This window comes from Hirschia litorea (assembly GCF_042665075.1).
Classification (GTDB): Bacteria; Pseudomonadota; Alphaproteobacteria; order Caulobacterales; family Hyphomonadaceae; genus Hirschia; species Hirschia litorea.
In genome coordinates this window covers 219291-276961 of record NZ_JBHTBR010000002.1, presented here as the reverse complement: position 1 = coordinate 276961, position 57671 = coordinate 219291, and the positions used below count along the sequence as shown (strand labels likewise).

General features: G+C 45.6%; 60 protein-coding genes and 1 tRNA gene (1 of these 61 only partly in view). 13 read left to right on the top strand and 48 right to left on the bottom strand.

Annotation, left to right across the window (positions count from 1 at the left end):
• On the bottom strand, window positions 1-50 hold the 5' portion of the coding sequence (locus ACFQS8_RS01430; protein WP_382165011.1) for a hypothetical protein. Its footprint begins 862 nt before the window's first position; only the first 50 of its 912 coding nucleotides appear in the window; the start codon lies at window positions 48-50; its stop codon lies off the left edge, out of view.
• 58 nt (window positions 51-108) lie between these two features.
• Window positions 109-1101 (bottom strand): DUF3667 domain-containing protein, encoded by a 993-nt coding sequence (locus tag ACFQS8_RS01425; RefSeq protein WP_382165009.1) that lies wholly within the window; start codon window positions 1099-1101, stop codon window positions 109-111.
• Between the two features lie 223 nt (window positions 1102-1324).
• Here ACFQS8_RS01425 and trmFO point away from each other — a divergent pair, with 223 nt between their 5' ends.
• A complete protein-coding gene (gene trmFO, locus ACFQS8_RS01420; RefSeq protein WP_382165007.1) occupies window positions 1325-2743 on the top strand; it encodes a methylenetetrahydrofolate--tRNA-(uracil(54)-C(5))-methyltransferase (FADH(2)-oxidizing) TrmFO in 1419 nt (472 codons plus the stop codon).
• A 135-nt stretch (window positions 2744-2878) separates the two neighbouring features.
• The gene (gene rimK / locus ACFQS8_RS01415) at window positions 2879-4279 is read left to right on the top strand and encodes a 30S ribosomal protein S6--L-glutamate ligase (RefSeq protein WP_382165005.1); all 1401 of its coding nucleotides are present in this window, start codon (window positions 2879-2881) and stop codon (window positions 4277-4279) included.
• A gap of 20 nt (window positions 4280-4299) precedes the next feature.
• Here the strand turns inward: rimK and ACFQS8_RS01410 are convergent, their stop codons facing one another.
• A complete protein-coding gene (locus ACFQS8_RS01410) occupies window positions 4300-4533 on the bottom strand; it encodes a hypothetical protein (RefSeq protein ID WP_382165004.1) in 234 nt (77 codons plus the stop codon).
• A 196-nt stretch (window positions 4534-4729) separates the two neighbouring features.
• Between ACFQS8_RS01410 and ACFQS8_RS01405 the strand changes: the two genes are divergently transcribed.
• Window positions 4730-5497, top strand: a complete 768-nt coding sequence (locus tag ACFQS8_RS01405; RefSeq protein ID WP_382165002.1) for a haloacid dehalogenase type II — start codon at window positions 4730-4732, stop codon at window positions 5495-5497.
• 66 nt (window positions 5498-5563) lie between these two features.
• Here ACFQS8_RS01405 and ACFQS8_RS01400 read toward each other — a convergent pair whose 3' ends face one another.
• The 3 genes from ACFQS8_RS01400 to ACFQS8_RS01390 all read right to left on the bottom strand — a co-directional run bounded on the left by ACFQS8_RS01400 (window position 5564) and on the right by ACFQS8_RS01390 (window position 8380).
• Window positions 5564-6163: an SDR family oxidoreductase gene (locus ACFQS8_RS01400; protein WP_382165000.1), complete on the bottom strand. Its 600-nt coding sequence runs from the start codon at window positions 6161-6163 to the stop codon at window positions 5564-5566.
• A 36-nt stretch (window positions 6164-6199) separates the two neighbouring features.
• Entirely contained in the window at window positions 6200-7576 is a 1377-nt protein-coding gene (locus ACFQS8_RS01395; RefSeq protein ID WP_382164998.1) for an NAD-dependent succinate-semialdehyde dehydrogenase, read from the bottom strand.
• A 111-nt stretch (window positions 7577-7687) separates the two neighbouring features.
• Window positions 7688-8380, bottom strand: a complete 693-nt coding sequence (locus ACFQS8_RS01390) for a squalene/phytoene synthase family protein (protein ID WP_382164996.1) — start codon at window positions 8378-8380, stop codon at window positions 7688-7690.
• Between the two features lie 64 nt (window positions 8381-8444).
• Here ACFQS8_RS01390 and ACFQS8_RS01385 point away from each other — a divergent pair, with 64 nt between their 5' ends.
• Complete coding sequence (locus ACFQS8_RS01385) at window positions 8445-9035, top strand: superoxide dismutase (protein WP_382164994.1); 591 nt, start codon at window positions 8445-8447, stop codon at window positions 9033-9035.
• A 288-nt stretch (window positions 9036-9323) separates the two neighbouring features.
• On the opposite strand, the gene ACFQS8_RS01380 is transcribed toward ACFQS8_RS01385, so the two are convergent.
• The 9 genes from ACFQS8_RS01380 to serS all read right to left on the bottom strand — a co-directional run bounded on the left by ACFQS8_RS01380 (window position 9324) and on the right by serS (window position 20048).
• Complete coding sequence (locus tag ACFQS8_RS01380; protein WP_382164993.1) at window positions 9324-11363, bottom strand: methyl-accepting chemotaxis protein; 2040 nt, start codon at window positions 11361-11363, stop codon at window positions 9324-9326.
• Between the two features lie 89 nt (window positions 11364-11452).
• Window positions 11453-11776, bottom strand: coding sequence for an energy transducer TonB (locus ACFQS8_RS01375; RefSeq protein ID WP_382164991.1), 324 nt, complete (start codon window positions 11774-11776; stop codon window positions 11453-11455).
• 412 nt (window positions 11777-12188) lie between these two features.
• Window positions 12189-13172 (bottom strand): protein translocase subunit SecF, encoded by a 984-nt coding sequence (secF, locus tag ACFQS8_RS01370; protein ID WP_382164989.1) that lies wholly within the window; start codon window positions 13170-13172, stop codon window positions 12189-12191.
• A gap of 14 nt (window positions 13173-13186) precedes the next feature.
• Window positions 13187-14779 (bottom strand): protein translocase subunit SecD, encoded by a 1593-nt coding sequence (secD, locus tag ACFQS8_RS01365; RefSeq protein ID WP_382164988.1) that lies wholly within the window; start codon window positions 14777-14779, stop codon window positions 13187-13189.
• A 12-nt stretch (window positions 14780-14791) separates the two neighbouring features.
• Complete coding sequence (gene yajC / locus ACFQS8_RS01360) at window positions 14792-15151, bottom strand: preprotein translocase subunit YajC (RefSeq protein ID WP_382164987.1); 360 nt, start codon at window positions 15149-15151, stop codon at window positions 14792-14794.
• Between the two features lie 162 nt (window positions 15152-15313).
• Window positions 15314-17263 carry a peptidoglycan DD-metalloendopeptidase family protein gene (locus tag ACFQS8_RS01355; RefSeq protein WP_382164985.1) on the bottom strand — a complete coding sequence of 650 codons (1950 nt, stop codon included), beginning with the start codon at window positions 17261-17263 and terminating at the stop codon, window positions 15314-15316.
• Between the two features lie 43 nt (window positions 17264-17306).
• Window positions 17307-17954 carry a protein-L-isoaspartate(D-aspartate) O-methyltransferase gene (locus ACFQS8_RS01350; RefSeq protein ID WP_382164983.1) on the bottom strand — a complete coding sequence of 216 codons (648 nt, stop codon included), beginning with the start codon at window positions 17952-17954 and terminating at the stop codon, window positions 17307-17309.
• A gap of 13 nt (window positions 17955-17967) precedes the next feature.
• On the bottom strand, window positions 17968-18735 hold the full coding sequence (gene surE / locus ACFQS8_RS01345; protein WP_382164981.1) for a 5'/3'-nucleotidase SurE: 768 nt from the start codon (window positions 18733-18735) through the stop codon (window positions 17968-17970).
• Complete coding sequence (serS, locus tag ACFQS8_RS01340) at window positions 18735-20048, bottom strand: serine--tRNA ligase (RefSeq protein ID WP_382164979.1); 1314 nt, start codon at window positions 20046-20048, stop codon at window positions 18735-18737. Before serS ends, surE begins: the two co-directional genes overlap by 1 nt.
• Before the next feature lie 202 nt (window positions 20049-20250).
• Here serS and ACFQS8_RS01335 point away from each other — a divergent pair, with 202 nt between their 5' ends.
• Window positions 20251-20727, top strand: a complete 477-nt coding sequence (locus ACFQS8_RS01335; RefSeq protein ID WP_382164978.1) for a hypothetical protein — start codon at window positions 20251-20253, stop codon at window positions 20725-20727.
• Between the two features lie 48 nt (window positions 20728-20775).
• Here the strand turns inward: ACFQS8_RS01335 and tatC are convergent, their stop codons facing one another.
• From tatC to ACFQS8_RS01295, 8 genes are all read right to left on the bottom strand, one after another.
• The gene (tatC, locus tag ACFQS8_RS01330; RefSeq protein ID WP_382164976.1) at window positions 20776-21633 is read right to left on the bottom strand and encodes a twin-arginine translocase subunit TatC; all 858 of its coding nucleotides are present in this window, start codon (window positions 21631-21633) and stop codon (window positions 20776-20778) included.
• Window positions 21630-22034: a Sec-independent protein translocase protein TatB gene (gene tatB / locus ACFQS8_RS01325; RefSeq protein WP_382164974.1), complete on the bottom strand. Its 405-nt coding sequence runs from the start codon at window positions 22032-22034 to the stop codon at window positions 21630-21632. The genes tatC and tatB overlap by 4 nt, the downstream gene beginning before the upstream one ends.
• An 85-nt stretch (window positions 22035-22119) precedes the next feature.
• Window positions 22120-22365: a twin-arginine translocase TatA/TatE family subunit gene (tatA, locus tag ACFQS8_RS01320; RefSeq protein WP_382164972.1), complete on the bottom strand. Its 246-nt coding sequence runs from the start codon at window positions 22363-22365 to the stop codon at window positions 22120-22122.
• A 116-nt stretch (window positions 22366-22481) separates the two neighbouring features.
• Complete coding sequence (scpB, locus tag ACFQS8_RS01315; RefSeq protein WP_382166567.1) at window positions 22482-23243, bottom strand: SMC-Scp complex subunit ScpB; 762 nt, start codon at window positions 23241-23243, stop codon at window positions 22482-22484.
• A gap of 137 nt (window positions 23244-23380) precedes the next feature.
• On the bottom strand, window positions 23381-24214 hold the full coding sequence (locus ACFQS8_RS01310; RefSeq protein ID WP_382164970.1) for a segregation and condensation protein A: 834 nt from the start codon (window positions 24212-24214) through the stop codon (window positions 23381-23383).
• Window positions 24211-25257: a beta-N-acetylhexosaminidase gene (gene nagZ / locus ACFQS8_RS01305; protein ID WP_382164968.1), complete on the bottom strand. Its 1047-nt coding sequence runs from the start codon at window positions 25255-25257 to the stop codon at window positions 24211-24213. Before nagZ ends, ACFQS8_RS01310 begins: the two co-directional genes overlap by 4 nt.
• Window positions 25254-26198 (bottom strand): SPOR domain-containing protein, encoded by a 945-nt coding sequence (locus ACFQS8_RS01300; RefSeq protein ID WP_382164967.1) that lies wholly within the window; start codon window positions 26196-26198, stop codon window positions 25254-25256. The genes nagZ and ACFQS8_RS01300 overlap by 4 nt, the downstream gene beginning before the upstream one ends.
• Before the next feature lie 135 nt (window positions 26199-26333).
• On the bottom strand, window positions 26334-27524 hold the full coding sequence (locus tag ACFQS8_RS01295; protein ID WP_382164965.1) for a deoxyguanosinetriphosphate triphosphohydrolase: 1191 nt from the start codon (window positions 27522-27524) through the stop codon (window positions 26334-26336).
• 120 nt (window positions 27525-27644) lie between these two features.
• Here ACFQS8_RS01295 and erpA point away from each other — a divergent pair, with 120 nt between their 5' ends.
• The gene (gene erpA, locus ACFQS8_RS01290; protein ID WP_382164963.1) at window positions 27645-27974 is read left to right on the top strand and encodes an iron-sulfur cluster insertion protein ErpA; all 330 of its coding nucleotides are present in this window, start codon (window positions 27645-27647) and stop codon (window positions 27972-27974) included.
• A 4-nt stretch (window positions 27975-27978) separates the two neighbouring features.
• Here erpA and ACFQS8_RS01285 read toward each other — a convergent pair whose 3' ends face one another.
• Window positions 27979-28584, bottom strand: coding sequence for a DedA family protein (locus ACFQS8_RS01285; RefSeq protein WP_382164962.1), 606 nt, complete (start codon window positions 28582-28584; stop codon window positions 27979-27981).
• 151 nt (window positions 28585-28735) lie between these two features.
• On the bottom strand, window positions 28736-30778 hold the full coding sequence (locus ACFQS8_RS01280; RefSeq protein ID WP_382164960.1) for an acyltransferase family protein: 2043 nt from the start codon (window positions 30776-30778) through the stop codon (window positions 28736-28738).
• A gap of 450 nt (window positions 30779-31228) precedes the next feature.
• On the opposite strand from ACFQS8_RS01280, the gene ACFQS8_RS01275 reads away from it, so the two are divergent.
• Window positions 31229-32137, top strand: a complete 909-nt coding sequence (locus ACFQS8_RS01275; RefSeq protein WP_382164958.1) for a pyridoxal-5'-phosphate-dependent protein subunit beta — start codon at window positions 31229-31231, stop codon at window positions 32135-32137.
• Window positions 32138-32239: 102 nt separating this feature from the next.
• Here ACFQS8_RS01275 and ACFQS8_RS01270 read toward each other — a convergent pair whose 3' ends face one another.
• The gene (locus tag ACFQS8_RS01270) at window positions 32240-33601 is read right to left on the bottom strand and encodes a PepSY domain-containing protein (protein WP_382164956.1); all 1362 of its coding nucleotides are present in this window, start codon (window positions 33599-33601) and stop codon (window positions 32240-32242) included.
• Between the two features lie 580 nt (window positions 33602-34181).
• Here ACFQS8_RS01270 and ACFQS8_RS01265 point away from each other — a divergent pair.
• Window positions 34182-34910 (top strand): IclR family transcriptional regulator, encoded by a 729-nt coding sequence (locus tag ACFQS8_RS01265; protein ID WP_382164954.1) that lies wholly within the window; start codon window positions 34182-34184, stop codon window positions 34908-34910.
• A gap of 71 nt (window positions 34911-34981) precedes the next feature.
• Here the strand turns inward: ACFQS8_RS01265 and ACFQS8_RS01260 are convergent, their stop codons facing one another.
• From ACFQS8_RS01260 to ACFQS8_RS01225, 8 genes are all read right to left on the bottom strand, one after another.
• The gene (locus ACFQS8_RS01260) at window positions 34982-37363 is read right to left on the bottom strand and encodes a TonB-dependent receptor (RefSeq protein WP_382164953.1); all 2382 of its coding nucleotides are present in this window, start codon (window positions 37361-37363) and stop codon (window positions 34982-34984) included.
• 220 nt (window positions 37364-37583) lie between these two features.
• Window positions 37584-38342: a hypothetical protein gene (locus ACFQS8_RS01255; protein WP_382164951.1), complete on the bottom strand. Its 759-nt coding sequence runs from the start codon at window positions 38340-38342 to the stop codon at window positions 37584-37586.
• Window positions 38343-38609: 267 nt separating this feature from the next.
• Window positions 38610-38686, bottom strand: a tRNA-Pro gene (locus tag ACFQS8_RS01250).
• A 171-nt stretch (window positions 38687-38857) separates the two neighbouring features.
• Window positions 38858-39442, bottom strand: coding sequence for a MerR family transcriptional regulator (locus ACFQS8_RS01245; RefSeq protein WP_382164949.1), 585 nt, complete (start codon window positions 39440-39442; stop codon window positions 38858-38860).
• Complete coding sequence (locus tag ACFQS8_RS01240) at window positions 39442-39753, bottom strand: integration host factor subunit alpha (protein ID WP_382164947.1); 312 nt, start codon at window positions 39751-39753, stop codon at window positions 39442-39444. The genes ACFQS8_RS01245 and ACFQS8_RS01240 overlap by 1 nt, the downstream gene beginning before the upstream one ends.
• 104 nt (window positions 39754-39857) lie before the next feature.
• The gene (locus tag ACFQS8_RS01235) at window positions 39858-40844 is read right to left on the bottom strand and encodes a beta-ketoacyl-ACP synthase III (RefSeq protein WP_382164945.1); all 987 of its coding nucleotides are present in this window, start codon (window positions 40842-40844) and stop codon (window positions 39858-39860) included.
• Window positions 40845-40847: 3 nt separating this feature from the next.
• On the bottom strand, window positions 40848-41915 hold the full coding sequence (plsX, locus tag ACFQS8_RS01230; protein WP_382164943.1) for a phosphate acyltransferase PlsX: 1068 nt from the start codon (window positions 41913-41915) through the stop codon (window positions 40848-40850).
• Window positions 41916-41980: 65 nt separating this feature from the next.
• A complete protein-coding gene (locus tag ACFQS8_RS01225; RefSeq protein WP_382164941.1) occupies window positions 41981-42532 on the bottom strand; it encodes a ubiquinol-cytochrome C chaperone family protein in 552 nt (183 codons plus the stop codon).
• Window positions 42533-42602: 70 nt separating this feature from the next.
• Here ACFQS8_RS01225 and ACFQS8_RS01220 point away from each other — a divergent pair, with 70 nt between their 5' ends.
• Window positions 42603-43070 carry an outer membrane protein assembly factor BamE gene (locus ACFQS8_RS01220; protein WP_382164939.1) on the top strand — a complete coding sequence of 156 codons (468 nt, stop codon included), beginning with the start codon at window positions 42603-42605 and terminating at the stop codon, window positions 43068-43070.
• An 81-nt stretch (window positions 43071-43151) separates the two neighbouring features.
• Here ACFQS8_RS01220 and ACFQS8_RS01215 read toward each other — a convergent pair whose 3' ends face one another.
• The 9 genes from ACFQS8_RS01215 to glyA form a co-directional block, all read right to left on the bottom strand.
• Complete coding sequence (locus ACFQS8_RS01215) at window positions 43152-43607, bottom strand: hypothetical protein (protein WP_382164937.1); 456 nt, start codon at window positions 43605-43607, stop codon at window positions 43152-43154.
• A gap of 109 nt (window positions 43608-43716) precedes the next feature.
• Window positions 43717-44688 (bottom strand): thiamine-phosphate kinase, encoded by a 972-nt coding sequence (gene thiL, locus ACFQS8_RS01210; RefSeq protein ID WP_382164935.1) that lies wholly within the window; start codon window positions 44686-44688, stop codon window positions 43717-43719.
• A 51-nt stretch (window positions 44689-44739) separates the two neighbouring features.
• Window positions 44740-45231: a transcription antitermination factor NusB gene (nusB, locus tag ACFQS8_RS01205; protein ID WP_382164933.1), complete on the bottom strand. Its 492-nt coding sequence runs from the start codon at window positions 45229-45231 to the stop codon at window positions 44740-44742.
• Complete coding sequence (ribH, locus tag ACFQS8_RS01200; RefSeq protein WP_382164931.1) at window positions 45232-45675, bottom strand: 6,7-dimethyl-8-ribityllumazine synthase; 444 nt, start codon at window positions 45673-45675, stop codon at window positions 45232-45234.
• 2 nt (window positions 45676-45677) lie between these two features.
• Window positions 45678-46802, bottom strand: a complete 1125-nt coding sequence (ribB, locus tag ACFQS8_RS01195; protein ID WP_382164929.1) for a 3,4-dihydroxy-2-butanone-4-phosphate synthase — start codon at window positions 46800-46802, stop codon at window positions 45678-45680.
• 4 nt (window positions 46803-46806) lie between these two features.
• Complete coding sequence (locus ACFQS8_RS01190; RefSeq protein ID WP_382164927.1) at window positions 46807-47421, bottom strand: riboflavin synthase; 615 nt, start codon at window positions 47419-47421, stop codon at window positions 46807-46809.
• A gap of 102 nt (window positions 47422-47523) precedes the next feature.
• Window positions 47524-48204 carry a RibD family protein gene (locus ACFQS8_RS01185; RefSeq protein ID WP_382164925.1) on the bottom strand — a complete coding sequence of 227 codons (681 nt, stop codon included), beginning with the start codon at window positions 48202-48204 and terminating at the stop codon, window positions 47524-47526.
• On the bottom strand, window positions 48201-48674 hold the full coding sequence (gene nrdR / locus ACFQS8_RS01180) for a transcriptional regulator NrdR (RefSeq protein WP_382164923.1): 474 nt from the start codon (window positions 48672-48674) through the stop codon (window positions 48201-48203). Before nrdR ends, ACFQS8_RS01185 begins: the two co-directional genes overlap by 4 nt.
• A gap of 62 nt (window positions 48675-48736) precedes the next feature.
• Window positions 48737-50038, bottom strand: a complete 1302-nt coding sequence (gene glyA / locus ACFQS8_RS01175; protein WP_382164921.1) for a serine hydroxymethyltransferase — start codon at window positions 50036-50038, stop codon at window positions 48737-48739.
• Between the two features lie 228 nt (window positions 50039-50266).
• Between glyA and ACFQS8_RS01170 the strand changes: the two genes are divergently transcribed.
• Entirely contained in the window at window positions 50267-50692 is a 426-nt protein-coding gene (locus tag ACFQS8_RS01170; RefSeq protein ID WP_382164919.1) for a Ros/MucR family transcriptional regulator, read from the top strand.
• Between the two features lie 83 nt (window positions 50693-50775).
• Here the strand turns inward: ACFQS8_RS01170 and ACFQS8_RS01165 are convergent, their stop codons facing one another.
• The 5 genes from ACFQS8_RS01165 to ACFQS8_RS01145 all read right to left on the bottom strand — a co-directional run bounded on the left by ACFQS8_RS01165 (window position 50776) and on the right by ACFQS8_RS01145 (window position 55057).
• Window positions 50776-51021 carry a DUF6898 family protein gene (locus ACFQS8_RS01165; RefSeq protein WP_382164917.1) on the bottom strand — a complete coding sequence of 82 codons (246 nt, stop codon included), beginning with the start codon at window positions 51019-51021 and terminating at the stop codon, window positions 50776-50778.
• Window positions 51022-51093: 72 nt separating this feature from the next.
• Entirely contained in the window at window positions 51094-52314 is a 1221-nt protein-coding gene (gene hemA / locus ACFQS8_RS01160; RefSeq protein WP_382164915.1) for a 5-aminolevulinate synthase, read from the bottom strand.
• A 423-nt stretch (window positions 52315-52737) separates the two neighbouring features.
• Window positions 52738-53238 carry a MarR family winged helix-turn-helix transcriptional regulator gene (locus tag ACFQS8_RS01155; protein ID WP_382164913.1) on the bottom strand — a complete coding sequence of 167 codons (501 nt, stop codon included), beginning with the start codon at window positions 53236-53238 and terminating at the stop codon, window positions 52738-52740.
• A 199-nt stretch (window positions 53239-53437) separates the two neighbouring features.
• On the bottom strand, window positions 53438-54466 hold the full coding sequence (locus ACFQS8_RS01150; RefSeq protein ID WP_382164911.1) for an enoyl-CoA hydratase/isomerase family protein: 1029 nt from the start codon (window positions 54464-54466) through the stop codon (window positions 53438-53440).
• Window positions 54467-54571: 105 nt separating this feature from the next.
• Window positions 54572-55057 carry a hypothetical protein gene (locus tag ACFQS8_RS01145; protein WP_382164909.1) on the bottom strand — a complete coding sequence of 162 codons (486 nt, stop codon included), beginning with the start codon at window positions 55055-55057 and terminating at the stop codon, window positions 54572-54574.
• 265 nt (window positions 55058-55322) lie between these two features.
• On the opposite strand from ACFQS8_RS01145, the gene ACFQS8_RS01140 reads away from it, so the two are divergent.
• The 3 genes from ACFQS8_RS01140 to ACFQS8_RS01130 are packed head-to-tail and all read left to right on the top strand — an operon-like array spanning window position 55323 to window position 57641.
• On the top strand, window positions 55323-55886 hold the full coding sequence (locus ACFQS8_RS01140) for a GNAT family N-acetyltransferase (protein WP_382164907.1): 564 nt from the start codon (window positions 55323-55325) through the stop codon (window positions 55884-55886).
• 48 nt (window positions 55887-55934) lie between these two features.
• A complete protein-coding gene (hemB, locus tag ACFQS8_RS01135) occupies window positions 55935-56918 on the top strand; it encodes a porphobilinogen synthase (protein ID WP_382164905.1) in 984 nt (327 codons plus the stop codon).
• Window positions 56919-56957: 39 nt separating this feature from the next.
• Window positions 56958-57641, top strand: coding sequence for a glutathione S-transferase (locus ACFQS8_RS01130; RefSeq protein WP_382164903.1), 684 nt, complete (start codon window positions 56958-56960; stop codon window positions 57639-57641).
• Window positions 57642-57671: the final 30 nt, after the last annotated feature.

The window sequence follows — 57671 nt, the reverse complement described above, 5'->3', positions numbered from 1 at the left end:
ACGCCGACACTCTCAAGAATCGGCACTTTACCCGCTGATATTTCTGACATCCCAAAACCCCTTAAAAAATCACAATATTTCTATACACAAACGAGGTGATAACTCAACTTACGCTGTAATCGTGATCGTCGCCACCATCACAATCATCAAAAACGCGGCGACAACAAAACTCCCAATCCACATGATCGACGTTCTAACAAATGAGGATACACGTCCGCTATCAAAAACAACGCGAAACGAGCGATATAGATACACAAATGGGTAGAGCATTAAAATCCATACAAACCAACCAGAAACCGCCGACGGTAGCGCAAAACTAATCGTCCACAGCAGAAACAGCATAGTTAGAAAGTGGAGCGCCAGCACAATATGATCATATACATAAACACCTCGCTTGAAGAGGTATAACACCCCCAATCCTATGACCATGAACGGCAGTAACAGGAAGGCTATTCTCGGAGCCCAGCTTTGTACCAATAGCCAGAATCGTTGTGGTTCCTTGTACAAAGCATTGATGTTCTCAGATATCAAAGCCGAATACGCTCCCATATCATCCCCGACATCAATTGGACCCAAATCCCCTACTTCCTTTAACTCGTTTTCTCCAATCGCACAGAAAGCTTCGATTTGTTTTTCCGCTTCCAAATCTCCCGCAGCCGCGCGGCGGCCAGTCTCACATGCTTCAGCACGTGTCGGAGTTAAGTCAAATAGCTTCTCAACATCATCTCCGCTTGGACCCAACATAAAAAATGTTGTAAAAAACAACACACTCGCAACCAGATACATACGAAAGGGCGGAACTTGAGAAGCTCTTTTGCCATCAATATATTGCCGCGTGATGCGTCCAGGATTAAATAATAATCGCGGAACCGTCTTCCAGAGACGCCCATCTAAAGCAAACAAATCAGACGCTGCCTCTGCCATGAGCGACCAAAACGGACGTTGAAAATCATCCGCCAATTGTCCACACATATGGCAATACCGACCGGATAGAGGCGTCTCACAATTAGGACATTGGTCAAATTTGGGTTTTGCTTTTTTACTCCCACGCAGTGAACGCGCCATCCCCCAAAGGCCGCCTGCCTCCATCTCGCTACTCATATTGCCCCTCACAAGTCTATTACATACATCAGCTTTTACATGATGCACGATCAGGTCAACTCATATCGAAGCAAAAATTAGCGTCTTACACTTTCAACATTTTATTTGCTAAAAACACACCATAGCTAGACAAATTCTTAGCCACAGGACTACCGCATAACTTCAAGGTGTGATTTTAACTCCACCTTGCGAAAGACGCAGCACAGGAAAAAGACACCTCCCCATGACACAAACACCCCAAGCAATGTCCAGCGACTTAAAACCAATTCACATCATCGGCGGCGGAATGGCTGGGTGTGAGGCCGCATGGCAAGCCGCCAATTTGGGTGTTCCCGTCATTCTTCATGAAATGCGTCCTACACGCAAAACAGAAGCGCACCAGACAGATGGGTTAGCGGAGCTTGTTTGCTCAAACTCCTTCCGATCAGATGATCATGTAAACAATGCTGTTGGGCTGCTCCACGAAGAAATGCGCCGTGCCAATGGGGTGATCATCTCAACTGCATCTGAGCATCAAGTTCCTGCGGGATCCGCTCTTGCTGTTGATCGCGAAAATTTCTCCGCAGGCATAACAGCCAAACTCGAAGCGCACCCACTTATCACAATTTCCCGAGAAGAAGTCATCGGCATTCCACCGGCGGAATGGGACAATGTCATAATCGCCACAGGACCACTCACGTCCCCATCTATGGCTGAAGCTATAAAAGAGCTAACCGGCGAAGAAGAACTTTCCTTCTTCGACGCCATCGCACCCATTGTCTATTATGACAGCATCGACATGACCAAAGCATGGCGCCAATCTCGCTATGATAAACCTGGACCATCTGGAGAGACAGACGCTTACATCAACTGCCCATTGGATAAGGAACAATATCTTGCTTTCCTCCAAGCAATGATAGACGCCCCCAAAACCGAGTTTAAAGAATGGGAAAAAAACACGCCTTATTTTGAGGGCTGTCTTCCCGTTGAGATCATGGCAGGACGCGGACCAGAAACACTTCGCTATGGGCCGCTCAAACCTGTAGGTCTCACAAACCCGCACAATCCAACAGTAAAAGCGCACGCAATCGTGCAATTGCGTCAGGATAACAAATTAGGGACATTGTGGAACATTGTTGGCTTCCAAACAAAGATGAAATACGGGCCGCAAATGGACGTGCTCCGTATGGTACCCGGTTTGGAAAACGCTGAGTTTGCGCGTCTTGGTGGTATTCATAGAAATACATTCATTAACAGCCCTAAAGTCCTCAATAAAAAGCTTCAACTCAAAGCTCACCCGCGTATTCGGTTCGCAGGTCAGGTCTCTGGTGTGGAAGGCTATGTTGAAAGCGCAGCAATGGGTTTGCTCGCGGGCCGCTTTGCAGCCTATGAGCGCCTTGGACGCGATATTCCACCTCCACCAGAGACAACTGCACTTGGCTCCCTCATTGCCCACGTCACTGGTGGCCACCTTGAAGGAAAAGCCACATTCCAGCCTATGAATGTCAATTTTGGCCTCTTCCCAGATATTGAAGAATATGACAAAGAAGATCCAGAAACAGGTAAGAGATATCGCGGAAAAGATAAGAGCCGCGCAAAGAAACGCGCACAAAGCGCACGTGCCCTTAAAGACATTGAAAACTGGCTAGCTGCTCAAGCTTAGATAGATTGGTGTAAATTTAGGGGTCGCATTCATCCACGAATTAGAATAGCAGTCAGCTGTAAGGCCTCACGAAGTCTTGGCTGGTTGGCTGCTATATTTTTCTACACCTAACACTTAGACACGTAAGAGATTGCTATGAGCGACACACCCTTAAAGCTTGGCTGGGAAGAGTGGTTAAGCCTGCCTGACCTTGGCCTTCCTGCAATCCGTGCCAAAGTCGATACAGGCGCAAAAACATCAGCACTTCACGCGCATGCTGTAGAGCCATTTGGATCTATTTCCAAACCTCAAATTCGCTTTACCTTACGCCCAAATCCAGACGATCCAGACCTTGAAGTTGTGTGTGCGGCCCCCATCGTAGACCGCCGCGAAGTCACATCTTCAAACGGTGAAACCGAACTTCGCTATGTTATCTCGACGAATGTACAATTTGGCGACCAGAAATGGCCCATCCAAGTGACGCTGACAAACCGCGAAACAATGGCCTATCGAATGCTTTTTGGTCGGACGTCTATCACTGAAGATATGGCTGTTCTCCCAGCAGAGAGCTTTATCCAGCCTAAACTCTCTTACGACCTCTATAAGGGTTTTCCGCGTAAGAAAGCCGCCAAGCGCCCGCTGCGTATTGCACTGCTCACACGTGAACCCAATAACTATTCCTGTCAGCGCCTCAAAGAAGCAGCTGAACAGCGCGGCCATCATATAGAAATGATCGATACGCGCCGCTGCTATATGGCGATCAATGCCCAGCAGCCAGAAGTACACTATGACGGCAAACCACTACCGCAATACGATGCCGTTATTCCGCGCATTGGTGCGAGTATGACATTCTACGGCATGGCCGTTTTGCGACAGTTTGAAATGATGGGTGCCTATTGTTTAAACTCAGCACAATCTATTGGCGTCTCACGTGACAAACTATACGCACACCAATTGCTTGCACGCCACCGTATAGGCATGCCCGCAACAGCTTTCGCCTCAAGCCCTAAAGACACCAAAGACCTCATCTCTTTGGCAGGCAATGGCGCTGTTGTAGTAAAACTCCTTGAATCAACACAAGGCAAAGGCGTCGTATTGGCCGAAACAAAAAAAGCTGCTGAAAGCCTTATTGATGCCTTCCGTGGTCTGGAAGCAAACTTCCTAGTGCAGGAATTTGTCAAAGAAGCTGGCGGCGCAGATGTACGTTGTTTTGTGGTTGGCAATAAAGTTGTCGGTGCCATCAAACGTCAAGGTGCTGAAGGTGAGTTTCGTTCAAACCTGCATCGTGGCGGTTCAGCCAGTGTCATTAAGCTTTCAGTAGAGGAAAAAAAGGTCGCAATTAAAGCCTCCAAAGTTATGGGGCTTTCTGTTGCAGGCGTAGATATACTCCAATCCTCAACCGGACCGAAAATTTTAGAAGTGAACTCCTCTCCCGGCCTTGAGGGAATTGAGAATACGACCAAAAAAGATGTTGCCTCAATGATGATTGAACATATTGAGCTTCACGCACCGGTTGTAAACACAGCTATTCGTACACGCAGCGCAAAACCAAGCTAATGCTTTAGGAGAGTGACAGTTTAAATGTCACTCTTCAAACTTTGTGATGTCTCTCTATAGATCATTTGCTGCCGCAAAACCAAACCACATACTAAAATTACGATCCCGATCACGATCGTTGGCCAGCGTTGATTGTATTTAGCCTCCTCTCCAATTAGCAGCATCCCACCTGCGAAGAAGCATGCCATTTGCCCCATACGGCCATACAACCATAGGGCTAGCTGTTTCATTTTTTGTTTGTTGTCCGACTTCATGTCATCCCCTCACTTAATCTAAAGTCTCACCCTTGCAGAGATCGAGACTTATACAAGCATACCGTACCAATTATGACTTATCTCGCTCTCGATAAAGTGAACGTAAGTGTGCTGCGTGTGCAACCTCCTTGCATTGGCCAGGCTGGCTGCAGATGTTAAAAATCAGAATAATATAAACGTATAAAAAGAGCCTCCCATGAACTCCCTAAAACGTCTTGGCCAACTGGCTATTATTGCTGTCTCAATCAGCCTCACCCCCATTTTCTCCAAAGCTATCGCGGAGCCTGAAAACATGTCTCCCAAAGTTATCTTTTTCGATGTCAACGAAACTCTTCTTGACCTCGACGCGATGAAGTCTTCCGTCAGCCAAGCTCTTGGAGGGCGCGAAGATTTGATGGCGCTATGGTTCTCCACAATGCTTCATCATTCGCTCGTAGACACAAGCACAGGCCAATATCACGGTTTTGGAGAGATTGGCGTCGCCGCTCTCATGATGGTAGCCCAAAACAACAATATCGATATCACCCCAGAAGCTGCCAAGACCGCTATCGCGACACCTCTTACATCCTTGCCGCCGCACCCAGATGTCATAGACGGACTCAAACGCCTCAAAGCAGCCGGCTACACAATTGTCAGCCTCACAAACTCATCAAATGCGGGTGTTAAAGCTCAATTTGAATTTGCAGGTCTCACTTCCTATTTCGACCAACGCTTGAGCATTGAGGACATCAAAATCTACAAACCAAATCTGGCGGCCTATGAATGGGCATTGAAAAAAATGGAAATTGCACCTGAAGACGCCATGCTCGTCGCAGCGCATGGATGGGATATTGCCGGAGCCAAAGCAGCCAACATGCAAGCCGTATTCGTAGCCCGTCCAGGCAAAGCCCTCTACCCACTCGCACAGCAACCTGACTTCATCGTCAACGGTATCAACGAACTAGCAGATAAACTGGTGAAGTAATTTCAAAACATAAAAGGCCCGCACAACATCAAATCGTGCGGGCCTTATTTTAACCTAACCTACTGATTACAAATGCGATTGCATCACAATCGGAGCACCTACCCATTGATCCTCATCAACCGCACGCGCCAGTACAGCAGCGACATCACCGCGCGCAGCTTTCGCCTTGGGATCAACGGCCTGTCCGAACACCATATTTCGTACACCATCATCATCAGTTAGAGACACCGGGCGAAGTATCGCATGCTCCAGTCCCGATTGCATTAAATGCTCATCTGCCTCATGCTTGGCTTGTAGATAGCGAGCCATCTGACCTTCCTTCGGTGGAAACTCTGCTCCCACTGAACTCAACATAACAAACCGTTTCACGTCTGACTTGGCCGCAATATCGGTAAGCCTTTTAGCACCATCACGATCCACTTTATCTGTCATTTCAGCGCTCGTATTGCCACCAGAACCAGCGGCAAACACAACAGAATCACAGCCATCGCATACGTTATCGGAGAGATCCGTCAGGTCCCCTTGGCGCAGCTGAACGTTTGCAGGAAGACTTGATGTGTCAGAGCTTTCTCGAACCAAAGCGATTGGATTATGTCCACGTGACACCAATTCACGGACAAGACGTTGACCAGTATTTCCGGTCGCACCAGCGACAAGTACATTCATTGCATTCTCCTTTTCAGTTGAGTTGGGTGTACGAATTTAAGAAAGGTAGATCGCCTTCGCGTTGACGAACTCTTTGATTCCAAAGCCACCATGTTCACGGCCATACCCAGAATTTTTGACGCCCCCAAAAGGCATATTCACATCAGCAGCACCGAACGAATTTATTCTAACCATCCCAGTGTCAAAATGATTGCGTGCTAAGCGTAGTGCTTTGTCTTGGTCTTTACTGAATATTCCGCCACCAAGCCCATATCGGCTATCATTGGCAATGCGCATCGCGTCGTCATCATCCTTGGCACGTATCAATGATGCGACAGGGCCAAAAAGCTCATCATCATAAGCAGGCATTCCCGGTGCACAATTATCTAACACTGTAGCTGGATAGAAATACCCCGTTCGCTCTGGTGGATTGCCTCCGCACAATATCTTTGCACCAGCATCAACACTTTTACTCACTTGCTCCGATATTGTTTCAAATTGTTCTTTGCTTGAAAGCGGACCTAGTTGAGTGTGATCATCCATCGGATCACCCATTCTAATGGCCTGCATCTGCTCAACGAAAGCACTTCTAAAAGCATCGTAAACTTTGTCAGTAACCACAAACCTTTTTGCAGATACACATGTTTCGCCGTTATTAAATAATCGTCCCTGAACCGAGGTCTTTACAGCAAGTTCTATATCAGCATCTTCTAAGACCAGATAAGCGTCATTAGAACCTAGCTCCAAAACAGTTTTCTTAAGTTCTGCAGCCGCAGTCTGAGCAATATGGCGGCCAGCATCATCACTGCCCGTCATCGTAACGGCTCTAACAAGATCATGCTGAATAACCTTATCGGATGTATCGTGATCTATAACTAAGACTTGGAAAAGACTTGCCGGCAGACCGGCATCTCGGCAGACTTCCTCCAGAAGAAGCCCACTCCCCGTACAAATGCTTGCATGCTTTAGCACGACACCATTACCAGCCATCAAGTTTGCAGCTAACACACGGACGGGTTGATAGATCGGAAAATTCCAAGGCTGAATGCTATAAATCACTCCGATTGGCGAATATGTAACCCAGCCTTTCTTCTTTCCGCCTGAGTGAGTGCGCGCCTCATCAGCCAACATTGAAGGCCCATGCTCTGCTGTATACTCAAAAATCCGAGCACACAGCTCCACTTCCATTGCGCCATCCCGCAATAACTTCCCAGTCTCCTCCGTCATTAACTTGGCCAGATCCTCAGAGCGATCTCGTAAACCTTTAGCTATTTTAAAGAGATATTGAGCACGCTCTTCGTGCATGGTTTGACGCCATTTTAAGAAGGCTTCATGACAGGCTTCTACTTTGCTGAAAGCGGCTGTCGACTGCATCAATGCGTAAGTTTTAAGCGTGGATTCGGTATAAGGGTTTATGGTCGAAATCTGTGACATTCTGAACTTCCAAAATTTGATCCGCAGCTTTATTGCCTCAAACCAACTCCTCAGAAGTCACGATGTTCCTTAATTAACGCACCCGAATCGATACGGCGCATTTATCCAGCTTTAAAGTTTACTGATTTTCCCGCTCGCCATCGCTTTGAATATGCTCCAACGGCGTCCCAATGCGGAAATACCTTTTCCAGTCATATAGGCAGGCATTGTCGCGACATACAAAACCGCGCTACCGAATGCTGGCGGTATTGTTGGGAAAGCTTGCTGAACTGCCTCTAGTCGCGGGGCAGCGCATGGACTACCAATACGCGCGGAAATATAACCTCGACCACAAGCAGCTATAGCATCCTCATATGGACCAGCCTCTTGGTCTAAAACCTTTGCTGCACACAATGCAATCCAAGCGCCCGTCTCCATGCGCGGCGGTTTGTCGGCGTTTTCAACACCATCTAATACATCATCATATGCATTGAGCAGCTCATCCAGCATGGGCTTCATGTTTGACATGTCGCCAAACTCATCTTTCAACGCAAAAGCTAAATCATGCGAACGTACGACTCCGCCAGAAAAAATTTGCTCTAAAACCTCGCGCCACCACTGAACTCGGATTCGCCCAAGCATCGGTTCAGAAACTCCAAGCGCGCGCTCAAGTTCGTGAACGAGCGAATAAAGGGCAACAATCTTGTCGCGTTTGGCTTTTGGTGCACATCTACTGGCTAACCAACGATCTTCATCAGAAGATTTTAGTTTAATTTCCAGCTCTTTGGCGGATGCGCGGATTTGGGGGCTAGTCGTATTGGTCATGAAACCATATATGGACAGTAGCGTTATATATCTAGCTGTTCATTAAAAAAAAGAGGACATTCCAATGGCTTTCGAACTTCCTGCACTTCCATACCCTACTGATGCTCTAGAACCTCACATGTCAGCGAACACTTTTAGCTTTCACCACGCAAAGCACCACAACGCATATGTGACAAACTTGAACAAAATGATTGAAGGCACAGACTTCGCTGGTAAATCGCTTGAAGACATCATTAAATCTTCTGATGGCGGCGTATTCAACAATGCTGCTCAAGTCTGGAACCACACATTTTTCTGGCACTCTATGAAGCCACAAGGCGGCGGTGAGCCAACTGGTGCAATCGCTGACAAAATCAAAGCAGACTTTGGTTCTTACGAAGCATTCAAAGATGCATTCTCAACAGCCGGTGCTACTCAATTTGGTTCAGGCTGGGCATGGCTTGTACTTGCAAACGGCAAGCTCGAAGTCCGCAAAACAGCAAACGCTGAGACACCTCTAACAGAAGATGGTGTAACACCACTTCTTACTATGGATGTCTGGGAGCACGCTTATTACCTCGATTACCAAAACGCACGTCCAAAATACATTGAAGTGTTTTTGAACGAATTGGTGAACTGGGACTTTGTGAACCAAAACCTTGCTGACGCAAGCTAAGCAAAATATGGCTTGGCTTTTTAAAAGCTTGGCTTGAATTGTTAAAAAATAAGGTCGCATCCGTCATGGGTGCGGCCTTTTTTGTGCAATCAGCCAGCTGTTGAAAGCCTTACACATAACAGCTTGGCTCCAGCCCAGCACCTCATCGAGACCAGAAAACTTCCAGACGCCAACCAGACAGCCAGCAGACCACTGGCAATCCCTCACCACCAGTCACGTATTACCAAAGCACAAAAAAGCCTGTCGACTTAAAATCAACAGGCTATTTTGATAAAAAACGTTTTAAAATTAAGCAGTTCTAACTTTGTGAAGGAAGTCCACAACAGATGATTGAAGTTCATCGGCTTCAATCGCCAATCCTGAGGATGCGCTTTCTACTTGTTGGGCACATTGACCAGTTTCTGACGTTGTTGCACTCAATGATTGTACTGAATCATTCACACTCTGCGCACCACTTGCAGCTTCCTGTGCAGAACGAGAAATCTCCATAATCGCCGCACGTTGCTGATCCATCGCTGAAGCAATAGAAGAAGAAATCGTGTCTATGTCACTGATTAACGTAGAGATTTTATTCATTACAGACACAGCAGATCCTGAAGCATTCTGAATGCTCGCAATCTGACTTGCAATCTGCTCAGTCGCCTTACTTGTCTGGCTAGAAAGCTGCTTTACTTCGTTCGCAACAACCGCAAATCCTTTACCTGCCTCACCAGCACGTGCTGCTTCGATCGTTGCATTCAATGCTAGAAGGTTTGTTTGACCCGCAATATTGTTAATCAAATCAACAACTTCACCGATAGCTTCCGCTTCACGATCTAACCCACGAACACTTTCACTAGAGACATGCATCTCATCAACTGCTTCTTTCGCAATCTTCGTTGAGTGCACAATTTGGTTCGCGATTTCAGCAATCGACGCTGACATTTCTTCAGCTGCTGACGCCACAGTATTCACATTGTGAGAAGCCTGATCCGCAGCACTCGCAGCAGACCCAGTTTCGTGAGTCGCATTTTCAGCAGACCCGCGCATAACAGATGCTGTATTTTGAAGCTCAGAAGTCGCGCGTGACATAACTTCAAATGTATCGCGCATCTTACCGTCAAACGCTTCGATAAACCCGTCAATTTGTTTTGTTCGTACTTCACGCTCTTTAGCTTCAAGTCTCGTTTGCTCTTCCAGACGCAAGCGCTCACGACCATTTTCTTCAAAAACACGTAGAGTTTCAGCCATTTGGCCAATTTCGTCTTTTCCGTCAGTACCTGTTAGGTCAACATCAAACTCGCCATTGGCAAGACGCGCCATCGCGTTGTTTAAGTTTGTCAAACGTTTTGAAATTCTACGCTCAACATAGAAATACCCAATGAGACCAGCACCTGCCAAGGCAGCCAAAGTCATCAAAATCAACAAAGTTGTTGCTGTTGTGTTTGTACCCAAGGCGGATTTCGCGGTCGCGTCAGCGTCCGAACGAATAGCTTCCGCAAGCTGCACTGTCGCAGTCGCAAGCGATTCTGCCGCAGAATTTGCTTGTGAGGCTATTTCTTCAGCTTGAATTTGCGATTGAATAGATTGTGTTTTCATTGCTGCGATAGTGTTTTCACCATCTGCAAGCGCCACCAAATCTTTCACTGAAACCTTTAAAGCGCTGCTTGCGCCAGAACCAAGAATAGCAATATTTACTGTAATCTCATCAACTTGGTCGATCAGTTTGTCCTCTAGCGCAGCGATATCATCAACAGCCGACGCGAGTTCAACCTCACCAAATAATGAATTCATTGTGTTTGCAGAAAGACTGATCCGCAGCAAGGTTTCAATGTCACCTTCTTCAGCGCTATCGAGCTGTGTTTCAACAGCATTTACGACTGCTGCACGTAAATCGCGTGCTTTAGCCATTGCATTGGCAAGACGACCATCTACAGCAATGCGATCAGAAACAACAATATTCAAACTATCAACAGCAGCTTGCATATCACTTACAGCCGCTACAACTTGCCCAAGATCGCCCACATCTTCTGCGGCGTTCAACTGCGCAATATTTTCATCTATATTAGAAAGAAGAGATACGAGCTCACTCATGGATTCGGCACGTTCAACTTCGCTAACTGCACCAGCAAATGCACGCGTTTCAGATTTCAGAACACCCGAAGACGACCCCATATCATCTGAAGCTTTAAGCAAGGGAAGCTTTGCTTCAACGACATCTTTCAAGCCAGCACTTGAAGAATTTAATGCTGAAATGGAAATCCCCGAAGCTCCTGCCAAGGTAACCCCTGCCGCCGCAAACGCTGCTGGCAAACGAACGCGGATGAGATTGTGATTGATCTTTGACATTAGTTTAGAACCCCGAGTATTTTATGGTTAATTTCAAACCTTAAAAAGAAACGGACTACCAAGAGCAGTCCGTTCCCTTCATTTATACTTTAAAGCTGAAAGTTAATTGTAACGTTAACACCGCTATCAGGTGATCCCGCTTCAAATTTCCATTGGCTTAGAGCTTTAATAGCTGCACTATCAAAAACACCAGGTGTGCTTGCATCAACGACTTGCACGTTTTCAACTGCACCAGCGTCGTTCACGTCAAATGACAATGATACGCTGCCTTCCATTTCACGGCGCTCAGCACCGCGCGGATATTCTGGAGCAACTTGCTTAACAACCTTCGCTTCAGCCATAGCTGGAGCAGCACTTCCAAATACTGAAGCAACTGATAATACAGCTGCCGATAATGCGAATTTCAACTTCATGGTTTCACCCTTAGACAGAATAGCGTTACGGATTTTTCTTTACTGGAAGCTGCACGCACTCCAGCCTTATTCCGCTTACAAGGTGAAATCTAAGTCTCAGAAGGAAATCTTAGGTTAATATCAATAGAGAATTTTTTAGCTTTTCAAATTTTGTTTTTCAAAAATTTCAATTCGTCAACCCAAATACGATCAACTTATTGTTTTTAATGATTTTATTTTCCGACACATTTCACCTAAATTTCTTACTTACAAAACACTCAAAAGTAGAACACGCAATGCAAAGCACCTCAAAATAGTGCAGCCACCAAGAATGACGCCTAAAAATCATGAGAATCGAAATTTGCGTTAATACATGAAAACGCCCACCTTCGAAGAAAATGGGCGTTTTATCTTAAGCTATACTAAGCTTTTACTATACCTGAGCGCCGTGAGGGATAGGCTCGTTGTCTTCATCACTCTTTCCACCTGGACGAACACCGGTTTGGAGTAAAATTGCAGATGCGATAAAGATAGAAGAATAAGTACCTACAAATATTCCCCAGATCATTGCGAACGAGAAGCCACGCAATACATCACCGCCTAGAATAAAGATGGCGAACAACGCTAGTAACGTCGTACCTGAAGTCAGTAAGGTACGAGATAATGTACGATTAACTGACAAGTCGATAACATCGGTTACAGGCATTTTCTTATACCTTCTCAATTCCTCACGAACCCTGTCATAAACAACAACAGTATCGTTCATGGAGTAACCCACAATCGTTAAAAGGGCTGCAATCGTTGAAAGGTTAAACTCAAACTGTGTGAATGCGAACATCCCAATCGTCAGTATAATATCATGCACGAGGGCAAGAATAGCACCGACTGAGTACTGCCATTGGAAACGAAACCAAATATAAACAAGCATCAAGCCGAGAGCAACGACAAGCGCAAGCACACCATCCGTCATCAACTCACCAGAAACTTTAGGACCAACAGCTTCATTGCGTCGTATCTCTAAGCCTTCAAATTCAGCTTTTAGAGTATCAATCATACTGTTTGTCATAGCTTGAACGGCAAGTTCAACTTCTTCGCCCTCACCCTCAGGGCTTCCTGCTCGAATCATAGCCACAGTTGCAGCACTATCCACAGCTACAACTTCTCGCACTTCTGTAACTTGGATATCGCCAAGATTAAGCGGCGCTAAAGTATCGCGTATACGGCCAACATTTATGGGCTCATTCGGCGTTTCCACCTCAAGAACAACACCACCGACGAAATCGATTCCGAAATTCAATCCGCGCGTCGCAACCAAAGCAATAGATGCGATTATCATAATACACGATAACACAAACGCAGCCATGCGAACTTTCATGAAGCCAATTTTTGGCTCGTCTGGAAGGTATTTCAATAACATGATCTATGTCCTTCCTAAACCGGCAACTTCTTAGGGCGCAAAATACGCAACCAATCAGCCATAAACATACGCGTCAGTACAAACGCGGTAAACACAGAGGTTACAACCCCAATACCCAACGTCACGGCAAAGCCTTTCACGGGACCAGACCCAAGCTGGAAAAGAACTGCCGCAGCAATCAGGGTGGTGATATTTGCGTCAAAAATTGTTGATGTGGCTTGCTTATACCCAATTTCTACTGACGTTATCGGAGAGCGCCCATTTCGCGCCTCCTCACGTATCCGTTCAAACACCAGCACGTTCGCATCAACGGCCATACCGATTGTTAGAATGATACCTGCGATACCTGGCAGTGTAAGCGTTGCACCTAACCCAGACAAAGCTCCAATAATCAACATGATGTTGGCTGCTAGTGATACCACTGCGAAACCACCCCAGAGACCATATGCCATAATCATAAAGACGGCGACAAGCACAAGACCAACAATAGAAGCAGTTGTACCAGCCCGAATGGAATCTTCACCCAACCCAGCCCCAACAACACGTTGCTCGACAACTTGAAGCTTTGCCGGCAACTCACCTGCTCTAAGAACAATCGCAATTGCATTCGCTTCTTGAATTTCAAACGATCCTGTAATCCGGCCAGATCCACTCAAAATAGGTGTACGCACAGACGCTGCAGAAATCACTTTACCATCGAGAACAATCGCAAATGTGCGGCCAACGTTTTGACTGGTAAAATCACCAAAAACTTTTGGTCCACGTCCTTTAAGAGTAAAATCAATTTGAGGGCGATTGCTCTCATCAAAGCCTTGAGATGCGTTTGCAAAATCCGCTCCCGTAAGAATCGGGTCTTCAAATACAACATATTCTCTAGGGGAATACGCATCCTGATGTTTCACCTTGCCCAGCCGCGGCTCATCCAACCGGTATTGTGTTGGGTCAGCATCCTCATCAACAAGATTGATAGACATCACCCCGGCACGCTGAATTAGCGCAATCAAATCAGTCGGATCATCAAGTCCTGGTACTTCCAGAACAATACGATTAGATCCTTGGCGTTGAATATTTGGGTCAGTTGTTCCTGATCCATCTACACGACGACGCACAACCTCAATTGAATCATCAAGTGCTTCAACCTCTAGCTCCTCCAGTTTGGCATCAGAAAAGCGTACGGTAATAACACCATTTTGATTTTCCACAGCTAGACTTTGAGGTCCACCAATACCACCAACCGGAGACGAAAGCTCTTTAACACGGCGAATTGCTTCGTCAGCTTGAGAAGGCTCGAGCACGCGAAAACGCACCCCACCATCCGCAACTTCACGTCCACGGAACTTTACGTTGTTCGGCTTCTTAATCAATTCACGTTGAATATCACGGGAAAGCTCACGCAACCTGTTTTGTTGCAACTCCTTCGGGTCGACTTCCAATAGAAGGTATGACCCACCCTTAAGGTCTAGGCCAAGTTTCACAGTTTCTGACGGTATAAAGCCCGGAGCGGCTTCGCGTTGGCTCGCACTTAGCAAGTTAGGCAAAGACAACCAAGCTCCAAGGAGTACAACGCCAATTACGAGAAGGCGTTTCCACAGAGGAAATTGCAGCATAATGAAGCGTCTCTAGCTTTTAGAAGTATCGTTAGCAGGTTGAGGTGTGTTTTTTCCACGCACTTCAACAATCATGGAACGCAGAATACGAAGCTTAACGCCTTCGCCTGCATCCACAAGAACTTCGTTTTCTTCAACTTTGGTTACTTTAGCGATCAACCCACCAGTTGTGATGATAGTGTCACCTTTGACAACCGCTTCGATCATTGCGCGGTGTTCTTTTTGGCGTTTTTGTTGCGGGCGGATCATTGTGAAATACAAAATCACAAGAATACCGGCAAACGGCAACATTTGAATGAGAGCTGAAGGCTCACCAGCTGCTCCAGTAGCAGCTACGGCACTTTCTTGAAGTATGAGCGGTGCGATAAACATAAACGCCTCTTAAATAATCCCTTAATCGTCCTGAAAATAGGAAACGACCCTGCTTTAGACATATATCTAATATTTGTCATAATAGCATACAAGGCGCGGACTATATCGACAGAGGAAAACAATGCAATGTATTCAGGGCGATTGGTTGGCGTCGAAACTGCGCTAAATGGCACGTTTAGGGGATAAATGCCCTGTTGGGTCGAGTGGTGACTTCCCTTTTCGTAATTGGAAGTGCAATTGCGGTGTATCAACCGAGCCTGTATCCCCCACTTTAGCGATGATCTGCCCTTGTCGAATCGCTTGCCCCTCTTCCACCAACAAATCATTTGCATGCGCATAAGCGCTAACCCAGCCGTCACCGTGATTGATAAGAACTAAGAAACCAAACCCCGGCAATTCATTGCCTGCATACACAACATATCCATCAGCTGCTGCTTTGATCGGAGCCCCTTTAGCTGCCCCGATATTCACCCCGTCATTTTTAAGTCCCTTGGCATTTGCACCAAAGTTGGCAACGACATTACCTTCTACAGGCCATAAAAATCCGCGACTATTCCCGGGAAGGTCAATATCAGCGCTTACAGGCAAAGGCTGCACGACAGGTGTCTCATCGAAACGCCCTAATTCCTGCGTATCGGCAGCCTGTTTTGCGGGATCAGTAGCTAGTTTTCCTACATTCGCAAGAACGACCGGCCCCGTTGTTTTACCTTCATGACCATGCGCAAAAGCGCGAACTGGTGGCCCCTCTTTTCCATTCATAGCCTTCACCCGTGCATTTGATGAAGCAATAGCCGTTGCTTCAGATGCCATTGAATCGCGCGCTAGGCTCGGCAGTAATATCTGATCATTAGGGTGAATTGTCCACGGTTTCGGTAAGCCGTTCATATTCGCCAAAGAGCGTGTATCGACATTATATCGCCTTGAAATCGCATACAAAGTTTCACCTGCTTCCACAACGTGAATGTTTGGAGGCGGCAAATGAATAAAGCTACCGACTTCCAATTCAAAAGGTGGTTGAAGTTGGTTTGTCTCTACTAAGGCACGTAATGCAACACGATAACGTTCGGATATCCGAAACAACGTATCTCCCGGCAATATTTCGATAGCGGCCCCCAATGGCTGAGGCGTCGAGTTTGCATATGCTGGAGCGGCGTAATGGTTCTCTATTTTCTTATTTGAAAACAGCTTCTTAGATTGATCCGACACGCCATAACCTGCGCGCGTAGTCAGCGCTGTAGCACCTGTGACAACAGTCGGTGCGCCCATTACACTTGTATTACCGACATGGCTTGTGAGACCAACTGCGCCCGCTTGCCCAATATTAGATGATGCCGATACACCAGACCTCAAGAAATTACCATCTGCGCCAATAGGTTGGCTCATATCCGGCAGAGCAATAGCCTGCTTTGATGCACTTGGATAAGTATTCGCGGAATGAGCAATATTAGGTCGAACCTCAGCGCCTGCACCATTAACGGTATGTTCCTGATAGCCGTGAGGTATCGGCGCGCTATAGCCCTGTGCGGCAGGTGGTTGTTGCGTGCCATAGCCTTGATTGGCACTTGCTGGGTTTGCGTATTGCCCTTGGAAGACCTGTCTTTGTGTCGTGCGAGGCGGGGCATCAACAAAAGTATCTGAAAACCCATTTCCTACTTGGGACATGTCCTGTTGTGCATAAGGTTGGGTTTGCGCTTGTCCATAATTTATCGGCGCACCTTGCTGGGTCACCGATTGAGATTGAAGCGCCTGAAGTCTTGCTTGTTCATGCAATTGTGCATTTTGATATTGTCTTTGTTGCGCAATAAAATCAGCTTGCTGTTGCGCAGCTTGTGCGGCTTGACGCTGGAGCTTTTCTTGCTCGGAAGCGCGCGCAACGTTTTCATAATATTGCACATTCGGTTGTACACGTGCGTCGCCTTGAATGACGGGTGCCGATTCAGCAACTTCTGGGACGCGGTACTGGCTATATTGCGAGGCTGTTTTAAATTCGACCGGCGCAGATTCTTTTGATTGCGCCCACGCTGAAGACACAGCTTGTCCGGCAGTCGCAACGATAATTGCGAAACTTATAGTTAAGACATGTCTTGCCGAAACCAGCTTTTCACCACTCATATATTAATTGCCAAACACGCTCACATGCCCGACCCTCTGCAATTTATAGCTCTCTTGCAGCACCAATAATGAGGGGTAAAAACTTAGAAGGCCCTAACGTGGTTAGTTTTTCGACCTGATTTTCAATTCTTTTGTACACATTTATGTGTTGAAATCCGTCTTTTTCAACCGGAGCAACCATAATGCCACCAGAATTCAACTGCTGCGCAAGTTTATAGGGTGCAAGTGAAATTGCGCCTGTTAATATAATTCGATCAAAAGGCGCATGATCAGATAATCCATCAAGTCCATCTGCGTGGAATAAACGGACATTATTCAATTCTAATGAGGTCATCGTATCTTTAGCCATATCGTGAAGTGTACGAAACCGCTCGATGGAATAGACGCGTTTAGCTAAAAGAGACAAAACCGCCGCCTGATAGCCAACGCCTGTCCCCACTTCCAACACAGAATGCTCAGCCTGCACATCAAGCGCCTGCACCATACGTCCAACCATAACGGGAAGTGACAATTCCTGACCACAGGCGATAGGCACTTGACGGTTATCATACGCCATATCGCGATATTCGTCTGGAACGAAAATCGCGCGCGGTGTTCTCTCAATCGCACTTAACACGCGATTGTCCATAACCCCCGCCTGCCGCAGCTCTAATATTAGCCGCGCCGACCTAAACGGATCTACAATATCCAAAACCTAACGGCCTTTATAACTCACCAAAAGATTCTCTAAGGATATCACGATACGCATAATGCGTTAAATCGACATGCAATGGAGACACACTGATCTTGTCTTCATAGATACAACGCAAGTCCGTCCCCACTGGTGGGTCTGACTTTGGTCCCCCATGCGAGAGCCAATAATAGTCGCGTCCGCGCGGGTCTGTCCGCTTTACTGAATTGATGATCGGAAAGTCACGCATACCCTGCGAAGTAATCTCCACACCCTGGACATCTGCCAATTCACAATCAGGAAAGTTGACGTTCATCACCACATCTTTAGGCCATCCCGTTTCCATCAAGCGTTTCAGCACTTTCGGGCCATAGTGGCGCGCTATATCCCAAGGGATTGTTTTGCCTAAGCGAAAACCCTTGGATTGAGAAAACGCAATTCCCGGCACACCAAGAATCATCCCCTGTATACAAGCACCAATCGTTCCTGATTGCGTCGTGTCTTCTCCAACATTTTGACCGTTATTGACGCCAGATAAAATTAGGTCCGGCTTCTTATCCCCTAAGAGATGCTCAATCCCTAGTACAACACAGTCAGTCGGTGTTCCTTCGATACGGAAACGTTTCTCGCCGCGCTTATCCACCCGCACTGCATCCGAAACAGTGATCGCACGTCCCTGTCCAGATTGCTCTTGTAGAGGTGCCACCATCCACACATCATCAGATAGTGAACGGGCAATCTCTTCCATGACCTCAAGGCCCGGCGCGTCGATACCATCATCATTCGTCACTAAAATACGCATTACTTGATGACCTCTAATCCGCCCATGTATGACACAAGTACGGCCGGCACTTTAATAGAGCCATCTTCCTGCTGATAGTTTTCCAGTACCGCAACCAATGTACGTCCAACTGCAAGGCCAGAACCATTTAGCGTGTGAACAAACTGCGTTTTTGGCTTTGGTGTGTCTTCTGTTGGCGATGGTTTATAGCGTGCATTCATACGGCGCGCTTGGAAATCTCCACACGTCGAACAGCTAGAAATCTCGCGATATGTATCTTGAGACGGCAACCACACCTCAATGTCATAAGTGCGTTTTGCTCCAAACCCGATATCACCTGTACACAAATTCACAACGCGATAAGGCAATTCCAAACGCTGCAAAATTGCTTCTGCGCAGCCTGTCATGCGCTCAAGCTCCGCGTCGGAATCTTCGGGCTTCACGATAGATACCATTTCAACTTTTGTGAATTGGTGAAGGCGGATCATACCCTTTGTGTCGCGTCCGGCTGAGCCTGCTTCAGACCTAAAACAAGGCGTTGCGGCCGTCATGCGTATCGGCAATTGGTCTTCGTTTAAAATCTGCTCTCGCACTAGATTTGTGACAGGGACTTCGGCTGTTGGGATAAGGTAATAATCATTTGTTGTCTTGAAGAGATCCTCTTCAAACTTAGGCAATTGCCCTGTTCCAACCAACGCATCATCTCTCACCATGAATGGCGGAGATACTTCTTCATAGCCATGCTCGCTTGTCTGTACATCCAGCATGAATTGTGTGAGCGCACGCTCGAGCTTCGCCATTTTTCCGCGCAGCGCCACAAAGCGCGCGCCTGAAATTTTGGCCGCCGCTTCAAAATCCATCAAGGCAAAGCCTTTGTCGTTTTTCAGCTTTTCGCCAAGATCAGCATGTTCTTGTGCTGGGAATGCAAGCTTATTTGGCTCGCCCCACACGCGCACTTCTTCATTGTCATCTTCATCCGCACCATCTGGCACATCATCATAAACAATGTTTGGCAGGCCCAACAGAATGTCATCAAGCTTGGCGCGCACGTCAGATTCGGTTTCGCCGATTTTTTCCATTGTGGCTTTGGCATCTGCGACTTCAGCCATAAGGCGCTGGGCTTCTTCTTCATTCCCTGTCGCTTTAGCCTTACCAATCATCTTAGACGATTTATTGCGCACCTGCTCGGCATCTTGAACTTGCTGAACAGCCGCTCGCAATTGTTTGTCTAGCTCAAGAATGTCCGACACCACATCACCCAAACCCGATTTGCGGCGGTTCCAACCCTTAATGTAAGCATCTGGATTGTCGCGAATAGCGCGGATATCGTGCATGGAAAAACTCCTGAAGGCGGGATAATCTTAATTGTAAAGTCTATGTTTCTGGCAATAGCATTATTTGCCTAAAAGAACAGCCTTGAAGGACAATTGGCTGAGATTTGCAGCCCGCTCACAATGCTCTCACGTGCTTTTGTATGGTGTGTGAGCGTCAATTGGGCTTAGCTTGTCATAGTTTCTAACAGCTATGGGGCTTGATATGGCATTTATTAGAAAATACGGGCACTGGATTATCTCCATTTATATCGCTGTGATCTTTTTAGACTCGTTGCGGTTTAAATTCACAAACGCTCATGAAACGCAGGTGATATTTGGCAAGCTCGATGCGTGGGCCAATTCGTTTGGCGCGGGCGGGTTATTCTCTCAAACAGGATTGTTTAGCCAATATGTCATTGGAAGCGCTGAGTTGATCGCATCGGCATTGATTTTGTTTGGCTTATTTACAGGGCGCAAAACGCTTCATGGTCTTGGTGGCCTTATTGGAGTTGCAGTCATGACAGGGGCAATCAGTTTTCACCTCTTCACCCCTCTCGGCATTGACCCAAACAATGATGGCGGCGGATTATTCTATGCAGCTATCGGCGTATGGCTCGGCTCTATCGCAATTGCGTTTTTGCGCCGCAAGCAATTGCTAGCATTTGGATGCCAAATTGTACGAAGCTTATCTGAGAAATAAAAAGACAACATAAAAGCGCGCGGCCACCTTATAGCTGCGCGCTAAAAGCTAAGACTTATCTTTGGGTGTATCTGTAGCTTCTGTTTTCGTTTCAGTTTTAGTTTCTTCAGCTTCAGTCTCTGCCTTTTGTTTTCTCTCAACTAGAGAAGCTGCAAGAATGCCCAGCTCATACAAAAGATATACAGGCACGGCCAAAGCAATTTGCGAAAATGGGTCAGGCGGCGTCATAAACATCGCAATAAGGAAAATGCCGAACACGGCGTATTTTCGCCCTGCACGTAAAGTCGATGCCTGCACAACACCTGCGCGCGCCAATAATGACATGATAACTGGCGTCTGGAAGGCCAACCCAAAGGCTGTGATCAATGAAAGCGACAAGTCCACATAGGGCTTGGCTTTTGGCAAAAAGGTGACGCCTTCAAATTCTTGGTTGAATGCAAAATGCATTACGAATGGCAGGATCATGAAGTAAACCAATGATGCCCCAGCCAAAAATAGAAATGGCGTGATTGTGATATAAGGCAACATGGCTTGGCGCTCAGATTTATATAGTCCCGGCGCAACAAATGAGTAAATCTCCCACGCGACAAACGGGAAAGACACACCCAGACCAGCCAATATAGACAGTCTCAATTTGATAAACAAAATCTCAAATGCGTCTGTGAAGATAACGCCGTCAATCGCATTCTTGGCACCAAATTCGGCTTTGGCACGATCAAATGGCAACATCAAATAATCGAACATGTGCTGGGAGAAGATAAACGCAATTAGTGAGCATATCCCCACCGCAATCAATACACGGACCAATCTTGTGCGTAATTCTTTTAAGTGCTCCATTAAAGGTGCACGGCTAGCCTCAACTTCATCATGACCAGCAGGTTCGATATTGGTTTGAAGTTCGTTCATGAGCTCGTCTCATCCCCTAGCTTTTTAGGGCTTGGCTCTTTGGGCTCAACGTCAGACGACACCTGCGCTGCAGTCTTTGTCTTCTCAAAATCTGCTTTCATCGCATTCACAGCTTCACCAGCATCTTTTGCAATATCAGCTTCTGTTGCGTTGAATTCCTTTTGCATGTCTTCAATGCCGGATTCTTTTTTGAGCGCTTCGACTTCTTTACGTAATTCATCAAGTTCAGCTTGGCGGCCTAGCTCGTCGAAACTTTGACGAAACTCAAATGCCATCATGCGTAATTTTCCAGTAAAACGCCCAAACTTGCGCATCATTAACGGCAAGTCTTTTGGCCCGACGACAACGAGCGCGAGAATGCCTAATAACAGCATTTCAGAAAAGCCGATTTGCGGGATCATTTACGCAGACACTCCATAGGCAGAGCAATTGGGGCAATTACTCTCATCATCAAAAGCAAGTTTAGACGATGACGCCTCTTACAATTTAAGCTTCGGTTTTATCTTTTTTAGGTGTGATGTTGATTGTCTCGCCATCATCTAAAGCTTTAGGAGCAGGCTTTTCTTCACTCTCCGTGCTCTCATCATCCTTTAACCCTTGGCGAAAACTTTTCATACCATTGGCAAGGTCGCCCATTATGGAGGAAATTTTGCCTCTACCACCAAAAACAAGCAGAGCTATCACAAGTACTATTATGAGCTGAAAAGGACCAGCTCCACCAAGACCAAACATTGCGTACACTCCTACTGTTTATATATGCACTTCGTTCTCTAAACTGAAATTTAGATTAAATCAGCCCCAACAGCAAATATTAGATCGAATCTGATCGTTTTTTTTGTCGCATGAAATTACACATCATCTTCTTCTGAAAAGTCGATATGAAATTCAGCCGGATCTGACATGCTGTCATCAATGCCATCGATGATTTCCAGAAGGTCATCATCCGCATCAGAATCAGATGGACGCGGCATATCGAAATCATCTGGAATATTCGCTGACAACAATCCCGCAGCTTTCATTTCTTCACGTCCGGGCAAGCTATCAAGGCTATCGATTCCAAAATGCTCAAGAAACGCATCCGTCGTTCCATACACAACCGGACGGCCCGGCGTTTTCCGGCGGCCTCGCAATTTAACCCAATTCATTTCCATTAACACATCAAGCGTGCCCTTGGAAACTGCCACCCCGCGCACATCTTCAATTTCGGCACGAGTACAAGGTTGGCAATAGGCAATAATGGACAGCATTTCCATTGCAGCCTTGGATAATTTCTTCTGCTCTTCGCGAGTCTCTTCAAACAAAAAAGCAAGATCAGGTGCTGTTTGAAATCGCCACCCTCCGGCAATCTCCATCAATTGAATGCCGCGTCCTGCATAAGTTTTCTGAAGCTTCATCAAAATATCAGCCACATCTGCACCTGGTGGCAACATCTCCACAAGCTCACTGGCAGCAATCGGTTTGGTCGTGGCGAACAGAATGGCTTCAGCCCGCCTCAACGCCTCTAGCACTGTATCAGCAGGCGTAGTGCTGGAATCTGGTTCTTGAGGTGCCTCTGCCTCATCAAGCAAGCGATAGATATCCTTGCCTAAGATTGCGTGCGCCACCTCCATTGGAATATCATCTTCTTCAGCAATATCCTCGGATTCTACTGTTTCTTTTATCTTTTTCGATGACGCTTTGCGTTGTTGGCGTGATAACTCGGCGACAACCTTGCGAATGTCCTCTGGATTTGTCCCATCATTTTGCGTCATTGCACTGCCTGCGGTAAATCTGGCCCATTTTTAGCTCGCCGAACATATACATCAGACATAGCCGCATCTTGACGAAGATCAACTTCGCGATCCCGTGTGAGCTCTAAAGCTGCAGCAAAATAGCTTGCCGTAACTGATCGTTTTGGCGTGTCCTCTGCCTCACCCTTAGGAGCCTCAAAGCCCTGTATGGTGGCCCAATCATCTAGTTTAGGCACAATCGTTTTTAAAGATTTTCTAGCACTTTCAAGGGCTAACACGGGTTGTTTACGCACAATGTGAGACCTTGTCCGAGTTTTTCGCCCTTGAATATCACCAAATGCCTTCATCAGATCAAACATGCTCGCATCGTATTTCGTGTGCTTTTTTACGGTTACCCGCTCGGGCATTCCGCGTACAAAAACATCCCGCCCCGTCACATTAAGTGCATTCAAATCGGCTGCCGCTTCCCGCATAGCTTCCAACCTCGCCAACCGAAATGACAATCGACGCGCCATCCCTTCTGCTTCGGGTTCGTCATCAGATGCAATCTCAAGCTTTGGCAGAAGCAGTTTAGACTTCAGATACGCAAGCCAAGCTGCCATCAGTAGATAATCTGCTGCTAAATCAATGCGTTTGCTGCGCGCTTCAATTATAAAATCTAGGAACTGTTCGGCTAATTGCAGAATTGAAACCTGCAATAAATCCACTTTTTGCCGCCGCGACAACTCCAAGAGCAAATGCAACGGACCTTCAAACCCCTGAATATCGACATTAAAAATGTCTTCAGGTGATGCATCCTCAACCTCTCGCGATGCATCTCGCAAGCTGTCGTCTTGGATGCGGCTAATCACACTAAAGCCTTCCCGACCATGCCTAGCAATTCTTCAAAGCGCTTTCGACCAGCCTCAACATCAAAAGACTTACGATGCAGTGTCGCATTTTCAGCCGCCTGCGCGCGCTCTTCTGAACGCCCTGAAAGACGCGGACATGCAGCCGCAACCTGACGCATTTCACTAAGTATCGCGTCTGGGTCTTTCTCAAAACCAGCACAATGTAGTGCAACATCGCATCCTGCTTCAAAAGATGCCCTAGCACGGCTTTCCAATGTGCCACCAAGCGCCTTCATACCAAGATCATCTGACATAAGCAGACCATCAAAGCCAATACGGTTACGGATAACATCACGTATTACTTTTCTGGAGACCGTAGCCGCAACATCTGGATCATAGGCTTGATAAGCAATGTGAGCCGTCATCGCCATAGGTGCATCACTCAACGCTTCAAACGGCGCAAAGTCTTGTTCCATATCGTCGGCGCTAGCATCAACGATGGGCAGTGCCTCATGACTATCCATCTTTGCACGCCCATGTCCGGGAATGTGTTTGATTACGCTTGCTACGCCGCCATCCAACAACCCTTTAATGGCAGCTGCTCCTATCGCAGAAACTTGTTGAGGCGTTGAACCAAATGCACGATCACCTACAATATCGTGCGCATCAGCATGCAATAAATCCAAAATAGGTGCGCAATCGGCATATATACCAAGCGGCTGCAACTCGGCTGCAATTAACCTATGCCCTAGCCACGCCGCTTCAGCACCTAGCTCAGGCGATATTTCATACAATTTTGCGTAAGATTGACCGGCTGGAAAATCAGGCCATTCAGGCGGCCTCATACGGCGCACACGTCCGCCTTCTTGATCAATAAAAATAAGGCAAGGTCGACCAAGCGCCGACCAAATTGCATCCACAAGCGCACGCACTTGTTTTCGCGATTGAACTGAACGCCCCATAAGGATAATTCCCCACGGGTTATTCTGGGCTAAAAAGATAGCTTCTTGATCCAACAATACGGGACCGGAAACACTCAGAATACAAGCTTTAGGTGCGTTCATTTTCTCTCTGCGACGATGCAATCTCCCCCGCTCGCTTTGTAGGCTGTGCAAAACACATTTGCATCACTCCTAGAATCAAAGCTGCCGGCTTGTACGCGATGCCACACGCCCTTGGGCCCAAGGTCAACGGTCTGGACGTGTCTCTTTGCATTTTCAAAGAGATTTGGTGCTTTTTTTCCTGCTTTTTGCCAAACATCATCTACAGCGTCGGTACTTTTCACGGCCGCCAACTGGACAACGAAGCCTCCATTCGCAGAAAAGTTGAGTGTCAATTCTGGTTTGGCAGGCTCAACTGGTCTTGGTTTTGGCTTCTGAATAGGATTGATATTTATGTCCGCCGACGCAGCAGGAGACATTTTTTTAATCGTAGGTGCTGGTGCAATTTCTGCAGTTTGAACTGTTGAGCCTGACAACTTAGAGCCGGGACGAAGATCGACCGGTTTTCCGCTTTCACCTAGCTGGCGTGTCTGCGTCTGCACCTGCGCTTTATTGCTAGCCTGAGGAATCGATGGGGCTATGTTTTTAGAAGATAAGCCATTTGCTGCATTTGCATCAATCGCTACTGTTTCCAGTACGGGAACAGGTTCCTCTCGCACCGTCGCTTCTAAAACTTTAGTTTCTTCGCGTGCAGTTCCGCCAACTTGATCGAGCACACGCATATTGGTGTTCACATCGGCTTTTCCACCTGGATTTTCAGGCTTAACTTTAAAAGCGCCTTCTGAAGCAATTTGCGGCAATACAGACGCATCTGAATGCCTTACCCCCTGTTTATAAGCATTCCAAACAACGACTGCAAAAACAACGATCACGCCCAGTGTCAGCGCCAATACCATTGGCCCACGATTATTATCATCTGGCGTGTGATATCCAGAAGTTTCATCGGGGAGAATAGCATACGCAGACTCATTATCTACGCGTTGTCTTGAATTGCGGTCTGTCATTTCATTTGCCTGTAAGCAATTCTGCTTGGGTTCAATTGGGAATTTTTACGTATGTAACTGCACACCACATTACATATATTTGGTTTATGCAGATTAAACTTAAATCCTAAATTGATCGGAAATAACAAATTAATATTAAATCATAGAGTCCAAGTTAAACAATCGACGGTGCTCTTCAATCGCGTAATTGTCTGTCATGCCAGCTATGTAATCACATACGATACGCGCACGTCGATCACCTGAAGTTTGCTCTGCATCTTGGCGCCAAGGTGGAGGCAAAGTGTTTGGCTCAGTATTGAACAATTCAAACAGATCCTTGAGTATCCGCCTTGCTTGAGACCGCATCCGGTTCACTTTGTAATGCTTGTACATATTTTCATACAAAAATACGCGAAGAACACGTTGTTTTTCATCAAGTTTTTTAGAGAAAGCAACAACTGGTTCGTTTAGCTCACGTATTTCCTGGGCGCTCTGAGGATTGTGTTTTTTCAAGCGACGTTTGGTTTCTTTCACTAAATCCTCAACCCAAATACCTATGAGGCGACGCACGGATTCAGCTACAATAAGTTTGGGGTCCAAATATGCATATTCCTTGCGGACTGCCTTAAACACATCCCCAACAAGGGGGACTTCACAAATTTGATCAACAGTGAATAATCCTGACGCAATACCATCATCAATGTCATGATTATTATAAGCAATATCGTCAGCAAGTGCCGCTACTTGCGCTTCTGGACCTGCAAAAGTGTGCAATTCCAGACTTTCAAGCTGAGGATAATCCAAAAAAGCCTGCGGAAGTGTATCAATCGCCTTCCCGTCAGTTAAAACTGGGCCATTGTGCTTGACCAAACCTTCAAGAGTTTCCCAGCTCAAGTTTAGACCGTCATACATGGGGTAACGTTTTTCAAGGCGGGTTACGACACGCAATGTTTGCGCATTATGATCAAACCCATTGAATGCATGCATACACGCATCCAATTCATCTTCCCCTGCATGGCCAAAAGGCGGGTGTCCGATATCATGCGATAGAGCTAGCGCCTCTGCGAGATCTTCATCTAGGCCCAATGTTCGTGCTACAGAGCGAGCAATTTGCGCGACCTCAAGAGAGTGCGTAAGGCGTGTACGATAGAAATCGCCTTCATGTGCCACAAAAACCTGTGTTTTCTGCTTCAAACGACGAAAAGCAGAAGAGTGAATAATCCGATCTCTGTCGCGTTGAAAACATGTGCGTGTTGCAGAGGGTGCTTCATCATGCGCACGGCCACGAGTTTTCAGCGGATCACTAGCGTAGATCGCGCGTGGTGGGGGGACAAATGTTTCAACCATTGCAATTGCTTTCTAGAAAAGCTTTGAATTCTTAAGTAGTATCACTACATTACTGATATGAGGCGACCAATAACCTCGCGTTAATGGCGTCCAGTTTTCTCAATCACGTTAGTTAGTACTATGCAAGACTCAGTCAAAATTACATCTTCGGCAGCTGACCGAATTAAAATAATCCTAAAAGACCAAGGCAATGCAACCATGTTGCGCATTGGTGTTCTTGGAGGTGGATGTTCTGGTTTTTCGTACACATTTGATTTTGCAAATGAAGTCAATGAAGACGATATCGTGTTTGAACGAGATGATGCGAAAGTCGTTATTGATGAGACAAGCATCCCTTTCTTAGAAGGGTGCGAGATTGATTATGTGAATGAGATCATCGGGTCATCATTCAAGATCAATAATCCCAATGCAACTGCCTCATGTGGCTGCGGAACAAGTTTTTCTGTCTAAGACATCAGTTAGAGCTCGCGCCCTTTTCCTCGGCTTCTTCCGGGTCCATGTTCGCATTGGCACGTTTGCGACGCACATACTGAACGCCGATTAAAACAACCACTAATGTTACAGCAATAATCGGCAAGATTGCTTTTGCGCGTTCGCCTGCAATTTCTCCAAATGCGTGGAATAAAACGAACGTAATAGCAACGTACACAAATGCTGAAAGCATTACGTAGAATGAGAATTTCGGAAATGGGGCTTTAAAGAACCCTGCCGCCACGTAGAATGGAATGCGAGTCCCAGGCACAAACCTCACAACCATTAGACTTGAAGCAAGATGGTTCACAACGCCATCACGCGCGCGCTTCACGCTTGGTTTGGCGGCATATTTTTTAGCCCATTGATGAGATATTGCAGCACGACCTGCCCAATATTTCCATAAATCACTCGCGGTTAGTCCAGCTAAAATTGAGATAACAAGTAAAGCTGGCTCACCCAAACCATGAGCTGACGCTGCTGCTGCACCTATGACTGCTGCATCTTCCTGCACAAAAGGCAGAATAAGAAAACAGACATATATACCCCAAGGGTAGACTTCAAAAAAGGAGAGTAAAGACTCTAACATCACACCAGCCAAATCAAATCAGATTTGTCTAGTGACACCTACAGACAAGACGATCAACCGCAAATCCCCAAAACTATTGTCAAACTTATCGGCAAAAAGCAGGCCACACGACATTGATATTCAAATACCCGCGTCAACGAACTTCGGGTATTTATGCGGTAGGACGGATAAACCCTGCTTGCTTCACTTTTTCCCAAACATGCTTTGCGAGAATGTTTGCACCATATGAATTTAGGTGGTTGCCATCAGCGTATATAACTTTGCCGTCGATTTTGCGAAGACAGGTATGATCACCATCCCGGCAGAATATGTCGATTGGATCAATGAAAACAAACCCAGAAGCTTCAACGCGTGCACGTAGAATCTTATTTACAGCACCTGCCCGCGCAACAGATTGTTCCTGCGTGAGACCCGTACAAGATTTTTCAGAATGTTCTTCGCTTATGATAAAACTAGGCCGCACTAAGCATTGTCCTGAATCAAGCCCCGGATAAGGAATAGCGCCGATTACAACAACTGATGCTTTTGTTTTTTCAAGTTCAACGAGCGTATTTTCTAATCCCTGACGAAAAGCGGCTTGCGACTTATCCAAAGCCTGAGGCGACTCATTCTGCGTACCCACCCAAGTAGGACGCCCCCCATCTTCATCGCTTGACCACCAATACTGACCAAAACGAGCATGCAATATAATAAGATCAGTCGGAGATGCACTTAGACGAGACAACCCCTCATCAAAATTGCCTATCTCCCATTCGCCTCCATAAGTCGTCGTGCCATGGAATGGCAGAGTACCAAAACGCTTCACCAACACAGCGCTTATATTGTCCGCCTTCATGATAGGATCTAACCCAGTCGCAAACCCCAAAGCATGACTGTCTCCTATAACGGCAATTTCAGGCTTTGTGCCTTGTGCACCAAATGAGCAATCTTCAGAAAAGTTTGAAAAACCATCTCCACATTCTAAATGCTGTTCAACATTTAACTGAGCCAACTGGTCTTCGACAGGCAAACGCCAATGCCATCCTTGCTGAAAAGAAATCAAACTACCGATAAATGCGATAGACAATATCGATGCAGACACGCGTGCACCAACTATGCTGCTTTCATACTCTCTTTTCTGTGTCCACGGCAGACGAAACCGATTCTCTACAAAATCATAAAGCAACTTCGCCGCAATTATGGATATAACCGCGCACGCGATGATTTCCCACATATTGAGCGGACGAAAAGCCCAATAGCGATACAAGATAATAATAGGCCAATGAACAAGGTATAAGGAATAAGAAATCTTCCCCAATCCAACTAAACTTCGACTTGCCAAGCCAAGCCGCGCAAACTTGGAATCCATCCCTAGTAGGACGGCTACAGTCCCGATCGTTGGCAAAACAGCCGTCACTGCCCAGTAATTATCGGATGTAATGAACAGTAGAGAGACTGTTAAAATTGCCATCCCCAAAGCAAACAAAACAGATTTCAAAACCTGCCCAAATTCAAATACCTTGGAATTGCTGACAAGAATGGAAAATAACGCAACACAGCCACCGGCTGCAAATTGCCAAACGCGAAAAACACTCAAGAAGAATGCTGCACTTGGATGGTTGGACTGCACCAGAACCGAGGATAAAAATCCAACAAAACCGATCCCCGCCATTATAAAGCAGGCGGTCCACTGTTTGTTTTTACCTAGGCGTGAAATGCCATAAATCACCAATGGCCACACAAGATAGAATTGAACTTCAACACTCAAAGACCATGTATGTAGCAAGGGCCGCACATGTTTAGAGGCAGAGAAGTAATCACTATCTAGCCAGAAAAACCAATTAGACACTGACAAAGAGGCAAATATCGCAGAATCAGCGGCACTCGAAAAATGCTTCGGGCTCATCACCAAGAATGCACCAATCAAGGTGAAACCGATGGTGATAAATAACGCTGGAAGTAGGCGGCGTGCTCGACGGACGACAAAGTCCACGTAATTGAAAGCCTTACGATCAAACTGATCCATCAATATTTTTGTTATCAGGTAACCACTGATTACGTAGAAAACATCAACACCGATAAAGCCACCCGAAAGGTGCTGAATGCCCAAATGATATAGGAGTACACAAATGACCGCGATACCCCGCAATCCATCAAGCGTGGGCTCATAGGCCAACGATGACTTCACACTCGGATTATCTTTTTGTGTGTACATTTACCCTGCTCACTTTACACGCTAGCTGGGCTTATTGGCTATAATTCAAAGGAAGTCAAAGCATCTAAACAGCGACAAAACATCTTAAACCACCACATTAAGTACAAGTCATAACATATTGTAAAATATGAATTTTATGCCATCCAAGAAAAATACACCTGACAGTGGATTAACAGCGAAACCAATCTTTCGCCTAGTGTCTTGATTTCTAGGCTAAAAATGACAACGCACCTTTCTGCCGTATAAGATGCGCTTTTGGGACAATTCCCCTAAGAGTAGAAGGCTCAAATCTGGCAATTAAATTTGAATCATTTTAGATATATTTTTGCATAACTAAAATTTAACCTTAAATTCTAAATTACATACAAGAAATACGCTCAAATTCTGAAATATTGCAGAGCCTAAAACAAAGTCCACAATGACCAAATCCTCTCTTATCTTCCTACGATAATGTATAATAATGCCAATCGCTTAGCGCTTACAGAACGCATGCTGGAGCGACGCGCACCCGTTTTGCCGCATGAATTTCACTGCTCGCAAACACGCAGAAAAATATGTTTTGATGTCTATCACGGAGACAAACTGGGACTGTATTTATCTGGCAATAAAATCCTGAAATTAGCCCCAAATATTCATGACTATCTTTCCGGCCAAGACCAACAATTACCCTTGGCAACGTTTGGAGGCAGCTACTCAAACCATCTGCGCGCCTATAGTGCTTTAACACGCATGCTAAGAATACGCGCGCTAGCTTTTGTGAGAGAAAGCCCTAAGGGAACACACCTTCCCCTCGTCAAAACGATGACGCAACGTGGCGTGCAAGTTCACCTCTTATCTCCGGAAGATTTTAAACACCGTGAATCTCCCCAATTTTTATCCAACCTCGTTCAAACACATGGGTCGTTTCACCTCATTACAGAGGGCGGCACATCGCCATCATCTGTACGACACATTGCTGAGGTCTTCGCTCCATTGCGCGGAAAATATACGCATGCATTTGTTCCCGTCGGCCTTGGAGGTACGCTAGCGGGAGTAGCGGCGGGGTTAGGTGCATCTACCAAAGTGATCGGTGTATCAGCCTTAAAATCAGATTTCACATTAACTGATCGCGTGAAAGCTGTCCTTGGTGAAGCAGAAATTATCGATCCGAATAATTGGGCGATAGATTATGGCTACCATTTCGGAGGCTTTGGCAAAACCAAACCAGAATTATTGAACTTTGCCGACACTTTTCAAAAGCAAACACAGATAGAACTGTATGCCACATATACAATGAAATCAGCCTACGCAATGATTGAATATGCCAAGCAGGGCAAGCTAGGGTCTGCACTATGGGTCAACACATTTAACCCAGTTTAACTTGCGTAAAACTCTCAAGAATACAACACCTTCCAACAAACTATGGGTGGAAAACACTCAATTTTGAGTTTTCAGTATCCTCGAGAGCAAGCCCTTGATTATTTAGGCTTTTGCAGCTTTTTCAGCGAGCTTCTTCTTACGCTTAGCATCCGCCTTCCAGCGGCGAATATGAATTAGCATGCCGCACACAACCAACACCATCATTGAACCGATAACCAGCAGCAAAAGAGGCTGACGGCGATATTTGATATCTCCGGGCCAATACTGCGCAACATGTGTCTTATAATATTCAGCAATAAGTGTACGCTTCACCGTACGTACAGATCTGTGCACCTGCCCCGTCACTTGGTCTATTGATAAAACACCTTTCTGCGGCTCTTCAAAATGTCCCTTCCAAACAGGAAACGGGCCGATCGCAAAATACTCGTCATAAGTTGTTGCTATTTCCCACTCCTTGATGGAATCCGCTGTTTCTTTTGAAACTGCCCACTGCACCAGCCTATCACGATCTGCTTCAGTTAATTTAATCTCCTGACCACTTTCAGCGCTAAACGCTTTTTGCTGGTCAAGCTTGTCCATAAAGTTGATCAAGATATTCGGCGTCTGCCAAGCTAATCTATAAACAGGCTCCCCCAACAGAGATGTTAGCGTGATACGTGTCGGCGCAATATCAGCTTGATGATTAAGTTGTTTGGGATGAAATTGAACACGTTCCCAATCAATAGGTGCCTCTTTTTGGACAGTTATTTGCGCGCCCTCTTTATCTGCACGCTCCAATAACCACACAACTGAAAGTCCAGATGTAACCCAGAATACGACTTGCAAAGCCAAAACGATTCCAATCGCTTGGTGCCATCTCAAAATTCTAAGTCCACCACCCTTAATAGCATGAACACGACGCACAGGAAGAATACCCAAAAGCGCAGTTGCTAAGAAGATAACAGCAAACACAGTCAACACACCGCTATCTTTGTATTTAGCCAGCATGCTGTAATCCATCGTATGGATGCTTTTAAAAATGGTCTCCAACCGCTTTGGAAGATTGCCCTGCGAGCGCAAAGCTCCCGTCTGCATATCGATGAATAGTGCAGCCTTTTCAGCCTCAACGCGCCAAATAGGTAAAATGCCACGGCTATATTCTGGCGTATGCTTTTCCTTTACCGTAATTTTCGCATCCGACAGATCTTCGCCCGTTAGCGCTGTCGCTATTCTGCGTGCGTCTTCTTCTGTCACCTTTGGCGCGGCACTTAGAGTATCTGGGGTAATCCACTTTGAAGCTTGCTTATCTTCATACCCCGAAACGTGAAGCAATCCTCCGATTTTTTGTTCTGACAAAACGATTTTGGATGCCCAGCCTGAAACTTGCTTTAAATCAGCAATATCAGGCCATTCATCAGCCGCATTGAATCCAGCAGAAGTCATATTTGGATAGGGCTTTAGGGATTCAGACGATATCAAACTCATCCCGAGCGCTGTAACCAGCCAAATAGCGAGCTGCGCCAGCAATACTAGCGACAGCCACCTATGCCACTTCAAAAAAAACAACCTCATACTTCCTTGCCCCTTCATTTATTCATTCATTATCGTCTGGGCACCTAAAAAATTCGGCAGGAAAGACATGCCTCTCCTGCCGATGATTCCAACTTACAAACCTGTCGTTTTACAAACTTCTCAAATATACCAATACCGGAGAAAGACTGTAGGTCAGAATTCAGTTATAATGACCGAGCTGTTCACAAATGGGAGTATGTGAGAGGTTATATCGGGCACTATTTCTTAAACGCACCAGCGTATGTTCTTGTATTGGTATACCATTGCATTCGTATATCCGTAGTGCAACTACTTTTTTCCGTAATTTCCACAATGATCCCCCCTCTCGAAACCTCCGACTTACCTGCATTTTTGCCGCTAATTTACGTTGGGTAACTTTAGCAGGTTTGACCTAAGTGCGACTAATTCGTACCGAAGGTTAGAAATCCTAATTCCCTCAAAAAATTATGATATTATAGGATGAACACGCTCGATCGAAATGGAAAAACTGAAAATGAATGAGAAGACCCCAAGTTCACTACGATCAATACGAAGGTGTTTTCAACTTTTTGAGATTTTCGATGCCGAACAACAGCCCATGTCCGCAAGCGTAATCGCAAACAAATTAGATGCACCTCTTACATCAATTATTGACCTCCTAAAATGCATTAGCGAGTTAGGATATATTTCATATGATAGTCGCAGCCGAACTTATTTCATCACCCCGAAAATAAGCAATTTGGGAGAATGGTTGATCGACAACCCGCTTCACAATTTCAACTATGAAGAACTACTAAGATCACTGCGGGATGAAACCCGTGAAACGATCGGTATTTTCAGCCAAAATGGCACTCAAATGTTATGTCTAGCTGAAATAAGCGGTCTACATCCTCTCAATTTCAGAATGTCCGTCGGAGAAATGGTCCCCTTATTCCAATCCTCTGTGGGCCACGCTCAACTTGCGCATTGGAAAGACGAAGACATCAAAAAAACCTATCTCAAAAGGCATAAGCGCGAAGACGGCACCAAATTAGCCAATCTCTTGAAAAAAGTTAAAACGATTAGAGAAACCAATTACTCAACCGGATACGGTCTCGTTCACCCTGATGTTGGCGCAATCTCCGTAAGTTTGGAAATTTCACCCGAACGCTGGGTAATCCTTTGCGCAGGTGGTGTCATCAATCGTATCAAAGAGAATGAAGCTAAATTTTCAAAAGCACTTTTATCTGCCATTGGAAAATAGACATTTGAAGTAGAAAAAAGGGCACCTCTCACAAGGCACCCTTTTCTATTTCAGTTCAATTACGCGATGACTTAGTAATTTACGCGCAAAGTCAGTCCATATGTTCTTCTGTTTGGATATGTCGCACTGATCGTCAACGGGAAGAATGTTGAGAAATCTGATGGTGACGTTACACCATCGGTCGTGTTGTTGAAGAACACATCGCGGAAAGAGGCAACCGACTTGCCATCATCCAAAATGTTTTCACCCCACAACTCCAGTGAATATCGATCACCGCGAACACCCGTACGTAAGTTGAATGTCGTACGCGCATCGTGAACAGTTTGATTTGTTGCATCAGAGAAGAATTTCCCGCGATACAGCATGTCACCGCGCACATACCCATCAAAGTCGGATGTGATCGTTTTATCATAAGACACGGTCAAGTTACCTTGCCATTCAGGTTGTCTTTGAACTTTCAAACCTGACACATCCCCATCAGGACCAAAGCCTGGGAATGCAGAAAACGTGTCGATCTTCGCATCTGTAAACTCTGCATCCGTCCACGCAACGCCCCCATTTATTGAAAGATTATCCGTAACTTCAGCAACGAATGAACCTTCAACACCGAAGACTTTAGCTTCCCCACCATTCACATCAAATGAAATTGGCGGTGCAAAGGATTCGTCCAGTTGAGGAACAACAATATCCTTCCAGTCTACGTAGAACACAGCCAATTCAGTGTAGAACCAATCAGCAATGCTGTTGGTTTTCATACCCAACTCATATGTCCAGTTAGATTCAGGATCAAAAGCAGATACAACAAAACGCCCATTATCGCTTCCAGTATCAAATCCACCACTTTTTGCACCACGCGCAGCGGATGCGTAAAGAAGCGAACCATCTTCTAAGACGTAATCAAGACCAAAACGTGCCGTTATGGATTCGAATGTATCGCCCCCATTATTGCCGGTTCTCAATTCAAGAAACTTGATTTCATCTTGTGCGTACCGCACTTCCGCGCGCCCAGTTAAAGCACTTGTGAAATCAAATTCAGTTGATGCAAACACAGCCCAAGAATCTGTCGTTCTTTTACCTGAATCGGTTGTATCAATTGTTCCGGTTGGCCCAAATGCACCTAAGAAAGCACCATCACCAAAACCTAGCGTGAACCCAGGTGCAATTGGTGCACATGGACAGAAAGCTTTAAAATCGTCAGGTAAATCGCTCAGTACGATTGTACCACCACCTCCACTGATATCTTCACTTGAATAATAGAATGCCCCCGCAGACCCTCTCCACTTTTGGTCTTGAGGCGTGGTATAGCGAAGTTCTCCACTCATCTCTGTGCTTGTATCAGGCAAATCCACCTGCAAAAGAGAAGCTTCAAATGTATCGATACCACCAGTTAGGTTTGTATAAACGTACGGAAATGTTGAACCGAGTGCACGCGAACCATCTTCCGTAAAGGAAAATTCAACTTCTGAATAACTGGCAAGCGCACTAATGCTACCCCAGTCTTGATCATAGTTTGCACTAACATATGTACGGAAGGTTTCACGCTGACCGCCTTCTGCTTGCGGTAAAACACGAAAGCTTCCCACTTCGTCTGCATCCGGCAATGAACCACAGAAATTCTGCGCGCGAGGGCCGCCATTTTTGAATTCACAATTTGCGAGAATTTTCTTAATAGCCGGCGGGTCAATATCATCCTCCGAGTAATACCCTGTAAGATTGATGTCCCAGTCTTCCGTTGGTGTGAAGCGCAAACTACCATTTACTGTTTTGTATTCATAACCACCAATGTCGCCGCCACCAGGCTCTTCATTATCATAGGAACCATCCCAACCATCAAAAGCTAAAGCGATACGGCCAGCAATTTTATCCTCGACGATAGGACCTGTCATGGATGCCATGATTTTTTGACGACCGCGATTTCCGGCTTTTAGCTCAAGTTTTGCACCAAATTCATTGTCAGGCTTTGCAGTTACAAAATTGATAGCACCAGAAAAACTGTTTCGCCCGTAAAGCGCACTTTGTGGGCCTTTAACAACCTCAATACGTTCAAAGTCAATTTGGCTTAAGTTTAGACCTGTGCTTGCACCGATAAATACACCATCAACGAAAACTGCAGTATTGTTTTCTTGTCCAACAGCGGTTTGTGCGACACCCCGAATAACCGGCGTTGGAACACTTGCACCAAATAAGTCTAGGAAGGTCAAACCCGGCGTAAAGTCAGCAACGTCATTTAGATCAGTTAAGCCAGCTTTCTCAATATCTGCTGCAGAAAATGCAGTGATAGCTAGAGGTACTTCAGCAAGGCTCTCTTCAACTTTACGAGACGTTACGACAACCGTCCCTAGTCTTTTTGTATCAGCGGCTGTTTCTTCAGCTACATCACTAGCTGTCTGCGCCAACGCGCTCCCCGCAAATACCGTACTTAGCAGCCCCAATAGAAATACATTCTTACGCATACGAACTCCTCCCAAATATCATCGTTATGTCATTCAGTCCGGATTTATTATTGGTATCGAAAACATCCGGCCCCGCATTAGATATACCATTATCTTATCGAAAAATGATATATCTAATTTCGGATATTCGTAATTTAATTACGAATATTTGTATTTTTTAGGGAGCTTTGCTACATAATTAAGCAATAAAAATCACAGATACGATCAGAATTGCAGCGCCTTAAAACGCGTCAGCGCTTCCAACTTGAATTTCATCTAAACGATATGGTGAACCTTTGGGCGTCGAAAATAATATCTTTCCTTCTTCAGTTGCGCCTGAAAATTCCACCCAAAGCGCATCAGGTAAAACCTGATATTTCCATGACCAGTTTAGTTCCACACCCTGTGTTGTAGACAAAACTTTACAAGGTAAGCTTTCGCCAAGAAATCCATCCCCATCTTTCGTCCAAATGATATCGCATGCGGCACCACTCGTTGCTTTTTCCAATTCAGCGGGCAGCACTCCAGAAAAAGCATCAGCATTTTTTGCAATAGAAATTTTAGGCTCTATATCTTTAAACTTGCGCGGAGACATTTTTAAATGTTGACCGTTTTCTGTGACATAAACAGTCCAAACTAAAAATTCAGTTTTATCAAAATACCAATTTGGTGGTCCACCGTATCGGGTAGATCCTACAAGTACTGCATCACCAATTTTGGGCGCATCAATTTTCATAAAATATCTATTTACGCGACTATGCTTTTTATCGCCCTCCACACCTGCCGCTTCATCAGCTTGCATTTGTTGGAAACTATCAAACTCACCCGACATTAAATTCACAAACCTGCGCACATCACTATCTGTGACAGATCGGGCTACATGCTGAAGATCCTCTGTACTATAGCGCGATCGCTGCTCCATATGACCGGGGTTAGAGCAGGCTCCCACCAGCAGCATAGCAGACAGATTGAACGCGTATAATTTGAATAGCTTCGCCACGTAGTTCTTCCCCCGTTATTACCTTGAATTTTGCGCCCCTCGTATGTTTTGTATTTTATATGTTGAAGGCCAAATATTGCAGGTTAGATATATCAATACTGCATCATGCTGCGCATTTAACAATATATATTCGTAATAAAAGTTAGAAAACACGTACTTGGACAAGCACAATACAGCACCTGCGACGGAAATTCCGTCACAAAATCCGAGTTCTTATATTTCAGAGAAGAAAAAAACTAAAAACATAAATGCTTTCAGTAACTTGATTGGTCGGGACGGCAGGACTTGAACCTGCGACCCCTGGTCCCCCAGACCAGTGCGCTACCGGGCTGCGCCACGCCCCGACAATCAAGGCAGCTTTATAAGCTAGTCCTAGAAGACTTGCAATCAGCTATTCATGCCTTTTAATACTCAAACATCTAATAACCAAACGATTTTAAAAACAAAAAGCCCTGCTAATCCAATAAGATAGGCAGGGCTAAATATTCTTCGATACGTTTTCAGCTTACAACAAACTAAGATGCTTTCCGCACCTCATCCAAGCGTGATTTCAAACCCGTCAGGTCTTCCAACAATCGATCTAAACGCTCACGTGGCACATCATCATTTTGCACTTCTGCGACCGCTTTAAACGCACCACCTTCAACAGCAGAGCGCACAACATCTTGTAGGTCTCTTACCGATTTACCAGCTATACTTGGTGCCATAACCTTTTTCTCCTCAGCATCATCGCTCAACAATGAGCTGACTGGAGTCGATGCTAAATAACGTTGCGCACCCTTAATTGTCATTCCACGCTCATGGAGAAGGATCTGGATAGCGCGAATCGTCAACATATCCTCAGGGCGATAATAACGTCTGCGGTCAGAACGTTTCATTGGTGAAATCTGCGAAAATTTAGTTTCCCAAAAACGCAAAACATGCGCCTTTAAGCCCAATTCCTTAGCTGCTTCACCTATAGATCGAAAGGCATCCGCTGACTTCTGAGGTTTCGGGCGACGTCGACTTTTCGGGCTTTCACCAGCTATCGTAACAGTCGGAGGTGTGGGTTGTGCATCATGTAGATCATCAAAGACAATCTTCGCAGCAGAGGCGTTCATTACTTCTCCTTAGTAGCGAGCGATGCTTCCACACGGCTTCGCATCAAAGGCGAAGGCTTAAATGTAACAACGCGACGCGCGGTTATCGGGGCCTCAGTTCCTGTTTTAGGATTACGCCCTATCCGCGCATTTTTGCGCCGTACAACAAAATTTCCAAAACGAGCTAGCTTAACAGGGTTGTCCGCAACGAGCTCTTCGCAAATCATCTCAAGCACGCGCTCAAGATAATCACTAGAATCTTGCCTCGTCAGGCCCACTTGTTGAACCAACGAATCGACTATATCAGCCCGAGTAATTGTTTTTTCAGACACGTTAGCAGCTCCCATTTAATGACCTACATTAACCCGAGAAGCTGACTTTGTTAAGAGTGTTTACACAAAAATATCAACGAATACATTCATTTACTATTCGTTAATCAAAGTCTAAACAACGCAGCCCCCCAAGAAAGGCCTCCACCAATTGCTTCAATAAGCACTAATTCGCCCTTTTTGAGCATACCAGACTTGTGCAATTCACTTAACGCAAGCGGCACTGAAGCAGCAGAAGTATTCCCATGATTAGCAACTGTAGATACGATTCGATTTTCTTCAACACCTAGATTTCGCGCAACCGCAGAAAGTATGCGTTGATTTGCCTGATGCGGAACAAGCCAATCTATATCACTAAGCTCTAAATCAGCTTCATCTACAACTGTTCGCACCGATTCTGATATTTTATTGACGGCATGTTTAAAAACCTGATTGCCAATCATCCGAAGGTGTCCAACGGTTTGAGTAGATGAAGGCCCACCGTCAACATGAAGCAAATCAACATAGCGACCATCTGTACGCAAATGCGCGCCTAATACACCGCTACCGTTGGCTTCTTCTTTCGTTTGACGTTCAAGAACAATAGCCCCGCCACCATCACCAAAAAGCACACAAGTACCACGATCAGACCAATCAATAATCCGAGAAAACGTCTCAGCGCCAATCACGAGCGCGCGTTTAAACTGCCCTCTCGCAAGATAATTGTCAGCTGTTGCCATAGCAAACACAAAACCTGAACACACAGCTTGAACATCAAATGCTGCACCATTGGTGACACCAAGTTTTCTTTGAATGATAGAAGCTGTCGCAGGAAAAGTTTTATCAGGAGTAGCTGTTGCACAAATGATTAAATCAATATCGTCAGCTGTGACACCGGCGTCTTCCATCGCTTTTATCGCAGCTTTCGTCCCCAAATCAGAGGTCAGCTCTCCGTCCGCGGCAATATGGCGTGACTTAATTCCAGTGCGCTCAGTTATCCAAGCGTCATCCGTATCCACCATTTTTGACAAATCCTCATTTGTCAAAATGCGTTCGGGTAAATAACCGCCAATACCTGTAACTACAGAACGATACTCTGATTGAAGTGTGGTCAATGTCTACTCAGCCGCCTCAGTCGCACTCAAATTTTTCTTTTCGGTTGCTTCCACAACCAGCTTTAGCTGCGCAAGACTCGGTTCGATGAACTCCGCAAAGTGACAGCTACCCATGTCAACCGCAACCCTTATTGCTTGCTCATAGCCATATGGATCAGTTCCACCATGACTTTTCACAACAATCCCTTTTAGTCCCAGGAATACGGCACCATTCACGCGTCTGGGGTCAATTCTATCTTTTAGGCGTTTCAGAGCAGGAGTGGCGATCATACCACCCAGCATCCCAAACACACTCCCTTTGAGATAAGTCTTTAATAGTTGTGCAATTAATCCAGCCGCACCTTCAGCTGTCTTTAGAGCGACATTGCCAGTAAACCCATCAGTCACGATAACGTCTGCACCACCAAAGGAGATATCATTGCCTTCGAGAAAACCGGTATAGTTTATTGTCAAATCATCGTTGCTCAATAAAGAAGCTGCATACCGTAGGGTATCATTCCCCTTCATATCTTCAGAACCAATATTGAGTAGTCCTATGCTTGGATTCTCTTTATGGTGTACCGCTTTTGCAAAAGCTTCTCCCATAATAGCAAACTCAGCCAGTTGCTCTGCATCTGCTGTAATATCAGCACCAAGATCAAGAACTGCACTCATTCCTTTAGCGGTTGGCCAACTCGCGCACAATGCTGGGCGATGTATCCCCTCCATTGTACGAAGAATTAGTTTGGCCATCGCCATCAAAGCACCAGTATTGCCTGCAGATACAACTGCTGAAGCTTCACCTTTTTTGACAGCCTCAATAGCCCCCCACATGGAGGTGCCTTTCCCCTGACGCACAGCCTGAGCAGGCTTCGCATCCATCGCAACGCTCTTAGCGGCATGACGAATCTCTGTGCGCGCCTTGGCATGCTCTGTGGCTGCTAGTAAAGGTTTAAGAACGACCTCATCACCAAACACCAAAAAGCGTGTGTTGGGGTCTGTCTTCGCGTAGCGTTCTATTCCCGCAACGACCATTTGAGCGCCATCATCACCACCCATGCCGTCTATAGAAATGACCTGAATCTCAGTCATTCAATTCGCCTGTTTCACTAATACAATCCTCGACCTATTAACACGTCCGCGTCAGTTATCTAGTCTCAGTTGGCCCAAAGGTTGACTTCTTCCACTGAAGGCCAGTCAATTTCAGCAGTTAACATGCGCTCTTCTTGTTGATTGTCAAAGAGAACTGCTGCTTGACTTGCATACTTCGCCAGAACATCTGCGAATCCGTCATTCACATTCATATTCCTTAGAATCGCATCCTTCATAGCCAAATCATTGCGCTCTGAAATAGCTTCATCATATGCTTTTGCGCGACCGTAAAAAGATTCACCGATTACGCGCACCTTTTTTCCGACCTTTAAATCACCTGTTCCGATTTCTCTCAATGCGTCATCAAAGCCAGAGAATAATTCATTGAAAGTTTCTTGAGCTAACCCATTGCCCGCCTCTCCCATATCTCTCAAGCGACGGAAAACCAAAGCGGAATGCAGCGCAACCACCTCAAATCGCCCAGCAAAGCTATCCTCTAATTTACCATCCCCAAAGAAACATGGTTGAAGCGATTGCTCCATAATCGCCATGTGAAGCGCCTCGGGAACCTCTTTTGAGCGTTTTTTTCTTAGAAATATCGATTTCAGCAGTTCCATTCGCTATACTCCGCTTGCCAAACTATACTCCCCAACTGTACCAACGTATTCACGAGTTGGAGACCTCAATATGGTGAAGTTTAAGATTTTTATAGCCTGTGCCGCGATTCTTTCTGTTAATGCATGTCAAGCATCACGTAATTTTCATGGCTATTTACCAGACCAAGTGCAACCTTCAGAGATTGAACCCTCTGTGGATACACGGTCAACTGTTATTGCGCGTTTAGGTTCTCCATCTACGACAAGTGTTTTTGATGATAACCTCTGGGTTTATATGTCATCAACTCAGGAGCAATTGACCTATCACCGCTCCAAAGTTGTGCGTCGTAACATTGTAGCCATTCAATTTGACGAACAAGATCAGGTTACAGATGTTCTCACCTACGATTTAAGCGATGGTAAAGTGATCGATTATGTCTCACGCGAAACGCCAACTCGTGGACGTCAACTAGGAATTCTTGAGCAATTATTCGGAACAATTGGTGCAGGTCTTCCTGGTGGTATAGGCCAACAACAAGAACGTGGGCCCGGCCAGTAATTCTCAAAGCCTAAAAACCACTAAAGAAAACGGGCCTGCATTTTTCGTCAGCCCGTTTTTTTATTGGATTAAAAAACCAATTTAACCAAGCTCTTGGCTGGCAACTTGCAGGAAAGTCATCCCCGTAAAGGCATGCTCACCTAGCTCTTTATTCACGGTTTCAATGAAAAGCTTTTCAGCTTTTTCTTCGTCAATACGTGAATAATTGCCTTGCAGGTGGATGCTCTCTCTATGAGCAGCACGCAGCACGACATCTCTTACAATGTGTGCTTTTTCACGAAAATCCCACACACCTTTGCCGTCTGCAACGAGCATTCTTGCATTGACATAAAGATAGTTTACGAGCTTACGATCTTCATCAAAAACAGGAAAAACCATCGCGTTTAATTCTACTGAGCGATTGATTTCTTTTTCTTCTTTTTTATTGGCACTATCCCCCGCAGCATAGGCGGTGCCGCCAAAACTGGTCGTTGAAATAACAACCCCAACTGCACAAAGTGCGAGTGTTTTAGAAATTGAGGGCATTGAAAAAGCCATAGAATTCTCCTGAATTACTATAGCTAATCTACTTCAAAGAGGTTTCAACTCCGTTAGGAAGGTGTTGTATTTTAGTGTTATAAAACAATGGTCGGAAACAAGTTATACTTCAAAAATGTTTCCATCCTTCACTTCTAATAGGAATGGTTGCCCCATTCGAACGTTGCAATAGTACGCCTTGGCCGGATTGGATTTTTCCAATTTTAGTAATGTCCAAACCATGTTGCAGACTGGCGCGCAAAATAGCAGCCTTGGCCTCGGGTGGTGCTGTAAAAACAGTCTGATAATCATCACCCTTTGTAATAAGCTCCAGTCTGCCAACCTTTTTTTCTTCTAAACATAGCTTGGCTGCACTGCTGAAAGGAACATCATCCAAAGCAATAACTGCTTGAAAATTAGAAGCTTTTGCAATGTGATCAATATCAGCCACAAGCCCGTCCGAAACGTCAGCACTTGCATGAGCAACGTTTGATATAAGGTCTGCGATTGAGAGATCTGGGATCTCCGGCACACGATAACGCCACGCCAACAACGCCACGTCTTCAGGACGGCTAAGTGATAATTCACCTCTAGCTGCTTTTAGCCCCAAATAGCCATCACCAATCGTGCCTGTAACCCATATGTCGTCGCCCTGCTTAGCGCCTGCTCTGCGTATGGGGCCCGTCTGAGGGCAATGTGCTAACAGTGTGAACCCTAGCATCAATGGACCTGGTGTGGATGTAGTATCACCCCCCATTAGCGAGATACCCCAATGCTCCAAATCTGCTTTCAATCCATCCGCAAATGAACTGATTTGGCGCACATCTCGTCCGCTCGGCCACGTTAAGGATAAGACCGCTGCCCAAGGAGTACCACCTTTTGCGAGGACATCCGAAATGTTAACTCGAAGGAGTTTTTGCGCCACCGTTTCAAGAGGATCTTCGCTCAAGAAATGAACGCCCTCAACGAGACTATCTGTAGTGATAATAAGTTGACGTCCATCAGGTGGATTTAAGGATGCGACATCATCTTCCAAACCGAAAGCATCTGGTGATGTTGCTAAAGGTGCAAAATAAGTCTTGATCAGATCAAACTCATTCATGCATAGCCACCCTTATCTTAATTTATACTGACACCTTTAATCGTTTAGATTTTACGCTGGCGTTCCGCGTACATCTTCACGTACATTTTCAAGCAACGCATTTATAAAGCGCGGTTCAGCGTCATCAAAGAATGCATGTGCGATAGACACATATTCATCCAGAATAATCTGCGCCGGCAAATCATCACGCTTCATCAATTCATACACACCTGCACGCAAAATCGCACGAGACGTTGCATCCAAGCGCTCAATTTTCCAACCATCTGCTAGACGTTTAACTATTGCCTCATTGATTTCAACTTGGATATCAACAACACCTTCAACAAGATCTCTGAAAATTTCAGGGTCAGCAGCTTCAATTGGATTGCCTTCATCATCAAGGCCGACACCATCTTCGCAATAATCGTCAATGACTGAGCGCGCCGAGCGGCCAGTTTGCTCGATTTGGTAGAGCGCCTGCACACCCGCCAAACGCGCACCTGAACGGGCAAGTTTACGTAATTTACGTTCGTTATCTTTATCCACTGGCGGGGTATTAGTCATTTACACATCCACGTCTGAAAAATGGCGCGAAAGGTTCACCATAGCCACACAAGCATCGACTACTTCTTGGCCTTTGTTTTTCTGTTTTCGATCCGCACGGACCCAAGCTTGGTCTTGGTTTTCAACCGTCAAAATACCAAATCCAATAGGTGTTCCCATCATGGAAATATCCATCATCGCACGCGCACTTTCACCACACACATAATCATAGTGCGATGTTTCTCCGCGAATGACGCATCCAAGCCCGATATAGCCATCAAACTCAGCAGCTTCCATAGCCATGCGAATAGCAGCAGGAATTTCAAATGCACCCGGCACTTCAATTGTTTCGTATGTTGCGCCCGCGCGATCTAGTGCTTCTTCCACACCAGCCTCAAGCTCAAGTACAATTTTTTCATAATACCGCGATGTTACAATCAAAATGTGAGGCGCAAAATCACTCATGTCTACTCGTCTCCAGAAAACCGACGCCATCCCTCTACTGACAAGCCGTAGCCGTCAAGTCCCGGCAAGGTAGAAGGACCATGATTACTCATCAAAATCATCTTACGGACACCCAAATCTTTCAAAATTTGCGCCCCGATACCATATTCGCGCAATGGTGCAGATGGATCAGGCTTACCATCATCAATTGCGCCAAGTTGTGTGGCTAGGTCTGCTTTTACACCCATGCGCACAAAAACAGCCACACCATTTTCTTCTGATTCAGACAAAGTGCGGATTGCCGATTGCACAGCATCTTCACGGCCATTTGCTTGACCCAATACATCTGTAAGGAAATCGACTCGGTGCACACGCACCAATGTTGGCTCATCACCAGAAATACGACCCTTAACAAGCGCAACATGCTCGGTTTCATCAATCAGATTTTTAAACACGATCAAACGGAATTTTCCACCATAGCTGGATTCAAAATCAGTTTCGATACGGCGTTCAAGAAAGCGATCTTCACGACGGCGATAAGCGATTAGGTCCGCAATCGTACCGACTTTCAAACCGTGTAATTGGGCAAATGATACAAGCTCTGGCAAGCGCGCCATTGAACCATCATCATTCATGATTTCACAAATCACACCAGCAGGATAAAGCCCGGCCAAACGAGAAATATCTACAGCGGCTTCTGTGTGCCCTGCACGCACAAGCACACCACCATCACGCGCAATTAAAGGAAACACGTGCCCTGGCGACACAATGTCTTCTGGTCCTTTTGTCGGGTCAATTGCAACGGCAATAGTATGTGAACGATCATGCGCTGAGATACCAGTAGTCACACCTTCTTTAGCTTCAATAGACACGGTGAAAGCTGTTTGCATGCTTTCGCGGTTTTCACGCGCCATCATATCAAGATTCAAACCACGTCCGCGATCTCTATTCATGGAAAGACAGATGAGCCCACGTCCATAACGTGCCATAAAATTTACTTGGTCTGGCGTCGCAAACTGCGCAGGGATAATCAAATCACCTTCGTTTTCACGATCTTCAGCATCCACAAGGATATACATTTTCCCATTGCGCGCATCTTCAATGATCTCTTCGATCGGAGAAATCGCGGTTGAAAAATCTTCAGACATTCATTTATTCCTTGTTCAACATACGCGCCACATAACGCGCGAGCATGTCAGCTTCCAGGTTCACTTTACGACCCGGTTTCATTTCACCAATTGTGGTCACTTCCCATGTGTGGGGAATAACAGCAACCTCAAACCAATCTATATTATTTTCAACACCCACAGCAGCTACTGTTAGAGACACACCATCAATTGCGATAGAGCCCTTTTCAGCGACATATTTGCTCATGCTGTCTGGGATAGAAAACCGAATACGGCGAGAACCACCCTCGGGCGTTACTGATATAACCTCACCGACGCAATCTACATGACCAAAAACGAAGTGCCCGCCCAGCTTATCCCCCAGTTTTAGGCTTTGCTCTAAATTAACGTGCGTCCCACCACGCCATTGTCCAAGCACTGTACGATCTAGGGTTTCTTGCACAGCTTCAACGTCAAACCAGCATCCATCGTCATTTTGATCAAAGCCAACCACAGTGAGACACACACCTGAATGCATAATGGATGCACCCATTTCAATGTCATCTACCGAATAGGCACTCTCAACACGGAAACGGCGCATGCCGTTCTCATCTTTAACATCCGCGATACGGCCAAGGTCGGTAACGAGACCTGTAAACATTAGAAGAAGCTTTCTGTTCGATTCAAAAAAGGACCAGCCCTTGATCCCTCATTTCATTTAGGTGCTGATTGGTCGATTGTCCAATTGATCCACATAAATGGTTTAGTCCATTTTGCGCGAGAAGCTTTCCCACACATCCACTCCGCAGGTTTCAAGGCGCATGCGGTGCCACCCAGTCACTTCATCAAGCCTTTCTATGCCTAACGAAGCAAGGCAAGCTATGCCATCTCCACCAATTACGATAGGTGCGCGAAACCATTCAATTCTATCAACCAGATTGGCCTTGAGGAAAGACGCAGCAAGCTTGCCGCCTCCTTCCAGAAACAGGGTTTCAATGCCCTCTTCGGCACACCTAGCAAGCAGAGCGCGAAGGGAAACACCTTCAATCGGCGCAATGGGAAGGCTCCACACCTCCACACCATGCTCCATAAAAGGATATTCGGCTTTTTCTTTCAGATTCATGCCGCACGCAATAATAGTTTTGTACTCGCGTGCCGTTTGAACGAGCTTATGCGTCAGCGGAGTGCGCAATTGACTGTCTACAACCATGCGTACTGGCTGTTTATTGCTAGGTGGGTTTGTGCGCACATTCAGCATAGGGTCATCAGCGAGAGCAGTGCCTGACCCCACGAGAACAACATCATGTTCAGCGCGCAAATGATGCACCTGCGCCCGCGCTTCAGTCCCTGTAATCCACTGACTTTGGCCTTTGGAAGTGGCTATACGTCCATCTAGTGACGTCGCCAGTTTGAGCGTGACTTTAGGAAACGGTGCGTCACTCATTCTTTATCAGCTTCGCCCAACTCGGCCATGTGTTTTTCAATGAAGCGCGCAAAGTCTGATGGGTTTTTGAAATCGCGATATACCGATGCGTATCGCACATACCCCACAGGATCGAGCGTGGACAATGCTTCCATGACTAATCCGCCTACTTCAGAAGACGTTATCTCTTCTTCAGAGGAGCTTTCTAAACGACGGATAATACCCGAGATCATTTGATCGATCTGTTCTTCATCCACTGGACGTTTCTGAAGCGCTATTTTTACTGAACGCGCAAGTTTTTCACGATCAAACAGAACACGCTTACCGTCCCGCTTAACGACCATGAGGTCCCGCAATTGTACACGTTCAAACGTTGTGAAGCGGCCACCGCAAGTTTGACAACCACGGCGGCGGCGCACGGCGGTATCTTCTTCCGCAGACCGACTATCGCGTACAACTGTATCGCTCGACTGACAGAAAGGACAACGCATGTGCATTCACTCCGATTAAAGAGGCTCCTCGATAAGGTATCGAGAAGCCTTACTGTTTGCTATTAAAGCGCCTGACCAGCGATTGAGCCTTGGTAGATTGGGAAACGCTCTGTCATTGCAATCACTTCGCTTTTTACACGTTGTTCAATTGCAGATGAGTCTTCACCAGATGCAACTGCATCTACGATCTCAACGATCCAGCGCCCCACTTGTGTAAACTCTTCAACACCAAATCCACGAGATGTTGCTGCTGGAGAACCAACACGGATGCCTGATGTTACCATTGGTGGTGCAGGATCAAAAGGCACACCGTTTTTGTTACATGTGATGAAAGCACGCTCTAGTGCTTCTTCTGTATCTTTACCGCTCACACCTTTGGGACGCAAATCAACGAGGACGACGTGTGTATCTGTTCCACCAGACACAATATCCAATCCACCTTCTTTAAGCGCAGCTGCCATCGCTTGCGCGTTGGCTATAACTTGCTTGGCGTATGATTTAAAGTCTGGTGTCAGTGCCTCACCGAACGCTACGGCTTTACCAGCGATCGCATGCATCAATGGGCCACCTTGAATACCAGGGAAAATTGCTGAATTCACTTTCTTAGCAATGTCAGCATTGTTTGTTAGAATCATTCCACCGCGTGGGCCGCGTAATGTTTTGTGAGTCGTTGTGGTTGCCACATCAGCATAATCAAGTGGGTTCGGGTGCTCACCAGCAGCTACAAGACCTGCGAAGTGGGCCATATCAACCATAAAGAATGCACCAACTTTATCAGCGATTGCGCGGAATTTCGCAAAATCAATCTGACGCGGATATGCAGAACCACCGGCGATAATAAGTTGTGGCTTGTGCTCAAGTGCAAGCTTTTCAACTTCATCAAAGTCAATCAAGTGGTTGTCTTCCCGCACCCCATATTGAACAGCGTTAAACCATTTACCTGATTGGTTTGGTTTAGCGCCGTGAGTAAGGTGTCCACCTGCTGCCAAGCTCATACCAAGAATAGTGTCGCCCGGTTTAATCAACGCTTGGAAAACACCTTGGTTTGCTTGAGAACCGGATGATGGTTGAACGTTCGCAAATTCACAGTTGAAAAGTTTTTTAGCGCGATCAATTGCAAATGTTTCGGCAACATCAACAAATTCACATCCACCATAGTAGCGACGCCCAGGATAGCCTTCTGCATATTTATTAGTCAGCACTGACCCTTGCGCTTCCAATACGGCACGAGAAGTAATGTTTTCAGACGCGATCAACTCAATCTGCTGTGTTTGACGGCCAAATTCATCATTAATGGATGCAAATACATCTGGGTCCGTGTCTTTAAGTGATTTTGTAAACAAGCCTTGAGCAGACGAGGTCATGGGATTCTCCAAACTGTGAGGAACATTCGTTGCTGTTCAGGTAAGCCTTTGTGCGCAAAATGGCAAGTTTCGACACAAAACCAATTTTATTTTACGAATAAACAAAATAAAACTCGATTTACTTAGTCATTATCAGCTATTAGTAGAGTCATTACTTGATAGAATCTAATATCCTTAACAGTGAAACACTAAATTCACCACTTGTGAGTGTCTTTCTGGAAAGAACACATGACCGAAGAAATTAAAAACACTAGCCTCTCCCAAAACGAAATCATGCGAATGACATCGAACATAGTGTCATCGTTTGTATCCAATAACCCAGTACCTACTGATAACTTGTCGGATGTTATTCGATCAGTACACAAAACAGTATCTAATCTTTCTGACACCTCGGATACTAAGTTAGATGAACGTCCAAAACCTGCGGTTCCGGTCGGGAAATCAGTAACTGAGGAATACATTATTTGTTTGGAAGACGGCAAAAAACTTAAAATGCTCAAGCGTTACTTACGCTCTCGCTACGATATGTCACCGGATGAATACCGCCGCCGCTGGGCTTTGCCTGCTGACTATCCGATGGTTGCACCAAGTTATACAGCCCGCCGTTCGGAATTTGCTAAAAAGATCGGCCTTGGAAAAAGTAGCAATAAATAAATTTTGTGCTCAATGAAGATATAAAAAAGCGCTGTTCCAAATATATTGGTCAGCGTTTTTTATGGTCAGTTTTATATATTAAATCACACAATGATGCCGCGCCTAGAATTAGGTTGATTTGCATCCTCTGCATTGCCGTTTTTCTTCGATTCAATCTTCCTGCGTGCATAGCTCAACTTATTGCGTGCTATCGGCAAAATTTCACTTTCAGAAGAATTAGATGGCGCGATAAAAGAAATTTCCAACCCATCATGCGCATCTACAGCACGTACCTCCATAGTGTTGCCAATACGGTTGAATTCCAAATATATGTGGCCTGAATCAGTCATCAATAAATAATAGCGCTAACTCTTTGAGACGACAATCAGTGCTATAAATTTATCAAACAGTTGGCTACGAAACTAAGATGCGCGCTCCAAACCCAATTGCGCCCAAATTGCCAATAATGCAGAGACAAGCTCATCCATCATTTCTTCAGTGTGATTTGGCGATGGCGTAAAACGCAGACGCTCTGTCCCCTTTGGAACAGTTGGGTAATTGATCGGCTGCACGTAAATTCCAAAATCATGCAGCAATGTGTCAGACAACGCCTTACAGCGCTCTGGATCAGCGACTAGCAATGGTACGATGTGGGTTTCAGATTCCATCAAAGGCAAATTCGCATCTTTGAATTTCTGCTTCAGCATCGCCGCAGCAGCTTGGTGACGGCGACGTAAGTCACGTCCGTCATCTGTACGTAGTTTACGAATGGATGTGAGCGCACCAGCTGCAAGAACTGGACATGTTGAGGTCGTAAAAATAAAACCAGGTGCCATCGAACGGATTGCATCAATCACAGCCGTTTTACCTGTGATGTATCCACCCATCACGCCAAAACCTTTGGCCAATGTTCCTTCAATAATATCTATTCGGTGAGCAAGACTATCTCTTTCAGTGACACCACCGCCCTCTTCGCCATAAAGACCAACGGCATGCACTTCATCAATATAAGTGAGCGCTCCAAATTCATCTGCTAGATCACAAATCTCTTCAATGGGAGCTACGTCACCATCCATAGAGTAGACACTCTCGAACGCGATCAGCTTAGGTGCATCTGCAGGGTCATTTTCGATGAGTGAACGCAAGTGCGCCACATCATTGTGACGAAATACACGACGCGCACAGGAGGAACGACGAATACCTTCAATCATAGATGCATGATTTAACGCATCTGAATATATTATAACGTCTGGAAGAATTTTTGCGATTGTTGAAAGCGTCGCTTCGTTTGACACATAACCAGACGTAAACAGTAGGGCGGCTTCCTTACCGTGTAGATCCGCAAGTTCTTTTTCAAGGTCCACGTGATAGCGTGTTGTACCAGAAATATTGCGTGTTCCACCAGAACCTGCACCAAAGCTATCAATAGCCTCATGCATACCATCAAGCACATCATTATCTTGACCCATGCCAAGATAATCATTGGAACACCAAACAATCACATCCTGCTCGCGCCCGTCTTCATAACGTGCGGCAGCTCTTGGAAACTCTCCACGGTGACGTTTCAAATCAATAAAGACGCGGTAACGCCCTTCGGACTTGATTGAATTAAGAGCATCCTCAAAAGCTTGCAGGTGTCTCATTATTTTCTGCGCTCCTTATTTGGTGCGTCATTGATTTAGCACACCATTTTCAAGAAGAATCCGGTTTAGAGTGCATCTTTAACTTACATAATGATTAGCGCTATCCCCCTCAAAAGGGAACTGCACAATCGTCGCAGTGCGGCAGCTTTACGCAGATAATGCGCTATAAACGCATATACAAGGTCTCACGCAAAGACTTTCCTACCTCTTTAAAAACACACAAGAAAAGGAAATCCTCACCCGAGTTGAACTTATTTCTACACTGACAAAATAAAGGTTCAACAAAATCATGCATAAAATTCAATTATGGATGCAAAAAGAAAAAGGGTGCGACACCCTCAAGTATCACACCCTTTCTCACAGGTGCCCCACGAACCAAAATTTTTGGTTCAACGCCCGCTTGTTTTGTTCCCGTCTACTCGATTAGAGACGGTAACGGATTTGATCTGACCAGAAACGCTCTAGGCGTGACATTGTCTTGTTCATGTGTTGAAGGTCTTCATTGCGCACAGACGCAGTAGGCTCCAAAGCATTCGCCTGACGGTCGAAGAGTTGCGCAACTTTGCTACGTACATCCAAACCACTTGGCGTCAATTTTAGAAGAACTGTACGGCGGTCATCATCAGAACGCGCTTGCTCTAAATATCCACCTTCTTGTAGTTTCTTTACGTTGTACGACATAGACGTACCAGCAAAAGCACCACGAGCACGCAATGTGCTTGCAGGTGTTTCCTTTTCACCGATTTCATAAAGAAGGAGAGCTTGAACACCCGTTAAGTAACGCTCACCAGAGCGCTCTAAATTGTCTTTTACAACGTCGTGTAAACGACGGTGTGCTTGCTCTAATAGAGACAAAGAACTTAGGAAAGAATATTCAATAGTATCGTTCGCATCCATTTTAGATGCGTTAGCTTCAATCATCATCACCATCACCACTATACATTTTGTTATTATTGGCTGGGTATGAAGCTAACCAAATGAATCTAACAAAATGCTAATGATAAATGCGAATCAGTAAGTTTTATGCATTTTTGTCAAATTATTTTTCAAAAAAATCCTAGCACATTTCATATAAAACTAGGACTTCTCGATATTTTGAATATTCTTCTAAGCATAAATATATCTAAAGAAATGTAAGCTCACCTCTTTCCAGCGGCGCAAACATTGCCTCTAAATCAGTTTCGCTGACGCCTGAAAGCTCTGCTGGTTCCCATTTAGGGGCATTATCTTTATCGACAACAACAGCCCTGACGCCTTCAGCGAAATCTGGACGTGCTACAGATCTATTTGCGAGACGAAACTCCATCGCCATGACATCTTTAAATGTTTCAAGTTTACCGCCTTCGATCAGTTGACGATGCGTAACCTTCATTGAAAAAGGACATTTTGTTTTCATTATAGATAGCTGCTTTAAAGCCCATTCACTGCCATTATCTTCAAGAGCTTGAAATATCTCTTCGACAGTATCTTTTTCAAAGCATGCATTGATTATGTCGATTTGCTTGATGAAGGACCCGTACTCTTCCCACTCCATCGCTTCAAGAACTTCCAAATCTCCTAAAAGTACCATTTCTTTTATTGCAGGCAGAACTTTTGATTCGACAAAGTGCGTTGCAATTCCAGCTGCTGCGACATCACCGCCTTTTAGTCTTGCACCAGTTAACCCTAGCCATTGACCAAGCCCACCACCCAAGCGCGGCAAAAACCATCCGCCGCCAACATCTGGGAACAGACCTATTCCCGTTTCAGGCATGGCAAAGACAGTATTTTCTGTAGCGATCGAATGGCTACCGTGAATACTGAGCCCAACTCCCCCCCCCATGGTTAAACCATCCATGAATGTCACGACGGGCTTTGGGTATTCAAACAATTGCACATTCATGCGGTATTCGGTTTCGAAGAACTTCCGCACCTCCACACCATCACCCTGCCCAGAGATAGCCATTGGCTTAATATCGCCGCCTGCGCAAAATCCACGAGTGTCTTCCGCATGATCAATAACAATGATTTTCACACTATCATTGCTACGCCAGTCCAGCAGTGCTTTGGAAATGTCTGCACACATTTGCGTATTCAGTGCATGCAATGCTTTGGCACGGTTTAAGGTGATATGACCAACAGGCCCGCTAATTTTTGCGATAACATCTGACATTGTTCTATCTACTCGCTATATTCCGCTTGTTTAGAGCGGTGTATTTTGGGCAGCAGGCCAGCCCATATAAATAAAGCCAATCAAGCTATTTGGCTTCTATCGAATTTAATCGTCAAAGATTGAACGACGTTCCGGACGCAATAAAAATATGGCTGCAATCCCGACAATCAATTCAAACATAACTTCAAATGACGTGATCCAGACAGGAATCACCTGCTGGGATAAAGTCAACGTATACAATCCCAAAGCAAAATGAAGGAAAAAGAAAACGAAAAACCATTGAAGTCGGTTTACGAGGACAAATGCGCCAACCAGGAGCGAAAAAAGAAAGAACGCAAATTGGATGCTATCGAGCACAATAACCGTTTTATCTGCAGTTTCTGGAACCGGACCTGACATGAGCGCCATTCCAGTTACAACATTACCGCCGGAAAAAACCAATAATAGACCAAATAAAACTGCGCCACGTAGCGCGCGACTTACAGGCACAAGTACGCTAGCAACCGCTATGGCTGATATGACTCCAAACAAGCCGCCAAACACCAGCAAAGTATCAGCGCTGGTCAGAGCAATTTCAAAACGTGAATACATTGCAAACTCTACTCATAAACCTACTGACAAGGACCAATCTACATTGATGCCAGCACTCTTCATCTCGCCAATTTTCAAGTTAGAATTAACCAACCTATTGAAAACACTGAAGAGACCTACTTACATAGCATTTCTTATAAGCATCCTCTAATACTAAAAATCGTGTACTTTTCAACTACTACACAGCAAACTTAATGTTACACATTAATATACACAGACTTAAATTGCCTTCCATTACCCATTAACCAAAGTCAAAATATTCTCTATGACACAACCCAACTCTAATTTACTTGACCAAGTGAGAATTCGAAGCGCAAGAGCAGATGAAATTAATGCCCTTCAAGAGATAGACCTGACATCCTCTCAACTCTTTAGGGAAACTGGGCTATTGGACTTTAGTCCGGACTCAGCTCAACTCCGCCCCATTCCTGAGGCTCGTTTTCGCAATGGGTTGGGTGATAGCTTATTATGGGTATCCGCCAATGATCGCGACATTCCTATTGGTTTCATCCTTTGCGAACATAAAAAGACCGGAATGTATTTGGATCAGGTCTCAGTTCTTCCTGAATATGGGCGCAAAGGCATTGGAGAACAGCTAGTTCGCCATGCAATTGAAGAAACTAAACGTCATGGATATGATCATATTAGCCTTTCAACATTCAGAGATATCCCTTGGAATGGAAAATTCTATAAACGTTTAGGGTTTAAAGAAATTCCAAGACACAAACTGCAAGATTGGCAGCATGAACTCACCCAGCTTCAACGTGCCACAATGGACATTTCTAAACGTTGCTTCATGAAGAAGTCTGTGAAACGACTATTCTTCTAAGCTATGAGCTAAGACAACATCTTTATTGACTAGAAAGGTCCCCCTGCTATGGCCTTCCCCGCTACTCGTTTAAGGCGCACGCGACAATCAGATTGGGTACGCCGCTTAACGCGCGAAACCAGACCCACTGTAGATGATCTTGTATGGTCAATGATTATACATGATGGAACGGAAGCGCGTATTCCAATTACAGCCATGCCTGGGATTGATCGTTTAAATATTGATGAAGCGACCAAAGCTGCAAAGCGTGCGCAAGAATTGGGTATCCCAGCGATTGCTATCTTTCCTAATATTGACCCATCCAAGAAAGATGATGAAGGAAGCGAAGCACTTAATCCCAATGGTTTAATTCCTGAAGTTATTCGTGCCATGAAAGCGGCCGCTCCAGATGTAGGCATAATTTGCGATGTCGCGCTGGACCCTTTCACATCTCATGGTCATGATGGACTAATTGATGGCAACGGCTATGTGCTAAACGATGAAACCAGCAAATTACTTGTTGCTCAAGCAATTGTGCAGGCCCAAGCTGGCGCAGATATCGTCGCCCCTTCAGATATGATGGATGGACGCGTGGGTGCGATCCGAACAGGGTTGGAAGCAGCCGGCCATACAAATACGCTCATTCTTTCGTATGCTGCAAAATATGTCTCCGCTTTTTACGGCCCTTATCGTGAAGCCGTTGGTTCAGCTGCGCTGCTAAAAAGCGACAAGAAAACCTACCAAATGGACTTTGGAAACACTCAAGAAGCTATCCGCGAAGTAGCAATGGATATAGAGGAAGGCGCGGACATGGTTATGGTCAAGCCCGGCTTACCTTATCTAGATATTGTCCAGCGTGTGTCACGTGAATTACATGTGCCAACTTTAGCCTTCCATGTTTCAGGTGAATATGCAGCAATTCAAGCCTCTGCACAGCGCGGGTGGATTGAAGAAGAACGCGCAATTGTGGAGATTATCGGTGCATTTAAACGCGCTGGTGCTTCTGGTGTCGTGACATATAATGCCGATAAATTAGCGCAACTTTTAAGCTAGTTGCGCATTTATACTGTTCTGCCTTTATAGGATTCCCCCATGTTTACAGTGCATCATCTCAATAACTCACGTTCCCAACGCGTATTATGGCTCCTTGAAGAGCTAGAGTTTACTTATCAAATTAAATTCTACCAACGTGACGTCAAAACAATGCTCGCGCCGCCGGAACTTAAAAAGGTGCACCCATTAGGTAAGTCACCAATTTTGCAAGACAATGATTACACGATTGCTGAAACAGGTGCGATATTCAGCTATTTATTGGCTAAATATGGAAACGGTCCTCTTGCACCTTCTTTTGACACTAAAGATGGTATCGCGCTTCAGCATTGGCTCCATTATGCAGAAGGCTCGGCCATGCCTCCTTTGCTTATGAAGCTTGTCTTCGATCGAATGCCTTTAAATACAAGTTTTTTAATGCGACCAGTGGTTAAGCAAGTGTGCAAAAAGGCTATGACAGCATTTGTACAGCCTCGTCTTCAAGAGCATATTGATTATTGGGAAAAGTCTCTTTCAAAAACCGGATGGTTTGCTGGCAATAAATTTACAGCGGCAGATATGATAATGAGCTTTCCGTTGGAAGCGGCTGCATCACGTGCGGGAGCTGATAAAAGCGAAATAATCATGGATTTCCTTTCTCGTATTCACGCACGCCCCGCTTACCAGACAGCACTAGCAAAGGGTGGCGAATACGCATACGCGAAAGCACAGGTCACCAATTCCTAAGACATAAATCACCTCCATGAGATGCACAAA

Bases quoted from the DNA above. Each gene is read 5' to 3' on its own strand.
- secF (WP_382164989.1), bottom strand. From the start codon at position 13,172: ATGTTATTGAAATACCTTCCAGACGAGCCAAAAATTGGCTTCATGAAA.
- plsX (WP_382164943.1), bottom strand. From the start codon at position 41,915: ATGACTGAGATTCAGGTCATTTCTATAGACGGCATGGGTGGTGATGAT.
- ACFQS8_RS01185 (WP_382164925.1), bottom strand. From the start codon at position 48,204: ATGAGTGACGCACCGTTTCCTAAAGTCACGCTCAAACTGGCGACGTCA.
- ACFQS8_RS01225 (WP_382164941.1), bottom strand. From the start codon at position 42,532: ATGGAACTGCTGAAATCGATATTTCTAAGAAAAAAACGCTCAAAAGAG.
- ACFQS8_RS01295 (WP_382164965.1), bottom strand. From the start codon at position 27,524: ATGGTTGAAACATTTGTCCCCCCACCACGCGCGATCTACGCTAGTGAT.
- secD (WP_382164988.1), bottom strand. From the start codon at position 14,779: ATGCTGCAATTTCCTCTGTGGAAACGCCTTCTCGTAATTGGCGTTGTA.
- nrdR (WP_382164923.1), bottom strand. From the start codon at position 48,674: ATGCGTTGTCCTTTCTGTCAGTCGAGCGATACAGTTGTACGCGATAGT.
- ACFQS8_RS01270 (WP_382164956.1), bottom strand. From the start codon at position 33,601: ATGAGTTTGATATCGTCTGAATCCCTAAAGCCCTATCCAAATATGACT.
- ACFQS8_RS01410 (WP_382165004.1), bottom strand. From the start codon at position 4,533: ATGAAGTCGGACAACAAACAAAAAATGAAACAGCTAGCCCTATGGTTG.
- ACFQS8_RS01190 (WP_382164927.1), bottom strand. From the start codon at position 47,421: ATGTTTACAGGTCTCGTTACCGACCTTGGCCGTATCGCGGATGTTAAA.
- ACFQS8_RS01155 (WP_382164913.1), bottom strand. From the start codon at position 53,238: ATGATGATTGAAGCTAACGCATCTAAAATGGATGCGAACGATACTATT.
- trmFO (WP_382165007.1), top strand. From the start codon at position 1,325: ATGACACAAACACCCCAAGCAATGTCCAGCGACTTAAAACCAATTCAC.
- ACFQS8_RS01170 (WP_382164919.1), top strand. From the start codon at position 50,267: ATGACCGAAGAAATTAAAAACACTAGCCTCTCCCAAAACGAAATCATG.
- scpB (WP_382166567.1), bottom strand. From the start codon at position 23,243: ATGGAGGTGGCGCACGCAATCTTAGGCAAGGATATCTATCGCTTGCTT.
- ACFQS8_RS01335 (WP_382164978.1), top strand. From the start codon at position 20,251: ATGGCATTTATTAGAAAATACGGGCACTGGATTATCTCCATTTATATC.
- ACFQS8_RS01375 (WP_382164991.1), bottom strand. From the start codon at position 11,776: ATGAAGTTGAAATTCGCATTATCGGCAGCTGTATTATCAGTTGCTTCA.
- ACFQS8_RS01355 (WP_382164985.1), bottom strand. From the start codon at position 17,263: ATGAGTGGTGAAAAGCTGGTTTCGGCAAGACATGTCTTAACTATAAGT.
- serS (WP_382164979.1), bottom strand. From the start codon at position 20,048: ATGCACGATATCCGCGCTATTCGCGACAATCCAGATGCTTACATTAAG.
- ACFQS8_RS01260 (WP_382164953.1), bottom strand. From the start codon at position 37,363: ATGCGTAAGAATGTATTTCTATTGGGGCTGCTAAGTACGGTATTTGCG.
- ACFQS8_RS01380 (WP_382164993.1), bottom strand. From the start codon at position 11,363: ATGTCAAAGATCAATCACAATCTCATCCGCGTTCGTTTGCCAGCAGCG.
- rimK (WP_382165005.1), top strand. From the start codon at position 2,879: ATGAGCGACACACCCTTAAAGCTTGGCTGGGAAGAGTGGTTAAGCCTG.
- ACFQS8_RS01400 (WP_382165000.1), bottom strand. From the start codon at position 6,163: ATGAATGTACTTGTCGCTGGTGCGACCGGAAATACTGGTCAACGTCTT.
- ACFQS8_RS01245 (WP_382164949.1), bottom strand. From the start codon at position 39,442: ATGAACGCCTCTGCTGCGAAGATTGTCTTTGATGATCTACATGATGCA.
- nagZ (WP_382164968.1), bottom strand. From the start codon at position 25,257: ATGAACGCACCTAAAGCTTGTATTCTGAGTGTTTCCGGTCCCGTATTG.
- ACFQS8_RS01275 (WP_382164958.1), top strand. From the start codon at position 31,229: ATGTATAATAATGCCAATCGCTTAGCGCTTACAGAACGCATGCTGGAG.
- ACFQS8_RS01390 (WP_382164996.1), bottom strand. From the start codon at position 8,380: ATGACCAATACGACTAGCCCCCAAATCCGCGCATCCGCCAAAGAGCTG.
- surE (WP_382164981.1), bottom strand. From the start codon at position 18,735: ATGCGTATTTTAGTGACGAATGATGATGGTATCGACGCGCCGGGCCTT.
- ACFQS8_RS01425 (WP_382165009.1), bottom strand. From the start codon at position 1,101: ATGAGTAGCGAGATGGAGGCAGGCGGCCTTTGGGGGATGGCGCGTTCA.
- tatB (WP_382164974.1), bottom strand. From the start codon at position 22,034: ATGATCCCGCAAATCGGCTTTTCTGAAATGCTGTTATTAGGCATTCTC.
- tatA (WP_382164972.1), bottom strand. From the start codon at position 22,365: ATGTTTGGTCTTGGTGGAGCTGGTCCTTTTCAGCTCATAATAGTACTT.
- ACFQS8_RS01405 (WP_382165002.1), top strand. From the start codon at position 4,730: ATGAACTCCCTAAAACGTCTTGGCCAACTGGCTATTATTGCTGTCTCA.
- ACFQS8_RS01280 (WP_382164960.1), bottom strand. From the start codon at position 30,778: ATGTACACACAAAAAGATAATCCGAGTGTGAAGTCATCGTTGGCCTAT.
- thiL (WP_382164935.1), bottom strand. From the start codon at position 44,688: ATGAATGAGTTTGATCTGATCAAGACTTATTTTGCACCTTTAGCAACA.
- ACFQS8_RS01395 (WP_382164998.1), bottom strand. From the start codon at position 7,576: ATGTCACAGATTTCGACCATAAACCCTTATACCGAATCCACGCTTAAA.
- ribB (WP_382164929.1), bottom strand. From the start codon at position 46,802: ATGTCTGAAGATTTTTCAACCGCGATTTCTCCGATCGAAGAGATCATT.
- ACFQS8_RS01150 (WP_382164911.1), bottom strand. From the start codon at position 54,466: ATGTCAGATGTTATCGCAAAAATTAGCGGGCCTGTTGGTCATATCACC.
- ACFQS8_RS01265 (WP_382164954.1), top strand. From the start codon at position 34,182: ATGAATGAGAAGACCCCAAGTTCACTACGATCAATACGAAGGTGTTTT.
- erpA (WP_382164963.1), top strand. From the start codon at position 27,645: ATGCAAGACTCAGTCAAAATTACATCTTCGGCAGCTGACCGAATTAAA.
- ACFQS8_RS01285 (WP_382164962.1), bottom strand. From the start codon at position 28,584: ATGTTAGAGTCTTTACTCTCCTTTTTTGAAGTCTACCCTTGGGGTATA.
- glyA (WP_382164921.1), bottom strand. From the start codon at position 50,038: ATGACCTCGTCTGCTCAAGGCTTGTTTACAAAATCACTTAAAGACACG.
- ACFQS8_RS01220 (WP_382164939.1), top strand. From the start codon at position 42,603: ATGGTGAAGTTTAAGATTTTTATAGCCTGTGCCGCGATTCTTTCTGTT.
- yajC (WP_382164987.1), bottom strand. From the start codon at position 15,151: ATGTTTATCGCACCGCTCATACTTCAAGAAAGTGCCGTAGCTGCTACT.
- hemB (WP_382164905.1), top strand. From the start codon at position 55,935: ATGGCCTTCCCCGCTACTCGTTTAAGGCGCACGCGACAATCAGATTGG.
- ACFQS8_RS01215 (WP_382164937.1), bottom strand. From the start codon at position 43,607: ATGGCTTTTTCAATGCCCTCAATTTCTAAAACACTCGCACTTTGTGCA.
- ACFQS8_RS01140 (WP_382164907.1), top strand. From the start codon at position 55,323: ATGACACAACCCAACTCTAATTTACTTGACCAAGTGAGAATTCGAAGC.
- ACFQS8_RS01145 (WP_382164909.1), bottom strand. From the start codon at position 55,057: ATGTATTCACGTTTTGAAATTGCTCTGACCAGCGCTGATACTTTGCTG.
- tatC (WP_382164976.1), bottom strand. From the start codon at position 21,633: ATGAACGAACTTCAAACCAATATCGAACCTGCTGGTCATGATGAAGTT.
- ACFQS8_RS01130 (WP_382164903.1), top strand. From the start codon at position 56,958: ATGTTTACAGTGCATCATCTCAATAACTCACGTTCCCAACGCGTATTA.
- nusB (WP_382164933.1), bottom strand. From the start codon at position 45,231: ATGACTAATACCCCGCCAGTGGATAAAGATAACGAACGTAAATTACGT.
- ribH (WP_382164931.1), bottom strand. From the start codon at position 45,675: ATGAGTGATTTTGCGCCTCACATTTTGATTGTAACATCGCGGTATTAT.
- ACFQS8_RS01385 (WP_382164994.1), top strand. From the start codon at position 8,445: ATGGCTTTCGAACTTCCTGCACTTCCATACCCTACTGATGCTCTAGAA.
- hemA (WP_382164915.1), bottom strand. From the start codon at position 52,314: ATGAGACACCTGCAAGCTTTTGAGGATGCTCTTAATTCAATCAAGTCC.
- ACFQS8_RS01300 (WP_382164967.1), bottom strand. From the start codon at position 26,198: ATGACAGACCGCAATTCAAGACAACGCGTAGATAATGAGTCTGCGTAT.
- ACFQS8_RS01165 (WP_382164917.1), bottom strand. From the start codon at position 51,021: ATGACTGATTCAGGCCACATATATTTGGAATTCAACCGTATTGGCAAC.